The organism is Bordetella bronchialis, assembly GCF_001676705.1.
GTDB lineage: Bacteria > Pseudomonadota > Gammaproteobacteria > Burkholderiales > Burkholderiaceae_B > Bordetella_C > Bordetella_C bronchialis.
Genome location: NZ_CP016170.1, coordinates 5,757,014 through 5,810,970, shown reverse-complemented (window position 1 = coordinate 5,810,970; position 53,957 = coordinate 5,757,014). Strand labels below are relative to the sequence as shown.

Annotated in this window: 61 protein-coding genes (2 of these 61 running past the window's edge); 48 read left to right on the top strand and 13 right to left on the bottom strand. The window is 65.7% G+C overall.

Annotated features, from left to right (window positions below; translation table 11 throughout):
- Positions 1–423: the 5' portion of an FHA domain-containing protein gene (locus tag BAU06_RS25605; protein WP_066357419.1), read on the bottom strand. 297 nt of this gene lie to the left of the window's left edge; 423 of the gene's 720 nt are visible here — the first part of the coding sequence; it begins with the start codon at positions 421–423; its stop codon lies off the left edge, out of view.
- Between the two features lie 486 nt (positions 424–909).
- On the opposite strand from BAU06_RS25605, the gene BAU06_RS27235 reads away from it, so the two are divergent.
- The 16 genes from BAU06_RS27235 (at position 910) to rpsQ (ending at position 12,568) form a co-directional block, all read left to right on the top strand.
- On the top strand, positions 910–2,172 hold the full coding sequence (locus BAU06_RS27235; protein WP_066359785.1) for a serine/threonine-protein kinase: 1,263 nt from the start codon (positions 910–912) through the stop codon (positions 2,170–2,172).
- A gap of 361 nt (positions 2,173–2,533) precedes the next feature.
- Positions 2,534–2,911, top strand: coding sequence for a 30S ribosomal protein S12 (gene rpsL, locus BAU06_RS25595; RefSeq protein ID WP_066357417.1), 378 nt, complete (start codon positions 2,534–2,536; stop codon positions 2,909–2,911).
- A gap of 264 nt (positions 2,912–3,175) precedes the next feature.
- Positions 3,176–3,646 carry a 30S ribosomal protein S7 gene (gene rpsG, locus BAU06_RS25590; protein ID WP_066357414.1) on the top strand — a complete coding sequence of 157 codons (471 nt, stop codon included), beginning with the start codon at positions 3,176–3,178 and terminating at the stop codon, positions 3,644–3,646.
- A gap of 19 nt (positions 3,647–3,665) precedes the next feature.
- The gene (gene fusA, locus BAU06_RS25585) at positions 3,666–5,771 is read left to right on the top strand and encodes an elongation factor G (RefSeq protein WP_066357412.1); all 2,106 of its coding nucleotides are present in this window, start codon (positions 3,666–3,668) and stop codon (positions 5,769–5,771) included.
- 76 nt (positions 5,772–5,847) lie between these two features.
- Positions 5,848–7,038: an elongation factor Tu gene (tuf, locus tag BAU06_RS25580; protein ID WP_066357411.1), complete on the top strand. Its 1,191-nt coding sequence runs from the start codon at positions 5,848–5,850 to the stop codon at positions 7,036–7,038.
- A gap of 63 nt (positions 7,039–7,101) precedes the next feature.
- Positions 7,102–7,413 (top strand): 30S ribosomal protein S10, encoded by a 312-nt coding sequence (gene rpsJ / locus BAU06_RS25575; RefSeq protein WP_066357409.1) that lies wholly within the window; start codon positions 7,102–7,104, stop codon positions 7,411–7,413.
- Positions 7,414–7,798: 385 nt separating this feature from the next.
- Positions 7,799–8,488, top strand: coding sequence for a 50S ribosomal protein L3 (gene rplC, locus BAU06_RS25570; protein ID WP_066357404.1), 690 nt, complete (start codon positions 7,799–7,801; stop codon positions 8,486–8,488).
- A 5-nt stretch (positions 8,489–8,493) separates the two neighbouring features.
- Positions 8,494–9,111 carry a 50S ribosomal protein L4 gene (rplD, locus tag BAU06_RS25565; RefSeq protein ID WP_066357403.1) on the top strand — a complete coding sequence of 206 codons (618 nt, stop codon included), beginning with the start codon at positions 8,494–8,496 and terminating at the stop codon, positions 9,109–9,111.
- Positions 9,108–9,404 (top strand): 50S ribosomal protein L23, encoded by a 297-nt coding sequence (gene rplW / locus BAU06_RS25560; protein ID WP_066357397.1) that lies wholly within the window; start codon positions 9,108–9,110, stop codon positions 9,402–9,404. Before rplD ends, rplW begins: the two co-directional genes overlap by 4 nt.
- The gene (gene rplB / locus BAU06_RS25555) at positions 9,405–10,232 is read left to right on the top strand and encodes a 50S ribosomal protein L2 (protein ID WP_066357393.1); all 828 of its coding nucleotides are present in this window, start codon (positions 9,405–9,407) and stop codon (positions 10,230–10,232) included. It abuts the gene before it with no gap.
- 12 nt (positions 10,233–10,244) lie between these two features.
- Positions 10,245–10,520 (top strand): 30S ribosomal protein S19, encoded by a 276-nt coding sequence (gene rpsS, locus BAU06_RS25550; RefSeq protein ID WP_066357390.1) that lies wholly within the window; start codon positions 10,245–10,247, stop codon positions 10,518–10,520.
- 3 nt (positions 10,521–10,523) lie between these two features.
- Entirely contained in the window at positions 10,524–10,853 is a 330-nt protein-coding gene (gene rplV / locus BAU06_RS25545) for a 50S ribosomal protein L22 (RefSeq protein WP_066357384.1), read from the top strand.
- A 9-nt stretch (positions 10,854–10,862) separates the two neighbouring features.
- Positions 10,863–11,663: a 30S ribosomal protein S3 gene (gene rpsC / locus BAU06_RS25540; RefSeq protein ID WP_066357381.1), complete on the top strand. Its 801-nt coding sequence runs from the start codon at positions 10,863–10,865 to the stop codon at positions 11,661–11,663.
- 2 nt (positions 11,664–11,665) lie between these two features.
- Positions 11,666–12,082, top strand: a complete 417-nt coding sequence (gene rplP / locus BAU06_RS25535) for a 50S ribosomal protein L16 (protein WP_066357379.1) — start codon at positions 11,666–11,668, stop codon at positions 12,080–12,082.
- 10 nt (positions 12,083–12,092) lie between these two features.
- On the top strand, positions 12,093–12,284 hold the full coding sequence (rpmC, locus tag BAU06_RS25530) for a 50S ribosomal protein L29 (RefSeq protein ID WP_066357378.1): 192 nt from the start codon (positions 12,093–12,095) through the stop codon (positions 12,282–12,284).
- Between the two features lie 2 nt (positions 12,285–12,286).
- The gene (rpsQ, locus tag BAU06_RS25525) at positions 12,287–12,568 is read left to right on the top strand and encodes a 30S ribosomal protein S17 (RefSeq protein ID WP_066357377.1); all 282 of its coding nucleotides are present in this window, start codon (positions 12,287–12,289) and stop codon (positions 12,566–12,568) included.
- Between the two features lie 211 nt (positions 12,569–12,779).
- Here rpsQ and BAU06_RS25520 read toward each other — a convergent pair whose 3' ends face one another.
- Both BAU06_RS25520 and BAU06_RS25515 read right to left on the bottom strand, forming a co-directional pair.
- Positions 12,780–13,085 carry a hypothetical protein gene (locus BAU06_RS25520; protein WP_066357376.1) on the bottom strand — a complete coding sequence of 102 codons (306 nt, stop codon included), beginning with the start codon at positions 13,083–13,085 and terminating at the stop codon, positions 12,780–12,782.
- A gap of 160 nt (positions 13,086–13,245) precedes the next feature.
- Entirely contained in the window at positions 13,246–14,673 is a 1,428-nt protein-coding gene (locus BAU06_RS25515; RefSeq protein WP_066357375.1) for an NAD-dependent succinate-semialdehyde dehydrogenase, read from the bottom strand.
- Between the two features lie 315 nt (positions 14,674–14,988).
- On the opposite strand from BAU06_RS25515, the gene BAU06_RS27180 reads away from it, so the two are divergent.
- The 21 genes from BAU06_RS27180 to dsbD all read left to right on the top strand — a co-directional run bounded on the left by BAU06_RS27180 (position 14,989) and on the right by dsbD (position 27,825).
- On the top strand, positions 14,989–15,744 hold the full coding sequence (locus BAU06_RS27180) for an aspartyl/asparaginyl beta-hydroxylase domain-containing protein (RefSeq protein ID WP_231933960.1): 756 nt from the start codon (positions 14,989–14,991) through the stop codon (positions 15,742–15,744).
- A gap of 448 nt (positions 15,745–16,192) precedes the next feature.
- Positions 16,193–16,570, top strand: a complete 378-nt coding sequence (gene rplN, locus BAU06_RS25505) for a 50S ribosomal protein L14 (protein ID WP_066357374.1) — start codon at positions 16,193–16,195, stop codon at positions 16,568–16,570.
- 11 nt (positions 16,571–16,581) lie between these two features.
- On the top strand, positions 16,582–16,902 hold the full coding sequence (rplX, locus tag BAU06_RS25500) for a 50S ribosomal protein L24 (protein WP_066357369.1): 321 nt from the start codon (positions 16,582–16,584) through the stop codon (positions 16,900–16,902).
- A 12-nt stretch (positions 16,903–16,914) separates the two neighbouring features.
- A complete protein-coding gene (rplE, locus tag BAU06_RS25495) occupies positions 16,915–17,454 on the top strand; it encodes a 50S ribosomal protein L5 (protein ID WP_066357368.1) in 540 nt (179 codons plus the stop codon).
- 11 nt (positions 17,455–17,465) lie between these two features.
- Positions 17,466–17,771 carry a 30S ribosomal protein S14 gene (gene rpsN, locus BAU06_RS25490; RefSeq protein ID WP_066357366.1) on the top strand — a complete coding sequence of 102 codons (306 nt, stop codon included), beginning with the start codon at positions 17,466–17,468 and terminating at the stop codon, positions 17,769–17,771.
- Between the two features lie 10 nt (positions 17,772–17,781).
- Positions 17,782–18,177 carry a 30S ribosomal protein S8 gene (gene rpsH, locus BAU06_RS25485; RefSeq protein ID WP_066357365.1) on the top strand — a complete coding sequence of 132 codons (396 nt, stop codon included), beginning with the start codon at positions 17,782–17,784 and terminating at the stop codon, positions 18,175–18,177.
- Between the two features lie 10 nt (positions 18,178–18,187).
- Positions 18,188–18,721: a 50S ribosomal protein L6 gene (gene rplF, locus BAU06_RS25480; RefSeq protein WP_066357364.1), complete on the top strand. Its 534-nt coding sequence runs from the start codon at positions 18,188–18,190 to the stop codon at positions 18,719–18,721.
- Between the two features lie 21 nt (positions 18,722–18,742).
- The gene (rplR, locus tag BAU06_RS25475; RefSeq protein WP_066357361.1) at positions 18,743–19,108 is read left to right on the top strand and encodes a 50S ribosomal protein L18; all 366 of its coding nucleotides are present in this window, start codon (positions 18,743–18,745) and stop codon (positions 19,106–19,108) included.
- A 15-nt stretch (positions 19,109–19,123) separates the two neighbouring features.
- Complete coding sequence (gene rpsE, locus BAU06_RS25470; protein WP_066357354.1) at positions 19,124–19,645, top strand: 30S ribosomal protein S5; 522 nt, start codon at positions 19,124–19,126, stop codon at positions 19,643–19,645.
- A gap of 3 nt (positions 19,646–19,648) precedes the next feature.
- Positions 19,649–19,834, top strand: coding sequence for a 50S ribosomal protein L30 (gene rpmD, locus BAU06_RS25465; RefSeq protein ID WP_066357352.1), 186 nt, complete (start codon positions 19,649–19,651; stop codon positions 19,832–19,834).
- 9 nt (positions 19,835–19,843) lie between these two features.
- A complete protein-coding gene (rplO, locus tag BAU06_RS25460) occupies positions 19,844–20,284 on the top strand; it encodes a 50S ribosomal protein L15 (protein WP_066357350.1) in 441 nt (146 codons plus the stop codon).
- Between the two features lie 10 nt (positions 20,285–20,294).
- The gene (gene secY / locus BAU06_RS25455; RefSeq protein ID WP_066357348.1) at positions 20,295–21,626 is read left to right on the top strand and encodes a preprotein translocase subunit SecY; all 1,332 of its coding nucleotides are present in this window, start codon (positions 20,295–20,297) and stop codon (positions 21,624–21,626) included.
- A 9-nt stretch (positions 21,627–21,635) separates the two neighbouring features.
- Positions 21,636–21,854, top strand: coding sequence for a translation initiation factor IF-1 (gene infA / locus BAU06_RS25450; protein ID WP_066357346.1), 219 nt, complete (start codon positions 21,636–21,638; stop codon positions 21,852–21,854).
- Positions 21,855–21,888: 34 nt separating this feature from the next.
- Entirely contained in the window at positions 21,889–22,002 is a 114-nt protein-coding gene (gene rpmJ / locus BAU06_RS25445; RefSeq protein WP_066357345.1) for a 50S ribosomal protein L36, read from the top strand.
- Between the two features lie 40 nt (positions 22,003–22,042).
- Positions 22,043–22,408 (top strand): 30S ribosomal protein S13, encoded by a 366-nt coding sequence (gene rpsM / locus BAU06_RS25440; protein ID WP_066357338.1) that lies wholly within the window; start codon positions 22,043–22,045, stop codon positions 22,406–22,408.
- A gap of 15 nt (positions 22,409–22,423) precedes the next feature.
- A complete protein-coding gene (gene rpsK / locus BAU06_RS25435; RefSeq protein WP_066357337.1) occupies positions 22,424–22,825 on the top strand; it encodes a 30S ribosomal protein S11 in 402 nt (133 codons plus the stop codon).
- 11 nt (positions 22,826–22,836) lie between these two features.
- Positions 22,837–23,460 carry a 30S ribosomal protein S4 gene (gene rpsD / locus BAU06_RS25430; RefSeq protein WP_066357330.1) on the top strand — a complete coding sequence of 208 codons (624 nt, stop codon included), beginning with the start codon at positions 22,837–22,839 and terminating at the stop codon, positions 23,458–23,460.
- A 270-nt stretch (positions 23,461–23,730) separates the two neighbouring features.
- Positions 23,731–24,717 carry a DNA-directed RNA polymerase subunit alpha gene (locus BAU06_RS25425; protein WP_066357323.1) on the top strand — a complete coding sequence of 329 codons (987 nt, stop codon included), beginning with the start codon at positions 23,731–23,733 and terminating at the stop codon, positions 24,715–24,717.
- A 136-nt stretch (positions 24,718–24,853) separates the two neighbouring features.
- Positions 24,854–25,246 (top strand): 50S ribosomal protein L17, encoded by a 393-nt coding sequence (rplQ, locus tag BAU06_RS25420; protein WP_066357316.1) that lies wholly within the window; start codon positions 24,854–24,856, stop codon positions 25,244–25,246.
- A gap of 125 nt (positions 25,247–25,371) precedes the next feature.
- Positions 25,372–25,719: a divalent-cation tolerance protein CutA gene (gene cutA / locus BAU06_RS25415; protein WP_066357313.1), complete on the top strand. Its 348-nt coding sequence runs from the start codon at positions 25,372–25,374 to the stop codon at positions 25,717–25,719.
- Positions 25,720–25,926: 207 nt separating this feature from the next.
- Entirely contained in the window at positions 25,927–27,825 is a 1,899-nt protein-coding gene (gene dsbD / locus BAU06_RS25410) for a protein-disulfide reductase DsbD (RefSeq protein ID WP_066359782.1), read from the top strand.
- Here dsbD and hemB read toward each other — a convergent pair.
- Together hemB and yihA are read right to left on the bottom strand one after the other, a co-directional pair.
- On the bottom strand, positions 27,812–28,825 hold the full coding sequence (gene hemB, locus BAU06_RS25405; protein WP_066357306.1) for a porphobilinogen synthase: 1,014 nt from the start codon (positions 28,823–28,825) through the stop codon (positions 27,812–27,814). The two genes, dsbD and hemB, sit on opposite strands and share 14 nt — an antisense overlap.
- Entirely contained in the window at positions 28,822–29,445 is a 624-nt protein-coding gene (yihA, locus tag BAU06_RS25400; protein WP_066357300.1) for a ribosome biogenesis GTP-binding protein YihA/YsxC, read from the bottom strand. The genes hemB and yihA overlap by 4 nt, the downstream gene beginning before the upstream one ends.
- Before the next feature lie 214 nt (positions 29,446–29,659).
- On the opposite strand from yihA, the gene BAU06_RS25395 reads away from it, so the two are divergent.
- The 3 genes from BAU06_RS25395 to ccsB all read left to right on the top strand — a co-directional run bounded on the left by BAU06_RS25395 (position 29,660) and on the right by ccsB (position 33,909).
- Positions 29,660–30,361, top strand: a complete 702-nt coding sequence (locus BAU06_RS25395) for a c-type cytochrome (RefSeq protein ID WP_197509391.1) — start codon at positions 29,660–29,662, stop codon at positions 30,359–30,361.
- A gap of 195 nt (positions 30,362–30,556) precedes the next feature.
- Positions 30,557–32,560 (top strand): cytochrome c biogenesis protein ResB, encoded by a 2,004-nt coding sequence (locus BAU06_RS25390; protein ID WP_082993903.1) that lies wholly within the window; start codon positions 30,557–30,559, stop codon positions 32,558–32,560.
- An 11-nt stretch (positions 32,561–32,571) separates the two neighbouring features.
- Positions 32,572–33,909, top strand: coding sequence for a c-type cytochrome biogenesis protein CcsB (gene ccsB / locus BAU06_RS25385; RefSeq protein WP_066357290.1), 1,338 nt, complete (start codon positions 32,572–32,574; stop codon positions 33,907–33,909).
- 1,502 nt (positions 33,910–35,411) lie between these two features.
- Here ccsB and lysA read toward each other — a convergent pair.
- Positions 35,412–36,704, bottom strand: a complete 1,293-nt coding sequence (gene lysA, locus BAU06_RS25380) for a diaminopimelate decarboxylase (RefSeq protein ID WP_066357282.1) — start codon at positions 36,702–36,704, stop codon at positions 35,412–35,414.
- A complete protein-coding gene (lptM, locus tag BAU06_RS25375) occupies positions 36,701–36,928 on the bottom strand; it encodes an LPS translocon maturation chaperone LptM (RefSeq protein WP_066357278.1) in 228 nt (75 codons plus the stop codon). Before lptM ends, lysA begins: the two co-directional genes overlap by 4 nt.
- A gap of 31 nt (positions 36,929–36,959) precedes the next feature.
- On the opposite strand from lptM, the gene cyaY reads away from it, so the two are divergent.
- Positions 36,960–37,289, top strand: a complete 330-nt coding sequence (cyaY, locus tag BAU06_RS25370) for an iron donor protein CyaY (RefSeq protein WP_066357274.1) — start codon at positions 36,960–36,962, stop codon at positions 37,287–37,289.
- 86 nt (positions 37,290–37,375) lie between these two features.
- Here the strand turns inward: cyaY and BAU06_RS25365 are convergent, their stop codons facing one another.
- Entirely contained in the window at positions 37,376–39,811 is a 2,436-nt protein-coding gene (locus BAU06_RS25365) for a penicillin-binding protein 1A (RefSeq protein ID WP_066357270.1), read from the bottom strand.
- 114 nt (positions 39,812–39,925) lie between these two features.
- Between BAU06_RS25365 and BAU06_RS25360 the strand changes: the two genes are divergently transcribed.
- The 3 genes from BAU06_RS25360 to BAU06_RS25350 are packed head-to-tail and all read left to right on the top strand — an operon-like array spanning position 39,926 to position 42,807.
- Positions 39,926–40,552, top strand: a complete 627-nt coding sequence (locus tag BAU06_RS25360) for a shikimate kinase (protein WP_066357267.1) — start codon at positions 39,926–39,928, stop codon at positions 40,550–40,552.
- Positions 40,549–41,625 (top strand): 3-dehydroquinate synthase, encoded by a 1,077-nt coding sequence (gene aroB, locus BAU06_RS25355; RefSeq protein ID WP_066357264.1) that lies wholly within the window; start codon positions 40,549–40,551, stop codon positions 41,623–41,625. The genes BAU06_RS25360 and aroB overlap by 4 nt, the downstream gene beginning before the upstream one ends.
- 48 nt (positions 41,626–41,673) lie before the next feature.
- Entirely contained in the window at positions 41,674–42,807 is a 1,134-nt protein-coding gene (locus BAU06_RS25350) for a deoxyguanosinetriphosphate triphosphohydrolase (RefSeq protein WP_066357261.1), read from the top strand.
- Positions 42,808–42,816: 9 nt separating this feature from the next.
- On the opposite strand, the gene BAU06_RS25345 is transcribed toward BAU06_RS25350, so the two are convergent.
- The 3 genes from BAU06_RS25345 to uvrA all read right to left on the bottom strand — a co-directional run bounded on the left by BAU06_RS25345 (position 42,817) and on the right by uvrA (position 48,112).
- Entirely contained in the window at positions 42,817–44,274 is a 1,458-nt protein-coding gene (locus tag BAU06_RS25345; RefSeq protein ID WP_066357258.1) for a DHA2 family efflux MFS transporter permease subunit, read from the bottom strand.
- 207 nt (positions 44,275–44,481) lie between these two features.
- Complete coding sequence (locus tag BAU06_RS25340; protein WP_066357256.1) at positions 44,482–45,147, bottom strand: glutathione S-transferase family protein; 666 nt, start codon at positions 45,145–45,147, stop codon at positions 44,482–44,484.
- A gap of 67 nt (positions 45,148–45,214) precedes the next feature.
- A complete protein-coding gene (gene uvrA, locus BAU06_RS25335; RefSeq protein WP_066357253.1) occupies positions 45,215–48,112 on the bottom strand; it encodes an excinuclease ABC subunit UvrA in 2,898 nt (965 codons plus the stop codon).
- A gap of 140 nt (positions 48,113–48,252) precedes the next feature.
- On the opposite strand from uvrA, the gene BAU06_RS25330 reads away from it, so the two are divergent.
- The 3 genes from BAU06_RS25330 (at position 48,253) to BAU06_RS25320 (ending at position 51,289) form a co-directional block, all read left to right on the top strand.
- Positions 48,253–49,437: an MFS transporter gene (locus BAU06_RS25330; protein ID WP_066357248.1), complete on the top strand. Its 1,185-nt coding sequence runs from the start codon at positions 48,253–48,255 to the stop codon at positions 49,435–49,437.
- 262 nt (positions 49,438–49,699) lie between these two features.
- The gene (gene ssb / locus BAU06_RS25325; protein WP_066357245.1) at positions 49,700–50,209 is read left to right on the top strand and encodes a single-stranded DNA-binding protein; all 510 of its coding nucleotides are present in this window, start codon (positions 49,700–49,702) and stop codon (positions 50,207–50,209) included.
- Between the two features lie 408 nt (positions 50,210–50,617).
- On the top strand, positions 50,618–51,289 hold the full coding sequence (locus BAU06_RS25320) for a YrbL family protein (RefSeq protein WP_066357239.1): 672 nt from the start codon (positions 50,618–50,620) through the stop codon (positions 51,287–51,289).
- Here BAU06_RS25320 and BAU06_RS25315 read toward each other — a convergent pair.
- Positions 51,242–52,507: a hypothetical protein gene (locus BAU06_RS25315; protein ID WP_066357236.1), complete on the bottom strand. Its 1,266-nt coding sequence runs from the start codon at positions 52,505–52,507 to the stop codon at positions 51,242–51,244. The genes BAU06_RS25320 and BAU06_RS25315 overlap by 48 nt on opposite strands.
- A gap of 219 nt (positions 52,508–52,726) precedes the next feature.
- Here BAU06_RS25315 and BAU06_RS25310 point away from each other — a divergent pair, with 219 nt between their 5' ends.
- Positions 52,727–53,584, top strand: a complete 858-nt coding sequence (locus BAU06_RS25310) for a glutamate racemase (RefSeq protein WP_066357231.1) — start codon at positions 52,727–52,729, stop codon at positions 53,582–53,584.
- On the opposite strand, the gene gspF is transcribed toward BAU06_RS25310, so the two are convergent.
- Positions 53,565–53,957 carry the end of a type II secretion system inner membrane protein GspF gene (gene gspF / locus BAU06_RS25305; RefSeq protein ID WP_066357228.1) on the bottom strand. The gene runs 819 nt beyond the window's last position, so 393 of the gene's 1,212 nt are visible here — the last part of the coding sequence; its start codon lies off the right edge, out of view — the gene reads right to left on this strand; the stop codon is at positions 53,565–53,567. The genes BAU06_RS25310 and gspF overlap by 20 nt on opposite strands.

The window sequence follows — 53,957 nt, the reverse complement described above, 5'->3', positions numbered from 1 at the left end:
CATATCGAAGGGATGCATGGCCAGTTCGGACAGGCTTGCCACCGGCAGCGTGCCCGGCCCGATCAGGTCGCCGAAGACGTCCGCCTGGCCGGTGGACGCCCCATCCGCTTCATGCGCCGCGTCCGCGTACAGGACGTAAGGTCCGATCGCCACTTCATCGCCGGCTTCCAGTGGGTGGTCGCGCGCCGGCGGCACGGCATGTCCGTTGATCGACACGCTGCTCATCGCGCTGAGGTTGGCCAGCCGCCAGCCGTCATCGCCATATCGCAGGGCGGCCTGCACACGGCATATCGTTTCGGCGTCATCGGGCAGCGCCAGCTGGTTCTCCGCGGCGCGTCCTATCGTGCCGCCGGGCGCCAGGAACGTCGCTTCCGCGGGGGGGCAGGGTCGCGCATCGATGCGACGGTTCACGATCAGCTTCATGTCCGGGTCTCCGCGGCGCGTGGCCAATGTCATGGAAAGGGTACGTCGAGCGGGATACGAAATGCCGGCAAGGAGTGCGTGTGGCCGGTGCGGTCGGATGCGCCGGGCCAGCCGCAGGGCCGATGATAGCCATCGGCCCTGCGGTCGCGCGTCTATTTTTGCAGTCCAATATTTCCGCTTATGACGACCGGCGGCGATACCGCCTACAGGATGCGGCCCTGCCGGTGGCGGTATGCAGGCGGTCCATGGCAGAGCAGGGTCGCGCCCGGACGCGGCGTGGCAGCCTCAATACCCGCGCAAAACCCACGGAACATGATGCCAGCCCGCCGGCTTCATGATTCAATCCCTTTCTCGCCATCGGCGGCGCGACGGGTGGGTCGCCGGAAGACACAGGGGACGTCGGGCCTGCCGCGTGCGGGCCGCGAACACGCGGCGCGCGGTCGCCCGCCGCAGGAGAAGCGGTAGATGGGTTTCGGAGTCAAAACGATGTCTGTATCGCCGGCCTTTATGCCTGGCGCGGAACATCCCGCGCCGGAGCCTTTCGGGTATCGGCCGCTGGCCGCGATCGCCGCGGCCGCGGCGGGAGGCGTGCCGCAGAAGCGGATCGGTCGCGTGGTGTCCGAGATCGCGCCGGAATTGATGGCGGCGCACGAGCAGGGCAAGGTGCACGGCGCCATTTCCGTGCATACCGTGGGGCTGGACGAATTCGGCTATGCCCACCTGATGGTGCCCGCGCTCTATCCGGATCATCCGGGATCCATGGAGCCCGCCTCCTGCTTCGCGGCGGTCGAGCAGTTCGACCCCGACCCGCTGCAGGCGTGCGGCCCCTGGACGGACGTCTATGCGCTGTGCGCCGTGATGTGCTCCCTGGTCAGCGGCTCGCCCCCGCCCCATGCGCTGGCGCGCCGCGCGGATGACCAATATGTTCCCCTGACCTCACGCCGGCCGCGCGGCTACGATGAGTCCTTTCTGGCGGTCATCGACCAGGGCCTGTGCCTGGAGCCGGCCCAACGGCCGCAATCGGTGGGGGCGCTGTGCGGCATGCTGGGCGTGGCCTGCGTGCCGGAAACGCAGGAAGACCCGTCCGCCGGGGCGGCGACCGCCGCTGCTTCTGCCCTGTCCGGCCAGGCTGCCAGCCAGCGCCGGGGAACGGAGGGCCGGCGCAGGCGCGGCGGCGCCGTGGCGGCCATCGCGGCCGGCGCGCTGGTCGTGCTGGGCATCTGGGTCTGGCTGAATCAGGAAGGGGATGAACGGCCGTCCGGGCCGGTGGTCCTCTCGTCGCGGCCCGCCGCGGCGCCTGCCGCCCGCACGCCTTCCGCGCCGCCGGGCCCCGTGGCCGCGCTGCCGGGCGCGCCCGCGGGTTCCTTGGCTGACCCGCGCGCGGCGGTACCGGCACCCGCGCCGGCATCGGGGCCGGGCGGACGGCAGGACGTCGCTCCCGCCGAGCCCGACGCGCCTTCGTTGCCGGCGCCCGGCCAGGCGGGCGGCGCGCCGGTGACCGAGCAGGGAAGTGCGGCAGCGGCGCGTCCGCCTCGTCCCGCGAACGTGGTGGTCAAAGTGGACATCCAGCCCTGGGGCGAGATCTTCGTGGATGGGGTATCGCGAGGGATCAGTCCTCCCGTGAAGACCTTGACCCTGCCCGCCGGCCGCCACACCGTGGAGGTCCGCAATGCGGGGTTGCCCCCTTACCGCGTGTCGCTGGACCTGAAGCCCGGGCAGCCGGCCGCGATCCGCCATGTGTTCCGCTGAGATGTATTTCCCTTGAGAAATGCGTTGCGCCCGGCCTTCCCGGGATTTCCCTTAGAAAGCTTTGACAGCCTCGGGAAACTACGCTAAATTCATGGGCTCACTGATTTATCCGCGTGCAAAAACCTGATAACCCTGTTCCTGGGTCCCCGGGATAGTCCTGGCGGGCCGCCGCCAGGCCAGGAAGGGCAGAACAGGTTTTGTGCGCTTTATTTGTTGTCTGCAAGACCCGCTCTTTTACGTAACTGTTTGAGGCGGTTTTGCGCGAACTGCCTCCCCTGTGAACCGTGGCCCATGCCACCGGGGCGGAGGGGGCGAGTACGAAAGTACTTACCAGTGGTACGTAAAAGGGATTTCTAAGGTCATGCCTACCATCAGCCAACTCGTGCGCAAGCCGCGCGAAGTCAGCGTCGCGAAGAGCAAGAGCCCCGCGCTCGAAAATTGCCCGCAGCGTCGCGGCGTGTGCACCCGCGTGTACACCACCACTCCCAAGAAGCCGAACTCCGCGCTGCGTAAGGTCGCCAAGGTGCGCCTGACCAATGGCTACGAAGTCATTTCGTACATTGGCGGCGAAGGCCACAACCTGCAGGAACACTCCGTCGTGTTGGTGCGCGGCGGCCGTGTGAAGGATTTGCCGGGTGTGCGCTACCACATCGTCCGTGGTTCGCTGGACCTGCAAGGCGTGAAGGATCGCAAGCAGGCTCGTTCGAAGTACGGCGCCAAGCGTCCGAAGAAGGCCTGATCGGCCATCGGTCGCTCCGGGCCGCAGGTCCAGGCCGGTTACGGGTCCTGGTCGCGCCGGTCCCGGTCATGCGGCGTATCGGCTGCCGTGGCCGCAAGGCTCGCGGGCTGCCGTCGCGGCAAAAGTATCGATGGGCGGCAGGCCGTCCATCACCCGTGCAGCCGCGCCCGGTTTGGCGCGGCACGTAAGGGGCCATCCCGTCTGGATGGCCGTGGCCATGGCCATCGGCCGTGGTTCAACTGAACTGACACAAGGAAGCAAGAAATGCCCCGTCGTCGCGAAGTCCCCAAGCGCGAGATCCTGCCCGATCCCAAGTTCGGCAGCGTCGAGCTCGCCAAGTTCATGAACGTTGTGATGCTGGACGGCAAGAAGGCCGTCGCCGAGCGCATCGTCTACGGTGCCCTCGAGCAGGTGCAGAGCAAGAGCGGCAAGGATCCGCTGGAAGTCTTCAGCACCGCCATCAACAACGTCAAGCCCATCGTCGAAGTGAAGAGCCGCCGTGTCGGCGGCGCGAACTACCAGGTGCCGGTTGAAGTGCGCCCCGTGCGCCGCCTGGCCCTGGCCATGCGCTGGGTTCGCGAAGCCGCCAAGAAGCGCGGCGAAAAGTCGATGGACCTGCGTCTGGCTGGCGAACTGCTCGATGCGTCGGAAGGCCGCGGCGCCGCGATGAAGAAGCGCGAAGACACGCACAAGATGGCCGAAGCCAACAAGGCTTTCAGCCATTTCCGCTGGTAATCAAAGGATTTAATCAATCATGGCTCGCAAAACCCCCATCGAGCGCTATCGCAACATCGGCATCTCTGCGCACATCGATGCAGGGAAGACCACCACGACGGAACGCATCCTGTTCTACACCGGCGTCAATCACAAGATTGGCGAAGTCCACGACGGCGCTGCCACCATGGACTGGATGGAACAGGAGCAGGAGCGCGGCATCACGATCACGTCGGCCGCGACGACCGCTTTCTGGCGTGGCATGGCCGGCAACTACCCCGAGCACCGCATCAACATCATCGACACCCCGGGACACGTGGACTTCACCATCGAAGTCGAACGTTCCATGCGCGTGCTCGACGGTGCGTGCATGGTGTATTGCGCGGTGGGTGGTGTGCAGCCGCAGTCCGAAACCGTGTGGCGCCAGGCCAATAAGTACGGCGTGCCGCGCCTGGCCTTCGTCAACAAGATGGACCGCACCGGCGCCAACTTCTTCAAGGTCTACGACCAGCTGAAGACGCGCCTGCGCGCCAATCCCGTGCCCATCGTGATCCCCATCGGCGCCGAAGACGAATTCAAGGGCGTGGTGGACCTGATCAAGATGAAGGCCATCATTTGGGACGACGCCAGCCAGGGCACCAAGTTCGACTACGTCGACATCCCGGCCGACCTGCAATCGGCGGCCGAGGAATGGCGCGAAAAGCTGGTGGAATCCGCGGCCGAATCGTCCGAAGAGCTCATGAACAAGTACCTGGAAACGGGCGAGCTCTCGGAAGAGGAAATCAACCAGGGCATCCGCTCGCGCACCATCGCCGGCGAAATCCAGCCGATGCTGTGCGGTACGGCCTTCAAGAACAAGGGCGTGCAGCGCATGCTGGACGCGGTCATCGATTACCTGCCTTCGCCCGTGGACATTCCCCCGGTCGACGGCCAGGATGACGATGGCAACGCGATCAACCGCAAGGCCGACGATACCGAAAAGTTCTCGGCGCTGGCGTTCAAGCTGATGAGCGATCCCTTCGTCGGCCAGCTGACCTTCGTGCGCGTGTATTCCGGCGTGCTGAAGTCCGGCGACACCGTCTACAACCCCATCAAGGGCAAGAAGGAACGCATCGGCCGCCTGCTGCAGATGCACGCGAACAACCGCGAGGAAATCAAGGAAGTTCTGGCCGGCGACATCGCCGCCGTGGTGGGCCTGAAGGAAGTGACGACCGGCGAAACGCTGTGCGACGTCGATTCCCACATCCTGCTGGAGCGCATGGAGTTCCCCGAGCCCGTGATCTCGCAGGCCGTGGAGCCGAAGTCCAAGAGCGACCAGGAAAAGATGGGCCTGGCCCTGTCGCGCCTGGCGCAGGAAGATCCGTCGTTCCGCGTGCGTACCGATGAAGAATCGGGCCAGACCATTATTTCCGGCATGGGCGAACTGCACCTGGAAATCCTGGTCGACCGCATGAAGCGCGAATTCGGCGTGGAAGCCAACGTCGGCAAGCCCCAGGTGGCCTACCGTGAAACCATCCGCAAGACCTGCGACGAAGCCGAAGGCAAGTTCGTCAAGCAGTCCGGCGGCCGCGGCCAGTACGGCCACGTGGTCATCAAGCTGGAGCCGCTGCCCCCGGGTGGCGCCGGTTTCGAGTTCGTCGATGCCATCAAGGGCGGTGTGGTTCCTCGCGAATACATCCCCGCGGTCGAAAAGGGCATCGTCGATACGCTGCCGTCCGGCATCCTGGCGGGCTACCCCGTCGTGGACGTCAAGGCGACGCTGTTCTTCGGTTCGTACCACGATGTGGATTCGAACGAAAACGCGTTCCGCATGGCGGCCTCGATGGCCTTCAAGGAAGGCATGCGCAAGGCCTCGCCGGTCCTGCTGGAACCGATGATGCACGTCGAAGTCGAAACCCCGGAAGACTACGCCGGCACGGTGATGGGCGACCTGTCGTCCCGCCGCGGCATGGTGCAAGGGATGGACGACATTCCTGGCGGTGGCAAGATCATCAAGGCCGAAGTTCCGCTGGCCGAGATGTTCGGCTATTCCACCAGCCTGCGTTCGCAGACCCAAGGCCGCGCCACGTACACGATGGAATTCAAGCAGTACGCTGAAGCGCCGAAGAACGTGGCCGACGAAGTTATCGCAGCCCGTACCAAGTAAATCATCCGCGATCCGCCCTGGCTGCGCCGGGGCGTCGCATTACCGAGTTCCTTGAAAGTTCAAAGGATAAGAGATCATGGCAAAAGGCAAGTTTGAACGTACCAAGCCGCACGTGAACGTGGGTACGATCGGTCACGTGGACCACGGCAAAACGACGTTGACGGCGGCGATCACGACGGTGCTGTCGAACAAGTTCGGCGGTGAAGCGAAGGCGTACGACCAGATCGACGCGGCGCCGGAAGAGAAGGCGCGCGGGATCACGATCAACACGGCGCACGTGGAATACGAGACGGAGTCGCGTCACTACGCGCACGTTGACTGCCCGGGCCACGCGGACTATGTGAAGAACATGATCACGGGCGCGGCGCAGATGGACGGGGCGATCCTGGTGGTGTCTGCCGCTGACGGCCCGATGCCGCAGACGCGCGAGCACATTCTGCTGAGCCGGCAGGTGGGCGTGCCGTACATCATCGTGTTCCTGAACAAGGCGGACATGGTCGATGACGCGGAGCTGCTGGAGCTGGTGGAAATGGAAGTCCGCGAGCTGCTGTCGAAGTACGATTTTCCTGGCGACGACACGCCGATCGTGAAGGGTTCGGCCAAGCTGGCGCTGGAAGGCGACAAGGGCGAGCTGGGCGAGCAGGCGATCCTGAAGCTGGCCGAGGCGCTGGACACGTACATCCCGACGCCGGAGCGCGCGGTCGACGGTACGTTCCTGATGCCGGTGGAAGATGTGTTCTCGATCTCGGGTCGGGGCACGGTGGTGACCGGTCGTATCGAGCGTGGCGTGATCAAGGTTGGCGAGGAAATCGAAATCGTCGGCATCAAGCCGACGCTGAAGACGACCTGCACGGGCGTGGAAATGTTCCGCAAGCTGCTGGATCAGGGCCAGGCCGGTGACAACGTGGGGATTCTGCTGCGCGGCACCAAGCGTGAGGAAGTCGAGCGTGGCCAGGTTCTGGCCAAGCCGGGTTCGATCACGCCGCACACGGACTTCGACGCCGAGGTGTACATCCTGTCCAAGGAAGAGGGCGGCCGTCACACGCCGTTCTTCAACGGCTATCGTCCGCAGTTCTACTTCCGCACGACGGACGTGACGGGCACGATCGAGCTGCCCAAGGACAAGGAGATGGTGCTGCCGGGCGATAACGTGTCGATGAAGGTGGCGCTGCTGGCCCCGATCGCCATGGAAGAAGGCCTGCGTTTCGCGATTCGCGAAGGCGGCCGTACCGTGGGCGCGGGCGTGGTTGCCAAGATCATCAAGTAATTCCCGACGCCGCAGGGGCGGCGCCGATACCGGTCCGCCCCCTCTCGTTCTTTAGGAAACACCATGAAAAACCAAAAGATCCGCATCCGCCTGAAAGCGTTCGATTACAAGCTGATCGACCAGTCGGCTGCTGAAATCGTCGACACGGCCAAGCGCACGGGCGCCGTCGTGCGCGGTCCCGTTCCGCTGCCCACGCGCATCCGTCGCTATGACGTGCTGCGCTCGCCGCACGTCAACAAGACCTCGCGCGACCAGTTCGAGATCCGCACCCATCAGCGCCTGATGGACATCGTGGATCCCACCGACAAGACGGTCGACGCGCTGATGCGCCTGGACCTGGCTGCCGGCGTGGACGTCGAGATCGCGCTGGAGTAATCCGCGCGATCGCCGCAGGTACGAAACATGGCCGCCGATGACGTATCGGCGGCCATGTTTTTTGGTCCGTGGCCTGCCGTTCCACTCGCTGCGCTTCGGTCGGCGTCATCCCGGTCCATTGCGCTGCGGCCTGGCCTTTCCACCGCCGTCTTCCGTTGCGCATATGCCGGTCTCTAGCGGGCGGTACTTGCGGACCGCCCCCGGAAGCTGCTAAACTCGCAAACTTGCCATTTTTGGCAGAGATGCATGCGTGCGCCGTCCGGACAGGTGTCCTGAAAGGGTTTCCTGGAAGGCTGTCCTGAAAGGAAGGCGCCGATAACTGTAGGGCAAGCCGTTACCTTGCCTGATTAGCCCCGACCAATCGCAGTCGGGAATGGAGAAAACGATGTCGAATTCGACACCCACGCCCGCCGCGTTCCGGCTCGGGCTGGTGGGTCGCAAGGTCGGCATGACCCGCATTTTCACCGAGGAAGGCGAATCCATCCCGGTGACCGTGCTGGACGTGTCGAACAACCGTGTGACCCAGGTGAAGTCTCTGGAAAGCGACGGCTACGCCGCGATCCAGGTGGCTTACGGCACGCGCCGTTCCTCGCGCGTGCCCAAGGCCCAGACGGGCCATTACGCCAAGGCCGGCGCTGAAGCCGGCAGCATCCTGAAGGAATTCCGCCTCGACCCCGCCCGCGCCGCCGAATTCGCGCCGGGCGCCGTCATTACCGTGGAAAGCGTGTTCGAAGCCGGCCAGCAGGTCGACGTCACCGGCACCACCATCGGTAAGGGCTTCGCCGGTACGATCAAGCGCCACAACTTCGGTTCGCAGCGCGCCTCGCACGGTAACTCGCGTTCGCACCGCGTGCCCGGCTCCATCGGCCAGGCGCAGGATCCCGGCCGCATCTTCCCCGGCAAGCGCATGTCCGGCCACCTGGGCGATGTCACCCGTACCGTCCAGAACCTGGACGTGGTTCGCGTCGATGCCGAGCGCGGCCTGCTGTTGGTCAAGGGCGCCGTCCCCGGCCACAAGGGCGCGGATATCGTCGTGCGTCCGGCCGTCAAGGCCCCGGCCAAGAAGGGAGCGTAAGCACCATGGAACTCAAGCTCCTGAATGAACAAGGTCAGGCCGCTACGTTCAGCGCGCCCGACACCGTCTTCGGTCGCGACTACAACGAAGCGCTGATCCACCAGATCGTCGTGGCTTTCCAGGCCAATGCCCGTAGCGGCAACCGTGCCCAGAAGGACCGTTCGGAAGTCAAGCACACCACCAAGAAGCCCTGGCGCCAGAAGGGTACCGGCCGCGCTCGCGCCGGTATGACCTCGTCGCCGCTGTGGCGTGGGGGCGGCCGGATTTTCCCGAACTCGCCCGACGAGAACTTCAGCCAGAAGGTCAACAAGAAGATGTACCGTGCCGGGATCCGCTCGATCCTGTCGCAGCTGGCTCGTGAAGACCGCATCGCCGTCGTCGATACGTTCACGCTGGATACCCCCAAGACCAAGCAGGCCGCGGCCAAGCTGAAGGGTCTGGGCCTGGATTCCGTGCTGATCATCACCGACAGCGTCGATGAAAATGTTTACCTCGCCACCCGCAACCTGCCGCACGTTGCCGTGGTCGAACCGCGTTACGCCGATCCGCTGTCGCTGATCCACTATCGGAAAGTGCTGATCACCAAGCCGGCCATCGCTCAACTCGAGGAGATGCTGGGATGAACACCGAACGCTTGATGCAGGTGCTCCTGGCTCCGATCGTGACCGAAAAGGCCACGTTCGTCGCCGAGAAAAATCAGCAAGTCGCTTTCCGCGTGGTCGACACCGCCACCAAGCCGGAAATCAAGGCTGCCGTCGAACTGCTCTTCAAGGTGCAGGTCGAGTCCGTGCAGGTCCTCAATCGCAAGGGCAAAGTCAAGCGCTTTGGCCGGTTCGTGGGTCGCCGCCGCAACGAGCGCAAGGCCTACGTGTCGCTCAAGGAAGGCCAGGAAATCGACTTTGCGGAGGTGAAGTAAATGGCCCTCGTGAAAATGAAACCGACCTCCGCCGGCCGTCGCGGCATGGTGAAGGTCGTCAGCCCGAACCTGCACAAGGGCGCGCCGGTCGCTTCTTTGCTGGAAAAGAAGAAGCGCGGCTCGGGCCGTAACAACAACGGCCACATCACCGTCCGCCATCGCGGCGGCGGTCACAAGCAGCATTACCGTATCGTCGACTTCCGTCGCGACAAGGACGGCATCCCCGCCAAGGTCGAGCGCCTGGAATACGACCCCAACCGTACGGCACACCTGGCACTGCTGTGCTACGCCGACGGCGAGCGTCGCTACATCATCGCGCCCCGTGGCCTGGAAGTCGGTGCCTCGCTGGTGTCGGGCATCGAAGCCCCCATCCGCGCCGGCAACACGCTGCCGATCCGCAACATCCCGGTGGGTACGACCATCCACTGCATCGAGATGCTGCCCGGCAAGGGTGCCCAGATGGCCCGCTCGGCCGGCGCCTCCGCCGTCCTGCTGGCGCGCGAAGGCACGTACGCCCAGGTCCGCCTGCGTTCCGGCGAAGTGCGCCGCGTGCACATCGAGTGCCGCGCCACCATCGGCGAAGTCGGTAATGAAGAACACAGCCTGCGCCAGATCGGCAAGGCCGGTGCGATGCGTTGGCGCGGTGTGCGTCCGACGGTTCGTGGCGTCGCCATGAACCCGGTGGATCACCCGCACGGTGGCGGCGAAGGCCGTACCGGCGAAGCCCGCGAACCGGTCAGCCCGTGGGGTACTCCGGCTAAGGGTTACAAGACCCGTAGCAACAAGCGGACGAACAACATGATCGTCCAACGGCGCAAGCGCAAGTAAGAGGCGAACACTATGTCACGTTCGATCAAGAAAGGCCCGTTTGTCGATGCTCACCTGATCAAAAAGGTGGATACGGCTACCGCGGCCAAAGACAAGAAGCCGATCAAGACCTGGTCGCGCCGTTCCACGATCCTGCCCGAGTTCATCGGCCTGACGATCGCTGTGCACAACGGCAAGCAGCACGTTCCCGTGTACATCAACGAGAACATGGTCGGTCACAAACTGGGCGAGTTCGCGCTGACCCGTACGTTCAAGGGCCACGCGGCGGACAAGAAGGCCAAGAGGTAAGCGATGGAAACGACTGCCATTATCCGTGGTGTTCACATCTCGGCGCAGAAGACCCGTCTGGTCGCGGACATGATCCGTGGCAAGCCGGTCGCGCAAGCGTTGAACATCCTTACCTTCTCCCCCAAGAAGGCCGCCGGCATCCTGAAGAAGGCTGTCGAGTCCGCCATCGCCAATGCAGAGCACAACGACGGTGCCGACATCGACGAGCTGAAAGTCACCACGATCTATGTGGACAAGGCTCAGTCGCTGAAGCGCTTCTCGGCTCGCGCCAAAGGCCGCGGCAATCGTATCGAGAAGCAGACCTGCCACATCACGGTCAAGGTCGGCGCCTAAGGAGTCACGATGGGTCAGAAAATTCACCCCACTGGGTTCCGCCTTGCGGTTACCCGTAACTGGTCCTCGCGTTGGTACGCCGACGACAAGGCTTTCGGCGGCATGCTGGCCGAAGACATCCGCGTGCGCGAGTACCTGAAGAAGAAGCTGAAGAGCGCTTCGGTCGGCCGCGTGGTCATCGAGCGTCCGGCCAAGAACGCCCGTATCACGGTGTACTCGGCGCGTCCCGGTGTTGTCATCGGCAAGCGCGGCGAAGACATCGAAGGCCTGAAGGCCGATCTGCAGCGTCTGATGGGCGTGCCCGTGCACGTCAACATCGAGGAAATCCGCAAGCCGGAAACCGACGCCCAGCTGATCGCCGATTCGATCTCGCAGCAGCTGGAAAAGCGGATCATGTTCCGCCGTGCCATGAAGCGCGCCATGCAGAACGCCATGCGTCTGGGTGCCCAGGGCATCAAGATCATGAGCTCGGGCCGCCTGAACGGCATCGAAATCGCGCGTACGGAGTGGTATCGCGAAGGCCGTGTGCCGCTGCACACGCTGAAGGCGAACATCGACTACGGCACCTCGGAAGCCCATACCACCTACGGTGTGATCGGCATCAAGGTCTGGGTCTACAAGGGCGACATGCTGGCCAACGGCGAACTGCCGCCCGAGACCGCCGCGCCCCGCGAAGAAGAGCGCCGTCCGCGTCGTGCCCCGCGTGGCGACCGTCCTGACGGCGGTCGTCCGGGCCGTCCCGGCGGTGGTGGCGGTCGTGGCCGCGGTCCCCGCAAGGCGGATGCCGCCCCGGCGCCTGAAGGAGAATAAGCATGCTGCAACCCTCACGCAGAAAGTATCGCAAAGAGCAGAAGGGCCGTAACACCGGCCTGGCCACGCGCGGCACCAATGTGTCGTTCGGGGAATACGGCCTGAAGGCGACCGGCCGCGGCCGCCTGACCGCCCGCCAGATCGAAGCCGCCCGTCGTGCCATCAACCGTCACATCAAGCGTGGCGGCCGCATCTGGATCCGCATCTTCCCCGACAAGCCGATTTCGCAGAAGCCGGCCGAAGTCCGGATGGGTAACGGTAAGGGCAACCCGGAATACTGGGTCGCCGAGATCCAGCCCGGTAAGGTGCTCTATGAAATGGAAGGGGTCAGCGAAGAGCTCGCACGCGAAGCTTTCCGCCTGGCCGCCGCGAAGCTGCCGATTTCGACGACGTTCGTCGCGCGTCACATCGGCGCTTAAGGAGTCCTAAATGAAAGCCCAAGAACTCCGCTCGAAAGACGCCGCCGAGCTCCAGAAAGAACTCGAAAGCCTGCTCCGAGCCCAATTTGGTCTGCGCATGCAGAAGGCCACGCAGCAGCTTGCCAACACCAGCCAGCTCGGCAAAGTGCGCAAGGACATTGCGCGCGTCCGTACCGTGCTGACCGAGAAGGCAGGGAAATGATCATGAGCGAAACGCAAAACACCCAACAAGCCAAGCGCAAGCGCACGCTGGTCGGCAAGGTCGTCTCCAACAAAATGGACAAGACCGTTGTCGTGCTGGTGGAACGCCGCGTCAAGCACCCGATCTACGGCAAGATCGTCATGCGCTCCAACAAGTACAAGGCGCACGACGAGACCAACCAGATCAATGAAGGCGACACCGTGGAAATCGCGGAAGGCCGTCCGATCTCCCGTTCCAAGTCCTGGAGCGTGGTGCGTCTGGTCGAAGCCGCTCGCATCATCTAAGCCGTCAGGCGGCGCGTTCGGCGCCGTTGCGCGCGATCCCCGCTTGCGGGCACGCGCGCGATGACGGCGCCGACGCGACACCGGGCAAGAAAGCCAAGGGAAACCTTGGCTTTTTTCGTTTCACGGACCGGCGCGGGGCGACCGGAAGCGTCGGCACGTCGGGTTCCCCCCGGCAGCCGGAAAGGCTGCCGAAGCCCGCTGCGGGCGGAACCTAGGCCGAGACGACGGAAAAGCCGACGAAGGCGCCGGGAGACAACGCTTCCGGCTCGATGGGCGGCTTGCCTGCCGGCACTTGGGTCGCGTGCGCGACATAACGTCCCGGTTGCAAACCGCCCGTGGTGGTCGCCACCCACAGGCCGCTGCGGTCGGCCTGCACGGTGTGGTGCTCCACGGTGTTTTTCAGAAAGGTTACGGCGAAGTAGACCGTCGAGCCGGGATCGGCGTGTCCGTTCGCATGCAGGAGAGCGCCTTGCAGCATCGTGGCGCCTTCCGTGGGGAAGTCGATGGTAGCCGTCATGTTGTGCCTCCGGTAAGGGGCGCCCGCCAGCGCGCAGCCATGGCGCGGCGGGCTCCCGGAATCACAACATCGGGGCGCGGGACCGGCTTGTCGATTCGGGCAATCCGGTTTTGGAATCCTGTCCGCTGTCCAAGGCGACATTGGACAGGATGGTCGTGGCTCAGATATGCGTGATGAACTTGGTCACCAGGTAGCCGTCGAAGGTCTCCGTGCCGCCTTCGCTGCCAATGCCGCTGTCCTTGACGCCGCCGAAAGGCGTTTCCGCCAGCGCGCTGCCGAAATGGTTGATGTTGACCATGCCGGCTTCCAGGGCGTTGGACACCTTGGTGGCGGTCTTCAGCGAGTTGGTGAACACGTAGGACGACAAGCCGAAGGGCAGGCTGTTGGCGCGCTTGATGGCCTCGTCCGTATCGGTGAAGGGCACCACGGGTGCCAGCGGGCCGAAGGGCTCTTCGGTCATCAGCATGGCGTCTTCGGGCAGGTCGGTGATGACGGTCGGCGCGAAGAAATGGCCGGCCCGCTCGATGGGGGCGCCGCCCAGGACGACCTTGGCGCCCTTGCCGACGGCGTCCTCGACGAAGCGGCTCATGGTGGGGACCCGCCGCTCGTGCGCGAGCGGGCCCATTTCCGTGCCGGCTTCCAGGCCATTGCCGACCTTGATGTTCTTGAGCACGTCCGTGAAGCGGGCCAGGAATTTGTCGTAGGCGCCCTTTTGCACATAGAAGCGGGTGGGCGACACGCAGACCTGCCCGGCGTTGCGGATCTTGAAGCGCGCCAGCATCTCGGCCGCGCGCTCGATGTCGGCGTCGTCGAAGACCAGCACCGGCGAATGGCCGCCCAGTTCCATGGTGCTGCGCTTCATGTGCGCGCCGGCCAGCGCGGCCAGGTGCTTGCCGACGGGCACGGAGCCCGTGAAGGAGATCTTGCGCACGATGGGCGAGCGGATCAGGTATTCGGAAATCTTGGCCGGCTCGCCCCATACGATGTTCAGGCAGCCCGGGGGCAGGCCGGCGTCGTGGAACATGCGGGCGATGGCCATGACCGCGCTGGGCGAGTCCTCCGGTCCCTTCAGGATGATGGTGCAGCCGGCGCCCAGGGCCGCGGCGATTTTGCGGATGGCCTGGTTGTACGGGAAGTTCCAGGGCGTGAAGGCCGCGCACACGCCGATCGGCTCACGCACCACGAATTGGCGGACGTCCGGATTGCGCGGCGGGATGACGCGGCCGTAGATGCGGCGGCATTCCTCGGCGTGCCACTCGCAGTGCTCCGAGCAGCTGGTCACCTCCAGCACGGCCTCGGCCAGGGGCTTGCCCTGGTCCATGGTCATGTTGCGGCCGATCTCCTGGGCGCGCTCGCGCGACAGCTCGGCGACCTTGCGCAGGATGCGCGAGCGTTCCATCGGCGACGTACGGCGCCAGGACTCGAAGGCGCGCTGCGCCGCCTGCAGGGCGCGGTCCAGGTCGGCTTCGGTGGCATGGGGCAGCTTGCCCAGGACCTCGAGGGTGGCCGGATTGGTCACGTCCTGGCTCTGGCGTCCCTCGCCCGACAGGAATTCGCCATCGATATACAACGCCAACTGTTCGTACATTCTGTTATCCCTCGTCTATGGATTGGATGCGGTCCTGCCGTGCCCGGCCAGGCCAGGCCGCCCGGCCGCGCGAGTGTCAGTCTAAACCCAGGGGCCGTCGGGCGCCGCGGGCGGCACATCGCATGCCCGCCGGAGCCGGCTCGGGCGGTATTATGCGCTGCGGGCCGGAACCATGCAGAAATCGCGCTGGTCCAAGATGGGCCCCGACGGCAAACCGGCTCGCTGCCCGCGAAGGTCCTGCCGTACCAGGGCGGCGCGTCGGCAAGAATAGCTTTCCGCGACCGGATCAGAGAACGACACGAACGGCCTAGAACTGTGCAGCCCATAGATACCGCCCCGAACAAGTCATCTCCGCCCCTGTTTTCCCGGTTCTTCTTCGCCGTCGTGGACATCCTCCATAACGCGATCGCCCGCGCGTCCCTGGTGGGGGACCATCCCATCTTCGACAACGCCGCCTTCCCCTGGGTGCCCGGGCTGGAGGCCGCGGCGCCGGCCATCCGGGAGGAACTGACGGAGATCCTGCGCGACCGGGAGAAACTCCCGGCATTCCACGAGCTCTCGCCCGACGTGGCGACGATCACCACGGACCGCCAGTGGAAGACCTTCGTCTTCATGGCCTATGGGCTGCGCGCGGAGCGCAATCTGGCGCGTTGTCCCGCGACGGCGCGCGCCATCGCCGGCATCCCGGGGATCCGCACCGCGTTCTTCTCCATCCTGGAGCCCGGCAAGCGCATCCCACTGCACCGCGGCCCCTACAATGGCGTGCTGCGCCTGCACCTGGGGCTTATCGTCCCGGAGCCCCGCGAACAATGCTGGATAGAAGTCGATGGGCAGCGCTACATCTGGCAAGAGGGCAGGGCGGTGGTGTTCGACGACCTCTATCCGCATGAGGTCCATAACGATACCGATGGGCTGCGGGCGGTGCTGTTCATCGATTTCGACCGGCCGTGCCGCTGGCCCGTCAACTGGTTGAACCGGTTGGTGCTGGCGGTGGCGCCCATGACGCCGGAGATCCGGCAGTCCAAGGCCAACCACGATCTGTGGGAAAAAGGCTACTACGGGCAGGACTGAAGATTCCCCTTGCGAACGTTTGGCGGACGGGCTAGAATAGATAGCTTTCCCGCAGAGTCTGTCTGACATTCTGCCGGGACCAGCCCGGGATTTCCGGCGCGTTCAGTCCGCAGCCCACGATGGCAGCGATTGCAACGGCGGTCGGGGTTTCTGGTGGGGTCCGGGCCGGGGGTCGGGGTCGCAGGTTCTTGGGAGAAATCCGCAGGATACCAACTCTGGTTTTGTCCTGGTCCAGGATGGGGTGCGCGGCGGCCGGTTCCGGTCGCGCGGGCCGTGTCAGGGGCCGCCGGGCGGACCAGGGTTATCAAGCCCTTATGGGAACCTAAACCCTTACGGGACCAAAACTGACGGAAAGGGCTGGTGTGCCCGCGCTATTTCGGTGGCCCGCAAGGGTCGGCGTCATTGGGGCGGCAATCGCACTCTCCGTTAAGTTGGAACAGGAAAAATCATGATCCAAATGCAGACCACGCTGGACGTGGCCGACAACACTGGTGCGCGCCGAGTGCGGTGCATCAAGGTGCTCGGCGGATCCAAGCGCCGTTATGCCGGTATCGGCGACATCATCAAAGTCAGCGTCATCGACGCCGCCCCGCGTGGCCGCGTCAAGAAGGGCGAAATCTACAACGCCGTCGTGGTGCGTACCGCCAGCGGCGTGCGCCGCAAGGACGGTTCGTTGATCCGTTTTCCCGGCGTCAACGGCAATGCCGCCGTCCTGCTGAACGCCAAGAAAGAACCGATCGGCACCCGCATTTTCGGACCCGTGACCCGTGAGCTGCGTACCGAGCAGTTCATGAAGATCGTGTCGCTCGCGGCCGAAGTGCTGTAAGGAGCCCAGCGATGAACAATATCCGCAAAGGTGACGAAGTCATCGTCCTGACCGGCCGCGACAGGAAGCGTCGCGGCACCGTGCTGCAGGTCGTGAATGCCGACTACGTGCTGGTCGAAGGCGTGAACGTCGTCAAGAAGCACACCAAGCCGAACCCCATGGCCAACAACCCGGGCGGCATCGTCGAAAAATCGATGCCTATCCATATTTCCAACGTCGCGCTGTTCAACCCGGCTACGGGCAAGGGCGACCGCGTGGGCGTCAAGGAAGTCGACGGCCGCCGGGTCCGCATCTTCCGTTCCAATGGTGCCGAAGTCGGCGCCAAGGCGTAAGGAGCGTAAGACATGACTCGTTTGCAAGACCTGTACCGCGACAAGATCGCCGGCGAGCTGAAGACCAAGTTCGGCTACAAGAGCTCGATGGAAGTGCCGCGCATCACCAAGATCACGCTGAACATGGGCGTGTCCGAGGCCGTGGCCGACAAGAAAGTGATCGAGCACGCCGTGTCGGATCTGACCAAGATCGCCGGCCAGAAGCCCGTCATCACCAAGACCCGCAAGGCTATCGCCGGTTTCAAGATCCGCGAAAACTATCCGATCGGCTGCATGGTGACGCTGCGCGGCGAACGGATGTACGACTTCCTGGATCGCCTGGTTACCGTGGCCTTCCCGCGCGTGCGTGACTTCCGTGGCGTGTCCGGCCGTGCTTTCGACGGTCGCGGCAACTACAACATCGGGGTGAAAGAGCAGATCATTTTCCCCGAGATCGAGTACGACAAGATCGACGCGCTGCGTGGGTTGAACATCAGCATCACCACCACTGCCAAGACCGACGAAGAAGCCAAGGCGCTGTTGACGGCGTTCAGCTTCCCGTTTCGTAATTAAGGGACGATGACGTGGCCAAACTCTCACTCATCAATCGCGACATCAAACGCGCCAAGCTGGCTGACAAATTCGCCGCCAAGCGCGCCGCACTGAAGGCGATCATCGACGACCAGTCGAAGACCGACGAAGAACGTTACCAAGCTCGGCTCAAGCTGCAGCAGCTGCCGCGCAACGCCAATCCCACGCGCCAGCGCAACCGCTGCGCCGTGACGGGTCGTCCGCGTGGCGTGTTCAGCAAGTTCGGCCTGACGCGTCACAAACTTCGCGAAATGGCGATGAAGGGCGAAATCCCCGGCATCACCAAGGCCAGCTGGTAGGAGAACGAATATGAGCATGAGCGATCCGATCGCCGATATGCTGACCCGCATTCGCAATGCGCAGCAAGTTGACAAAGTCACGGTGACCATGCCGTCCTCGAAGCTGAAGGCCGCCATCGCCGCCGTGCTGAAGGACGAAGGCTACATCGACGGGTTCGAAGTCAAGGGCACCCAGGCCAAGCCTGAGCTCGAGATCTCCCTGAAGTACTACGCCGGCCGTCCGGTCATCGAGCGCATCGAACGCGTATCGCGCCCCGGCCTGCGTATCTACAAGGGCCGCAGCAACATTCCCGAGGTCATGAACGGCCTGGGCGTTGCCATCGTGTCGACCTCGCGTGGCGTGATGACCGACCGCAAGGCTCGCGCCAACGGCGTGGGCGGCGAAGTCCTGTGCTACGTGGCCTAAGGAGAGTCGTATGTCACGTATAGCCAAATACCCGGTCGAAGTGCCGAAGAACGTCGAAGTGACGTTGAAGGAAGACCAGATCACCGTCAAGGGCCCCCTGGGCACGCTGGAACAAGCGCTGACGGGCGACGTCGTCGTCAAGCTGGATGAAGGCAAGCTGACCTTCGTCGCCGCGAACGACGGCCGCCACGCCAACGCCATGTCCGGCACGGTGCGCGCCCTGGTCGCGAATATGGTCACGGGTGTCAGCAAGGGCTTCGAGCGCAAGCTGACGCTGGTGGGCGTGGGTTACCGCGCCCAGGTGCAAGGCGACGTCGTCAAGCTGCAACTTGGTTTCTCGCACGACATCGAGCACAAGCTGCCCAAGGGTGTCTCCGCGAAGTGCCCCACGCCGACGGAAATCATCGTCAGCGGCGCGAATCTGCAGGAAGTGGGCCAGCAGGCGGCCAAGATCCGCGGCTACCGCAAACCCGAGCCCTACAAGGGCAAGGGCGTGCGCTATGCCGACGAGAAGGTCGTCATCAAGGAAACCAAGAAGAAGTAACGGCGGACGCAAGGACGAATCATGGACAAGAAAGTATCCCGTTTGCGTCGTGCGGTTCCGACCCGCCGGAAGATTTCCGAACTGCGCGTTCATCGCCTGTCGATCTTCCGCTCGAACCTGCACATCTACGCGAACATCATTTCGCCGGAAGGCGACCGCGTGCTGGTCAGCGCTTCCACGTTGGAAACCGAAGTGCGCAACCAGCTGGCTGGCCAATCGGGCCGCGGCGGCAACAAGGCCGCTGCCGAGCTGGTGGGCAAGCGCGTGGCCGAAAAGGCCAAGGCCGCCGGTATCGAACTGGTCGCCTTCGATCGCTCGGGCTTCCGTTACCATGGCCGCGTGAAGGCGCTGGCCGATGCCGCGCGTGAAGCCGGCCTCAAGTTCTAAGCGAGGATCAGTCAAATGGCTAAACCACAAGGCAAAGGCGCCGTGGAAAAAGAGAACGACGACGGCCTGCGCGAAAAGATGATCGCGGTGAACCGCGTCAGCAAAGTGGTCAAGGGCGGTCGCACGATGAGCTTCGCCGCGCTGACCGTGGTCGGTGACGGCGATGGCCGCATCGGCATGGGCAAGGGCAAGGCGCGCGAAGTGCCGGTGTCCGTCCAGAAGGCGATGGAACAGGCCCGTCGCGGCCTGTTCAAGGTCGCCCTGAAGAACGGCACCCTGTACCACACCGTGGTCGGCAAGCATGGCGCTTCCACCGTGCTGATCTCCCCGGCTCCCGAAGGTACCGGCGTGATCGCCGGCGGCCCGATGCGCGCCATTTTCGAAGTGATGGGCGTGCGCAACGTCGTCGCGAAGAGCCTGGGTTCCAGCAATCCTTACAACATGGTCCGCGCCACGCTGAACGGCCTGCGCGCGTCCATGACTCCGTCGGAAGTCGCGGCCAAGCGCGGCAAGACCGTCGAAGAGATCCTGGGGTAAGTCATGGCTCAGAAGCAGATCAAAGTCACCCTGGTGCGCTCGGTTATCGGTACCAAGCAATCCCACCGCGACACCGTGCGCGGCCTGGGCCTGCGCCGTATCAATAGCTCGCGCGTCCTGCAAGATACGCCCGAGGTGCGCGGGATGATCCGTACTGTGGATTACCTGGTCACCGTCACGGAAGTCTAAGGAATCGCGATGTCCGAAATCCAACTCAACTCGCTGAAGCCCGCCGAGGGCTCCAAGCATGCCAAGCGCCGTGTCGGCCGTGGCATCGGTTCCGGCCTGGGCAAGACCGCCGGCCGTGGCCACAAGGGTCAGAAATCGCGTTCGGGCGGCTTCCACAAAGTCGGCTTCGAAGGCGGCCAGATGCCGCTGCAGCGCCGCTTGCCCAAGCGTGGCTTCACGCCCCTGGGCCAGCACCTGTATGCCGAGGTCCGCCTGTCCGACCTGCAGAAGGTACCCGTCGACGAAATCGACGTCCAGGTGCTGAAGCAGGCCGGCGTGGTCGGCCAGCAGGTCCGCTATGCCAAGGTCATCAAGTCCGGTGAACTGTCGCGCAAGGTGGTGCTCAAGGGCATCACCGCTACGGCCGGCGCTCGCGCCGCCATCGAAGCCGCGGGCGGTTCGCTCGCCTGAGAGGTGATCAGTGGCTAACGCACAGGCACTGGGCAAGACTGGACCGCGATACGGCGATCTGAAGCGCCGTTTCGTATTCCTCGTGCTCGCCCTGGTGGTTTACCGCCTGGGCACCCACATTCCCGTTCCGGGCATCAACCCGGACGCGCTGGCTGATCTGTTCCGGCAGAATCAGGGCGGGATCCTGGGCCTGTTCAACATGTTTTCCGGCGGAGCACTCTCGCGGTTCTCCATCTTCGCGCTGGGAATCATGCCGTACATCTCGGCATCCATCATCATGCAGCTGATGTCGGTGGTCGTCCCATCGCTGGAAGCGCTGAAGAAGGAAGGCGAGGCAGGCCGCCGCAAGATCACGCAGTACACCCGCTACGGCACCGTGGTGCTGGCGCTGGTGCAGGCGGTGGGTATTTCGGTCGCGCTGGAATCGCAGCCGGGCCTGGTGACGGACCCGGGCATGCTGTTCCGGTTCACGACGGTGATCACGCTGCTGACCGGCACCATGTTCATCATGTGGCTGGGCGAGCAGATCACCGAGCGTGGCCTGGGCAACGGGATCTCCATCCTGATCTTCGCGGGTATCGTGGCGGGATTGCCGACTGCCTTGGCTGGCTTGCTGGACCTGGTGCGGACGAACTCGATGTCGGTGCTGTCGGCGCTGTTCATCGTGGCCCTGGTTATCGTCGTGACGGCTTTCGTGGTGTTCGTGGAGCGCGGCCAGCGCAAGATCACGGTCAACTATGCCAAGCGTCAGGTCGGAAACAAGATCTATGGCGGCCAGAGCTCGCATCTGCCGCTGAAGCTGAACATGGCCGGGGTGATCCCGCCGATCTTCGCTTCGTCGATCATCCTGTTTCCGGCGACGATCACCAGCTGGTTCTCGAGCAGCGAGCACATGCGCTGGTTGAGCGACCTGGCCGCCGCCCTGTCGCCGCGTCAGCCGCTGTACATCACGCTGTATTCGGCCGCAATCATTTTCTTCTGCTTTTTCTATACGGCTCTGGTATTCAACAGCCGCGAAACGGCAGACAACCTGAAGAAAAGCGGTGCCTTCGTCCCTGGCATCCGTCCCGGCGAACAGACCGCGCGCTATATCGACAAGATATTGATGCGCCTGACGCTGGCGGGAGCGCTGTACATCACCCTGGTGTGCCTGTTCCCTGAATTTCTGGTGATGCGTTGGAACGTGCCGTTCTACTTCGGCGGCACTTCGCTGTTGATTATCGTCGTGGTGACGATGGACTTCATGGCTCAGGTTCAGGCCTACATGATGTCGCACCAGTACGATTCACTGCTCAAGAAGGCCAACTTCAAGGGCTCGAACTCGAACCTGCCGATGCGTTAAGCGAAGAGAATGGCAAAGGACGAATTCATACAGATGCAGGGCGAGGTTCTGGAAAACCTCCCCAACGCGACGTTCCGCGTCAAGCTTGAAAACGGCCATGTGGTGCTGGGCCATATTTCCGGCAAGATGCGCATGCATTACATCCGGATCCTGCCGGGCGACAAGGTCACAGTGGAGCTCACGCCCTATGACCTGACGCGAGCCAGGATCGTGTTCCGCGCGAAGTAGGCGGGCAGGTTTACGGAATAACAGGGAGTCACCCATGAAAGTATTGGCATCGGTTAAGCGGATCTGCCGCAACTGCAAAATCATCAAACGCCACGGCGTGGTGCGCGTCATCTGCACCGACCCGCGGCACAAGCAGCGTCAGGGCTGATCGCTCGGCCCCCACGCAATAGATTATTCAAGGAACAGTCATGGCCCGTATTGCTGGCATCAACATTCCGCCGCATCAGCACGCCGAGATCGGCCTGACCGCCATTTTTGGCATTGGTCGTACGCGCGCCCGCAAGATCTGCGAAGCTGCTAATGTGCCGACGACCAAGAAGGTCAAGGATCTCACCGACGCCGAGCTGGAGCGTATCCGCGAACACGTTGGTGTGTTTACCGTCGAAGGCGACCTGCGCCGCGAAGTGCAACTGTCGATCAAGCGCCTGATCGACCTGGGCACCTACCGTGGCATGCGTCATAAGCGCGGTCTGCCCGTGCGCGGCCAGCGCACCCGCACCAACGCCCGTACCCGCAAGGGTCCGCGTCGTGCTGCGGCGTCCCTGAAGAAATAATCGAGGAACAGGATTATGGCGAAAGCTTCTACCAGCGGCGCCTCGCGCGTGCGCAAAAAGGTCAAGAAGAACGTGTCGGACGGCATCGCGCACGTCCACGCGTCCTTCAACAACACCATCATCACCATCACCGACCGCCAGGGCAACGCCTTGTCCTGGGCGACGTCGGGTGGCGCGGGCTTCAAGGGCTCGCGCAAGTCGACCCCGTTCGCGGCACAGGTTGCCGCCGAAACGGCCGGCCGCATCGCGCTGGAATTCGGCATCAAGACGCTGGAAGTGCGTATCAAGGGCCCCGGCCCTGGCCGTGAGTCGTCGGTGCGCGCGCTGAACGCGCTGGGCATCAAGATTTCGAGCATTGCCGATATCACGCCCGTCCCGCACAACGGCTGCCGTCCGCCCAAGCGTCGTCGTATTTAAGGGGAATCCTCGTGGCTCGTTATATTGGACCCAAATGCAAGCTCTCGCGGCGCGAGGGCACCGACCTGTTCCTGAAGAGCGCCCGTCGTTCGCTGGATTCCAAGTGCAAGCTGGATTCCAAGCCTGGCCAGCATGGCCGGACTTCGGGTGCGCGCACTTCCGACTACGGCCAGCAGCTGCGTGAAAAGCAAAAGCTGAAGCGTATGTACGGCGTGCTGGAGAAGCAGTTCCGCAAGTACTTCCAGGAAGCCGATCGCGTCCGCGGCAATACCGGCGAAAAGCTGATCCAGCTGCTGGAATCGCGTCTGGACAACGTCGTCTATCGCATGGGCTTCGGCTCGACCCGCGCCGAAGCGCGCCAGCTGGTCAGCCACCGCGCGATCGAACTGAACGGCCATACCGCCGACATCGCTTCGATGCTGGTCAAGGCCGGTGACGTGATCTCCGTGCGTGAAAAGGCCAAGAAGCAGGCTCGCATCCGTGAGTCGCTGGACCTGGCCACCAGCATCGGCCTGCCCCAGTGGGTCGAGGTCGACACCAACAAGATGACCGGCGTCTTCAAGCAGGCCCCGGATCGTGCCGACGTCGCCCGCGACGTCAACGAGTCGATGGTCGTCGAACTGTATTCGCGTTGATGAAGTGCGCCGCGGCAGCGCGGCGCCATCCTCGACGCGATACGTGCAACGACCAGGCCGCCGGCCGCCGGATCGCCGGCCGCCGGTTCGCCGGTTCATCGCAGTTTCGCCCGCTTGCCAACCCGCAAAGGCCTTTGTGGCTTTGCGGGTTTGCGGGTTTTTGAAAGGGACGCCATGCCAGGGCACGACCCTGCCGGACGCGTCCGCACACTCACTTCCATCAGCCTTATCGGTGTAACGAGCCGAGGGTATTGAAAAGGAAACAAGTCAATGTCCACTCAAGGTTTTCTGAAACCGCGCTCCATCGAAGTCGAGCCCGTCGGGACGCACCATGCCAAGATCGTCATGGAGCCCTTCGAGCGCGGTTACGGTCATACGCTGGGTAACGCCCTGCGCCGCATCCTGTTGTCGTCCATGACGGGCTATGCGCCGACGGAAGTCCAGATGACCGGCGTCGTGCACGAGTACTCCACGATCGCGGGGGTGCGCGAAGATGTGGTGGACATCCTGCTGAATCTGAAAGGCGTGGTGTTCAAGCTGCACAACCGCGACGAAGTCACCCTGGTGCTGCGCAAGCAGGGCGAAGGCGCGGTCCTGGCCAGCGACATCGAGCTGCCGCACGACGTCGAGATCGTCAATCCGAACCACGTGCTGTGCCACCTGACCGAAGCCGGCAAGATCGAGATGCAAATCAAGATCGAGAAGGGCCGCGGCTATGTGCCTGGCAACGTGCGGGCCCTGTCGGAAGACCGTACGCACACGATCGGCCGTATTGTCCTGGACGCTTCGTTCAGCCCCGTGCGCCGCGTCAGCTACGGCGTGGAAAGCGCCCGCGTGGAGCAGCGTACCGACCTGGACAAGCTGGTGCTGGACATCGAAACCAACGGCGTCATCTCGCCCGAGGAAGCGGTGCGCCAGGCCGCCCGGATCCTGATGGACCAGATCTCGGTGTTCGCCGCGCTGGAAGGCGCCGGCGACTCCTACGAAGCCCCGGTCCGCGGCACGCCGCAGATCGATCCGGTCCTGCTGCGTCCGGTCGACGATCTGGAACTGACGGTGCGTTCGGCCAACTGCCTGAAGGCCGAGAACATCTACTACATCGGCGACCTGATCCAGCGTACCGAGAACGAACTGCTGAAGACCCCGAACCTGGGCCGCAAGTCCTTGAACGAAATCAAGGAAGTGCTGGCCGCACGCGGCCTGACGCTGGGAATGAAGCTGGAAAACTGGCCCCCGCTGGGCCTCGAGCGTCCCTGATAGACCTTGTTTTGCCCGGGCCGCTTCGGCGGTCCCGGTTTCCCGCCACCGGGCCGCGGCATGATGGCATGCCGATAGAAGACCCGGACAACCCGGCGGCCGCAAGGCCGTCTCTAGATTCAAAAAGGAAATTGTCATGCGTCACGGTAATGGTTTGCGCAAGCTCAACCGCACCAGCAGTCATCGTCTCGCCATGTTCCGCAACATGGCCGTTTCGCTGATCACCCACGAAGCGATCAAGACCACGCTGCCCAAGGCGAAAGAACTGCGCCGCGTCATCGAACCCCTGATCACGCTGGGCAAGGAGCCCACGCTGGCGAACAAGCGGCTGGCATTTGCCCGTCTGCGCGATCGCGACGCCGTGGTCAAGCTGTTCGCCGAAATCGGTCCGCGTTATGCGTCCCGCAACGGCGGCTACACCCGTGTGCTGAAGATGGGCTTCCGCCAGGGCGACAACGCTCCCATGGCCTTCATGGAGCTGGTCGACCGTCCGGAAGTCACGGAAACCGAAACGGAAAGCGCTGAATAACACCAGCGATGCCCATCGGCGGAAAGCGAGCCTCTGGCTCGCTTTTTGTTTTTGGGCGCCGGCCGCCTGCCGATAAAATCGGGGAATGATGCCGCGCCGCGAGCGGGATATTGGAGCTATGGACGATGAACGACGACGATATGGTGCTGGTCATCAGCAATGCGCCCGATCTCCTGCTGGCCAAGCGGATTGCCCACGTGGTGGTGGAGGAAAGGCTCGCCGCCTGCGTGAACCTCGGCGCGCCCATGCTGTCCATCTACACCTGGAAGGGGGAAGTGGAAGGCGCGGAGGAAGTGCCGATGTGCTTCAAGACCACCGCCGGCCGCCTGGATGCGCTGATGGACGCCATTGCGCGCATGCATCCCTACGAAGTACCCGAAATCGTCGCGGTGCCGGTAAGCGCCAGCGCCCGGCCCTATCGCGACTGGGTGCGTGAGCAGACCGCGCCCCGCGACGAGGCCGCGCAGGGCTGAATCCAAGAAAGGACGTCGATGTCTGCGTTATCTCCCATGGGCGCCAGGCCCGAAGCGGTCCGGACGCCACCGGCGCCGGGCGGCCACGCCGCCGCAGGCGCGGCGCGCGGCGTCCTGCCGGCCGCGCGGCTGTTCCCGCGCGTGTCGCGCGACGGTCGCTCCGGCCCTGTTGCGCGGTGGCGCGCGTGCCTGGCGACGGTGCTCCTGATGCTGGCCTGGCTGGTCGTCGCCGTGCCCTACGCCCACGCCGCCGACGATTTCCTGGCGCCCGAACAGGCCTTCCCCTTTGCCGCGACCATGGAAGCGCCCGCGACGCTGCGCATCGATTACAAGGTCGCCAAGGGCTACTACATGTACCGGGAACGCTTCGCCTTCGCGGCGGATGCGGCCGGTGCCGCGGCGCTGGGCGACCCCGTATATCCCGCCGGCGAAGTGAAGTACGACCCCACCTTCGACAAGAATATGGAGGTCTATCACCAGCCGCTCTCCATACGGGTGCCGCTGCGTCCCGGGGCGTCCGCCTTTACGCTGAATGTGACGGGCCAGGGCTGTGCCGACAAGGGCGTCTGCTATCCGCCGATGACGCATACCGTCTCGCTACAGCCGACCGCTGGCGGGTACCGCATCGCGAGTATCGGTACGGCGGATCCCGCCGCCGCGGCGGCAGCGGGTGGCGCCGTCTCCCTGTCGGCCGGCAGCGCGGGATTTTCCGCCGCGCCCGCCGCGGGGCTCGGGACGCTGGCGCGCAGCGACGATGTCGGCCTGGCGGGGGCCATCGCCGGCATGGGTTTGCTGAAGACGGCCGGCGTGTTCCTCCTGCTGGGCCTGTTGCTTTCCCTGACGCCCTGCGTGCTGCCGATGATACCCATCCTGTCGTCGGTGATTGTCGGCGCGGGCCCCGGCCGATCGGCCAACCGGCGTCGCGGCCTTGCCCTGGCGGCGGCGTATGTGCTGGGCCTGTCGCTGGTCTACACCGCGCTGGGTGTCGCCGCGGGATTGAGCGGCATCGGCCTGGCGGCGTGGCTGCAGACGCCCTGGCTCTTGACCTTGTTCGCGGCGCTGCTGGCGATCCTGGCGCTGGCGATGTTCGACGTCTTCACCCTGCAGGCGCCGGCCAGCATGCAGTCGGGCCTGAATAACTGGCTGTCGCGCGTGCCCGGCGGGCGGGGCACGGGCGCCTTCGTGATGGGGGCCGTGTCGGCCTTGATCGTCGGCCCCTGCGTCGCCGCGCCGCTGGCCGGGGCGCTGCTGTATATCTCGCAGACGGGGGACATCGTGCTGGGCGGGGCCGCGCTGTTCGCCATGGCCTGGGGCATGGGCGTTCCGCTATTGGTCGTGGGCGGCTCGGCGGGCCGGCTGCTGCCCAAGGCGGGCCCCTGGATGGAGGGCGTCAAGCGGCTTTTCGGGATGCTCTTGCTGGGCACCGCCTGGTGGATGCTGATCCCGCTGCTGCCGGCGTGGGTGCAGATGGTGGGCTGGGCCCTGCTGGGCCTGGTGGGCGCCGTGATGCTGCGCGCATTCGAGCCCTTGCCGCCGGCGGGCGGTACCGGCCGCATGTTTGCCAAGGGGGCGGGGCTTTTGCTGGCGCTGGTGGCGGTGGTGATGCTGGTGGGCGCCGCGACGGGCGGGCGCGACGTGCTGCGGCCGCTGTCGCAGCTGGCGGCGGCCGACCGCGCCGCGGCCGGCGCCGGCCTGCCGGCAGGGGAACTGGCATCGGCAGCCGGGGCGGCCCAGGGGCACTTCGTGCCCGTGCGGTCCTTGGCCGAGCTGGATGCGGCCGTCGCTGGCGCGGGCCGGCCGGTAATGCTGGATTTCTACGCCGACTGGTGCGTGTCCTGCCGCGAGATGGAGCAGTTCACGTTCACGGATCCGGCCGTGGCGGCGCGGATGTCGGGCATGCTGCTCCTGCGCGCCGACGTCACCGCCAACAACGCGGACGACCGCGCCCTGTTGAAGCGCTTCCGACTGTTCGGGCCGCCGGGAATCATCTTTTTCGATGCGGACGGCCGTGAACGCGCCGACGTGCGCGTGATCGGATTCCAGGACGCGGCGCGCTTCGGCGAATCGCTGGACCGTGTTGCCGCGCGGGGCCCTAGCGCCCCTTGAGCATACGCGCCGCGTCGATGGCGAAGTAGGTCAGGATGCCGTCGGCGCCGGCTCGCTTGAAGGCAAGCAGGGCTTCCATCATGACTTTGTCATGGTCCAGCCAGCCGTTGGCGGCGGCCGCCTTCAGCATGGCGTATTCGCCGCTGACCTGGTAGGCGAAGGTGGGCACGCGGAAGGCATCCTTGACGCGGCGGACCACATCCAGGTACGGCATGCCGGGCTTGACCATGACCATGTCGGCGCCTTCGGCCAGGTCGGCCGCCACTTCGCGCAGCGCTTCGTCCAGGTTGCCGGGGTCCATCTGGTAGACCGCCTTGTTCGACTTTCCCAGATTGGCCGCCGAGCCCACCGCATCGCGGAAGGGACCATAGAAGGCGCTGGCGTACTTGGCGGAGTAGGCCATGATGCGGGTGTGGATGTGCTGCGCGTCTTCCAGGGCCTGGCGGATGGCGCCGATGCGCCCGTCCATCATGTCGCTGGGCGCCACGATGTCCACGCCGGCCTGCGATTGCACCAGCGCCTGCTTGACCAGGATCTCTACCGTGGGTTCGTTCAGCACATAGCCGGATTCGTCGATCAGCCCGTCCTGCCCGTGGCTGGTGTAGGGGTCCAGTGCCACGTCGGTCAGCAGCCCCAGCTCCGGAAAGCGCTGCTTGAGTTCGGCCACGACGCGCGGCACCAGGCCGTCCGGGTTGGCGGCCTCGATGCCGTCGGGCGTCTTGAGCGAACTGTCGATGACCGGGAACAGCGCCATCACGGGGATGCCCAGCTCCAGACAGGTTTCGGCAACCGGCAGCAGGGTGTCGAGCGAGTAGCGCACCACGCCCGGCATGGACGGCACGTCCTGGCGCAGGCCCTTGCCCTCCGCGACGAAGACCGGGTAGATGAAATCGTTGGCGGTGAGCGTGTTCTCGCGAACCAGGCGGCGGGTGAAATCGTCGCGGCGCAGGCGGCGCGGCCGGGAGGCGGGAAAGCCCGCCGATACGATGTGAGGGTTCATGGCACTACCTTGGGAGAAATCCAGTTTTCGATGTGTTCGGCCGCTTCTTCCAGGCCGATGCGGTCCGGCGCCGAGAACGGCACGGTGTGCAGTGCGCCGATGTCGGCCAGGTCCTTGCGCACCGCGAATACCGTGCGCATGCGCTGGCCGTAGGGCAGTTTGTCGGCCTTGGTCAGCAAGGCCAGCACCGGGCGTCCGGTGGGCGCGATGAAGTCGGCCAGCCGGCGATCCAGGTCCGTTACGCCGCGCCGGATATCGATCAGCAGGACGACCCCGGCCAGCGAAGGGCGCGTGGCCAGGTAGCCGCCCAGCAGTTCCGCCCACTTTTCGCGCTCGCCCTGGCTGATGGCGGCATAGCCGTAGCCCGGCAGGTCCACCAGGAAGCCCATGGGATGATCGGGATCGTAGGGATCCGGCAGGCCGAACATATTGATCAGCCGCGTGCGGCCGGGCGTCTTGCTGGAAAAAGCCAGCCGGCGCTGGTTGGTCAGCACATTGATGGCGGTGGATTTGCCGGAGTTGGAGCGTCCGACGAAACAGACTTCCGGCGCGCCGGGCGGGGGCAGCTGGTCCAGCCGGGCTGCCGAAATGAAAAACGAGGCGCGATGGAGTAGGGACACGGGGAGGGGGGCGCAAATGGAGGGGTATGGGCCCTATTGTATAATCCGGCGTTTGCAAGGGTGGGCGTCAGTCCGCTGTCGGTGTAGCACGCCGCGTCGCATCACAGAACTCGGGGTATACCGGCAGGTCTGGGCAGGCGAATGGAAAACATAGGCAAATCATAAGCGGCGCGTATCAGCGCCGTGAGTCGATGCTGCGAACGTCGAGGTTTTCATGAAGCGTGTGCTGTCCCGGATGTTGGTGGTGGGCGGATTGGTTTTGGGTACGACCGCCGTTTTTCCAGGTTACGCGGCCGATGCCACCGCGCCGGCGGCCAAGCCGGATGCGGCCAAGGGCGAACAGCTCTACACCAATGGCGACGCGACGCGCGGCATCATCGCCTGTGCGAGCTGTCACGGCGCGGCGGGCAACAGCACGATACCGACCAACCCCAACCTGTCGGCCCAGGCGCATGAGTACCTGGCCAAGCAACTGGGCGATTTCCAGGTCAAGCAGGGCGCCAAGGTCCCGCTGCGCAACGGCGCGGGCGGCAATCCCACCCCCATGACGGCCATTGTCCAGTCGCTGACGCCGCAGGACATGCAGAACATCGCGCTGTATCTGTCCCAGCAGAGCCTGAAGGAGCCGGCCACCGCCGGGCAAAAATCCCTGGTCGAACGTGGCCAGACCATCTGGCGCGCCGGTCTGCCCGACCGCGGTGTGCCGGCTTGCGCGTCCTGCCACGCCGCCAACGGCGCCGGCATTCCCGCGCAATATCCTCGCCTGTCGGGCCAGTTCCCCTCCTATATCGAAGAGCAGCTCAAGCTTTTCCGGGACGGCAGCCGGAACAACAGCGAGCCCATGCACGATATCGCCAGCCGCATGACGGATGACGATATCAAGGCGGTTTCCGACTACGCGGCCGGCCTGCGCTGAGCGGCCCATCGGCGCGCCCGAACCAATACGGGCGCGCGATGTCTATAGGCCGGTTAACCATCCAGGTTGAACGGCCCTGGTGAAGGGGTCGCCCGGCCGGTCAGGCGATTTCTTTTTCCCATGCATCAGAACCCCCCTTCCCCTCGCCGCGACCTGCGCGCCTTGCCGGCCGAGCTGCTGGAGCTCCTGGGCTCCATGCGCTTCGCCGTCAGCCTGCTGATGTTCATCTGCGTGGCCAGCATCGTCGGCACGGTGCTGGTGCAGAACCAGGCCTCGTCGGCCTATATCGACCAGTTCGGCCCGTTCTGGTATGCGCTCTTCGACAAGTTTTCGCTCTGGCACGTCTACAACAGCTGGTGGTTCCTGCTGATCATGACTTTCCTGGTGGTCTCCACCGGGGTATGCCTGACGCGCAACGCGCCCAAGATGCTGCGCGACGCCGTGTCGTTCCGCGAGTACGTGCGCGTGTCCAGCCTGCGGGCGTTCCCCCAACGGCTGGAGTTCGACAGTGGCGCGGCGCCGGCCGACAACGTGGGGCGCGTGCGCCAACTGCTGAAGTCGCTGGGCTATGCCGTGAAGGAGCGCCAGGACGGCGATGGCGTGCTGCTGGCGGCCAAGAAAGGCAGCGCCAACCGCCTGGGCTATATCTTCGCGCATACCGCGCTGATCGTGATCTGCGTGGGTGGATTGCTCGATAGCGAGCTGGCCGTGCGCGTGCAGGTATGGCTGGGCGGCAAGAAGCCCATCGTGGAGAACATGTTGATCAGCGATGTGCCGGCCAGCGGCCGCTTGTCGATCGACAATCCCAGTTTCCGGTCCAGCATGCTGGTGCCGGAGGGCGGCCGCGCCAACAATGCGGTGGTAATGGTGGGTGACGGCGCGCTGGTCCAGCCTATCCCCTTCACGCTGACACTGAAGAAATTCATCGTCGACTATTACTCCACCGGCATGCCCAGCCGCTTCGCCAGCGAAGTGGAGGTGCGCGATCCCGCCACCGGCGCCACGTTCGACAAAACCATAGAAGTCAACGAACCGCTGCGCTACAAGGGCGTGACGGTCTATCAGTCCAGCTTCGACGATGGCGGCAGCACGGTGCAGCTGCGCGGCTATTCGCTGCGGGGCGGCGACGCCACGCCTTTCGAGCTGGACGGCACCGTCGGCAAAAGCAGCGACACGGGCAAGAACGCGCCCGCCGACGCGCGCGACCTGAAGGTGGACATTACCGCGCTGCGCCCCATCAATGTCGAGGACCTGTCCGGTGGCACGCCCAAGCCGGCCCGCGATTTCGCCCAGAACGTGGCGTCCGTGGCCGGCAGCGCGGCGGGCAAGGCCAACACCCACCTGCGCAACGTGGGGCCCGCCGTCGAGTATCGCCTGATCGATGCCAGCGGCCAGGCCCACGAGTTCCGCAACTACATGCTGCCGGTGGAGCTGGACGGCTTTCCGGTGTTCCTGGCCGGCGTGCGCAACAATGCCGGCGAAAACTACCGCTACCTGCGCCTGCCGGCGGATGACGACAACTCGGTCGGGGAATTCATGCGCCTGCGGGCATTGCTGGCGGATCCGGCGGCGCGCAAGGAAGCGGCGCGCCGCTTCGCGGAAAAAAATGCGCCGGTGGGCAGCGATCGCCAGCCCCTGCAGACGGCGGCGGAACGTGCCTTGCAGACGTTCTCGGAAGGCGGCCTGCAGGCGGTGGCCGGGTTCCTGCAGAGCAATGCGCCGCCCGCCGAGCTGGAACGGGCGGCCGATATCGTCGTGCGCCTGATCGGCGCCAGCGTCGCCGAATTGCGCGTGATGGAGCGCGAACGCGCCGGTCTCCCGCCGGTGCCCACGGAGGGCGAAGCCGGCGAGCGCGCCGCGGTGTGGTCCCGCGTGGCGGTGGCCGCCCTTTCCGACCTGGCGATGTATCCGGCGCCGGTATTCTTTACCCTGGCCGATTTCAAGCAGGTGCAGGCCAGTGTGTTCCAGGTCACGCGCACGCCGGGCAAGCGGCTGGTCTACCTGGGCAGCCTGTTGCTGGTGCTGGGGGTGTTCAGTATGTTCTACATCCGCGACCGGCGCGTGTGGGTGTGGGTGGCGCCTGGCGCGGGCGGTGGCGGCAGCACGGTGCACGCGGCCATGACATCGCAGCGGCGTACACTGGACTTCCATCGTGAGTTCGATCGGCTCAAAGAGGCGCTGTCGCGCCTGAAGCAGTGAGGGTGCAAGTCATGTCCGAATCCGCAATTTCCTCGCACGACAAGCTTTGGCAGGAAGGGATGGCAGAAAGCGGCGACGCGCGGGTGCGGCGCGGGCGTCCCGATTGGACCGATGCCGTTTTCTTCCTGTTGCTGGCCGTGGGAGCGGGTTATGCGCTGACGCGCTTTTCCGGCTCCATGGACTACTACGAGAAACTCATACTGAGCGGCGCCGTGGTGGTGCTGACCTGGCTGGGCTGGCTGTGGCGGCCGCTGCGCCGGCTGATGATCGCGGTGGCCCTGGCCAGCGGGCTGGCGGTGATGCTGTACGGCCATGACCTGGCGCGGGCCGAGGACGTGTTCTTCCTGAAGTACCTGTTGTCCTCGCAGTCGGCCATCCTGTGGATGTCCGCGCTGTTCGTGCTGGCGACGGCCTGTTATTGGCTGGGCCTGTTCAGTCCGACAGCGGCGTGGCTGGGGACCGCGCTGACCTGGGGCGCCGTGTTCGCCGGCGTTACCGGCATGCTGGTGCGTTGGCGCGAAAGCCATATGATGGGCCCGGACCTGGGCCACATTCCGGTCAGCAACCTGTACGAAGTGTTCGTGCTGTTTTCGCTGATCACGGCACTCTTCTACCTGTACTACGAACGCCGCTACGCCACACGGGCCCTGGGTGGCTTCGTGTTGCTGGTCATCTCGTCAGCCGTGATGTTCCTGCTCTGGTATGCCTTTACGCGCGACGCGGCGCAGATCCAGCCGCTGGTGCCGGCGCTCAAGAGCTGGTGGATGAAGCTGCACGTGCCCGCCAATTTCATCGGCTACGGCACATTCTCGCTGTCCGCGATGGTAGGGTTCGCCTATCTGGTGAAGGAGAACGGCGAAACGACCTCCTGGCGCAAGCTGCTGCCGCTGTTCGTGCTGGGCGTGCTGCTGTGCGCCGAACCCATGGTCTTTCGCACCAAGGGATTGTCGGCGGCGTGGATGGAGTACTTCGGCCTGGGCGCGGTGATCATCGGCGCCATCCTGCTGGGCCGCCGCCGCGTGGCCGCGGCGCTGCCGCCGCTGGAGGTGCTGGACGACATCATGTACCGGGCGATCACCGTAGGCTTCGCCTTTTTCACCGTGGCCACCATCCTGGGTGCGCTATGGGCGGCGGATGCCTGGGGCGCCTACTGGCAGTGGGATCCCAAGGAAACCTGGGCGCTGATCGTCTGGCTGAACTACGCCGCCTGGCTGCACATGCGGCTGATAAAGGGGCTGCGGGGGGCGATGGCGGCGTACTGGGCGTTGGTCGGGCTGCTGATTACGGGGTTCGCGTTCCTGGGCGTCAACATGTTCCTGTCCGGCTTGCATTCGTACGGGCAGTTGTAGGCGGGCTTCTGGGGGGGGGCGGTTGCTGGCGGATCGGGGGGGCGTGCGATGTGGGCGCGTCTTGCTGGTGCCGTCGGCTTGTTCATGCCGTCGGCTTGCTTGTGCCGTTGGCTTGCTCGTGCCGTCCGGCTTGCTCATGCCGTCCGGCGGGGGAGATGCCTGGCGTGTCCGGCCCGGTCGGGCGGTCCAGGGCCTTCGCCCTGGACTACCGCTTCGTCTTCCTCCTTCGGCGGCCGAAGTGGCGTTGGGGTTCTTGCGGTTTTTTTGCCCGGCCGTCCTACGTACGGAAGCCCTCGCGCGCCCTCGGACGGGCCGGCCCCGCCAGGCATCTCCCCCGCCGGACTCACGGTGTGCCTTAGCGCCGGTTGCTGGGGCGGTCTTTGTTCTTGGCGCTTCGTGGGTGGTGCTTTCGGGTTAAGAAGAATCTGCTGTTGCCCGTCGTTTCAGGGCCGCCCTGCGCGGCCCTGAAACGCCTACGCGGTGGGGGCATGCGGTGGTTGTGGGTAACGCGATGGTTGCCGGTGATGCGACGGCTGCTGGTGATGGCACTGGCGTTGGTAATGTCGCCGTTGCAGGTAATGCGGAGGTCGGGGAATCGGAGTGAATCTTGGCCCGCGCGGGGTGGGGGGAGACAAGGCGGTGTGGCGGGCCGCCCCCCGGCCCGCCACACCGTGGCACCGGGGCTTGCCACGGATGGTGGCATAGGCGCGATGCGGCGCTGGCGCGATTGCCGGGATCGGTGTGAACACAGATTATGGGCCGGCGCTATCGCGCTCGGATAAGACCGGATCGGGCATCGTCGCAGTGGTCATCCCGATCAGGCGAGTGTCGGATACCCCGACGCCGTCCTTTGATCGACGCCGTCTCTTATCGATTTGCGGCGGTGCCTATCGCCAGCATCCGTGGCAAGCCTCGGTGCCTACGGTGTGGCGGGCCGGCTGGCGGCCCGCCACACCGACTTGTCGCCCCCACCCTGCGCGGGCCAAGATTAAACTTCAGATCCCGGCTCACCCCGTGCCAGCAACCGCCGCATTCCGTGGTCGCGTAGGCGTTTTCGGGCCGCGCAGGGCGGCCTGAAAACGACGGGCAACGGCAGATCTTTCTCAACCCGAAAACCCCGGTCCACGAAGGGCCAAGAACAAAGACGGTCACAGCAGCCGCGACTAAGGCACTCTGTGAGTCCGGCGGGGGAGATGCCTGGCGGGGCCGGCCCGTCGGAGGCCGCGCGAGGGCTTCCGTAGGGAGGTCGGCCGGGCAAAAAAACCGCAAGAAAAACACCGCCACTTCGGCCGCCGGACGAGGAAGACGACGCGGTAGTCCAGCGCGAAGGCGCTGGACCGGCCGACCGGGCCGGACACGCCAGGCATCTCCCCCGACGGACGGCAATAGCAAGCCATCCGACGCAGGTATCAACACAGAGAGCAATAGCAAGCCTGCCTTATGCAGGCATCACCGACGAACGGCAATGGCAAGATGCCCTGCGATAGCCACCGTCACGGCCATTAAGGCAGCGTGCTTTCCCCGCGCAGCAGGTCATCCAGCGTTTCCCGCTGCCGGATCACGTGGAATTCCGTTCCGTCGACCATGACCTCCGCCGGCCGGGGACGCGTGTTGTAGTTGCCGGCCATGACCATCCCATAGGCGCCGGTCGACTCGATCGCCAGCACATCGCCGCGTTCCACCGCCAGCGCGCGGCCCTTGGCCAGCCAGTCGCCGCTTTCGCACACCGGGCCCACGACGTCGTATTCCCGGGTCGCCCCGCCGCGCGGCCGTACAGGAAGTACGCCGTGCCAGGCGTCGTACAGCGTCGGACGGATCAGATCGTTCATCGCCGCGTCCACGATCGCGAAATTGCGGGCCTCGGCGTGCTTCAGGAACTGTACCGTCGTCAGCAGTACACCGGCATTGCCCACCAGCGAACGGCCCGGTTCCATGATCAGCTTCAGATGCTGCAAGCCCCGCGACGCCAGGCGCCGGTACACCGGGTCCAGCAGCGTGGCCGGCCGCAGGGGCGTCTCGTCCGTGTAGCGGATACCCAGTCCGCCGCCCAGGTCCAGGTGCTCGATCTCGATGCCGGCGGCGCGCAGTCCGTCGATAAGATCCAGCAGCTTATCGAGTGCATCGAGATAGGGCGAGACTTCCGTGATCTGCGAGCCGATGTGGCAATCCACGCCCGTGACGGACAGGCCCGGCAGTGCCGCCGCCGTCCGGTACACGCGGGGCGCGTCCGCGATGGCGATGCCGAACTTGTTTTCCTTCAGTCCCGTCGAAATATACGGGTGCGTGCCCGCGTCCACGTCGGGATTCACGCGCAGCGACACCCGGGCCGTCTTGCCCAGCGACACCGCCACATCCGACAGCAGATGCAGTTCGGCTTCCGATTCGACGTTGAAGCACTTTACGTCCGCCTCCAGCGCCTTGCGCATTTCCCAGGCTTGCTTGCCCACGCCCGAGAATACGATTTTGGCGGGATCCGCGCCCACGGACAGCACGCGATGCAGCTCGCCGCCGGAAACGATATCGAAACCCGCGCCCAGCGTGGCGAATTCGTTCAGCACCGCCAGGTTGGAATTCGCCTTCATGCCGTAGCACACAAGGACGTCGCGCCCCGCGGTGGCCTCGCGGTACGATTCCCAGGCGGCGCGCAAGGCGGCGCGCGAATAGACGTACAGCGGCGTGCCCAGGCGGTCCGCCAGCGTTTGCAGCGGGACGCCTTCGGCGTGCAGCATGCCGTCCTGGTAATGGAAATGCGGATGGCCGGCCGGCTGTGCCGGCGCGGAAGTGGAAGCGGTCATCGTTCGGTGGCGGACGGCGGATAATCGGGTAGGGCGGTGCCCAGTTGCACGCCGGGAGCGGCGCGGAAGGTCAGCGGCGCGATCACCTTGGGCGGCGGCCGCAGCGTGGGTGCCTGGGATGGCGGAATGAGCGGGCCCTTGTAGCCGCAGGCCGCCAGCGACGCGGCCGCAGCCAGCGTCGCTACAATGCGGAGAGCGGTACGGCTGTATGCCGGGTGGGACACTGGGAACTCCGTAATTCTTGCAGACTGGATTATGAACGAAACCGAATTTCTTGCGTTGGCGGAGCAGGTGCTCGACCGTATCGAAAGCCAGGCCGATGACTGGGCCGGGTCCCTCGACGTGGACGTGGAAGCCAATCGCAGCGGCAATGTATTGACCCTGGTCTTCGAGGACGACACGCACGTCGTCGTCAACAGCCAGGCTGCCATGCAGGAAATCTGGGTGGCGGCGCGCAGCGGCGGCTTTCATTATCGCTACGATGGCCAGCACTGGCTGGATACCCGCGGCGGGCCGCCCCTGCACGATGCCTTGTCGCAGATCTGCTCCGAGGCGGCCGGCGTGCCGGTCACGGTCAAGGTCTAGCCGACGCGCGCGGTATCCGTGGGGGGATAAGACCGGCAACCCAGGGTCGCGCGCGCGGGCCCCAGGGACGCCGGGGCTCCCGGCGGCTACTGCCCGGGCACCGATCCTTCGCCGAAACTGGTCCCGGACGGCCTGCCGTCCGCATTGGCCGCGCGCAGCGTATTCAAAAGGTCGCCCAGGCTGTCGGAGCCGGGCGCCGGCAGTCCCAGCCGCGCCACGGCCTGGCCGGGCGGGAATTCCGCGAAATAGAACTCGCCGTTTTCCACGAGCAGGCCGTCGGGGCGCGGGCGCTGTTTCTGTTCCGGCACGCCCTTGAGCATTTCCTGCATGTAGCTTAGCCAGATCGGCAGGGCCACGCCGCCGCCCGTTTCGCGCGCGCCCAGGGATTTCGGCTGGTCGTAGCCCAGCCAAGCCGTCGCTTCCAGGCTGGGCGTATAGCCGGAGAACCAGGCATCGACCGATTCATTGGTGGTGCCGGTCTTGCCGGCGATATCGCTGCGTTTCAGGACCGCGCGGGCCCGCGCGGCGGTACCGTAGGTGGCCACGCCGCGCAGCATGTCGTCCATGACGAAGGCCGTGCGCGGATCGATGGCGCGCGCCGCCGAATCGCCCGCGACCAGCGGCTTGGCCTGCATGATGACCTTGCCGCTGCTGTCGGTGACGCGGTCGATCAGGTAGGGCGTGACGCGGTAGCCGCCGTTGGCGAATACCGAATAGGCCCCGGCCAGTTGCAGGGGCGTGACCGAGCCCGCGCCCAGGGCCAGCGGCAATACCGCCGGCTGGCGCGACTTGTCGAAACCGAAGCGGGTCAGGTAGTCCTGGCCATACTGCGGCCCGATGGCCTGCAGAATGCGGATGGAGACCATGTTCTTGGACTTGTACAGGCCCTGGCGCATGGTCAGCATGGGCTCGTACTCGTTGCCGTAGTTCTTGGGCGCCCAGGCCTTGGAACCGGTCTGCGCGGCGCTCAGCGCGAAGGGCTGGTCGGATATCTGCGTGGCCGGCGTCAAGCCGCGCTCCAGCGCGGCGGAATAGATGAAGGGCTTGATGTTGGAGCCGGGCTGGCGCCACGCCTGCGTGACGCGATTGAAATTGCCGCGATAGAAATCGAAGCCGCCCACCATGGCGCGGATGCCGCCATCCTGGGGCGACATCGACACGAAGGCCGCCTGCACGGCCGGCATGTTCAGGATCTCCCAGTCGTCCGGGCCGATCTTGCGGATGTACACCACCGAGCCGCGGCGTATGCGCAGGTCGTCCTTGGCCTTGGGGTTCAGGGCGCGGGCGACGACCGACAGTACCTTTTTGTCCGTGATCGTGATGATCTCGCGCGAGCTGCGGGCCACCTTCACTTCGGTGGGGCTGGCGGACAGGACCAGCCCGACCAGCAGGTCGTCGCTGTCGGAATATTTGTCCAGCACGCCGTCGAGCGCGTCATCCAGGGCTTGAGGGTCTTTCTCGACGCCGGCCGGCAGGTCCAGCTGGGCTTCCGGACCGGGATAGGGCGCGCGCCGCGTGTAATCGAGCACGCCGTCGCGCACCGCGCGGTATGCCACTTCCTGGTCCTTGGACTGCACCGTGGTGTAGATATTGATGCCGCGCGAATATACGTTGTCCTGGTAGACGCCGTACAGCAGCTGGCGGGCCAGCTCGGCGACGTATTCGCCATGGATGGAATAGCCGCCGGCCGGCGTGCCTTCCGCCGACTTGATGACGATGGGTTGCGCCATCGCCTGCTGGTATTCCGCGTCGGTCAGGTATCCCAGGCCGCGCATGCGTCCCAGCACGTAATGCTGGCGCAATTCCGCGCGCGGCAGGTTGGAAATCGGATTGAAGCGCGAGGGCGCCTTGGGGATGCCGGCCAGCATTGCCGCTTCGGCGGGTGTGATCTGCGACAGGGGCTTGCCGAAATACGTGCGCGACGCGGCGGCGAAGCCATAGGCGCGATGGCCCAGGTAGATCTGGTTCATGTAGAGCTCAAGAATCTGGTCCTTGCTCAGGCTGGACTCGATCTTGAACGTGAGCAGCAGCTCGTAGAACTTGCGGGTGTAGGTCTTTTCGGAAGAAAGATAGAAATTGCGCGCCACCTGCATGGTGATGGTGCTGGCGCCCTGCGACTTGGACATGCTGATCAGGTTGGTCAGCCCGGCGCGCACCACGCCCGTCCAGTCGATCCCGCCATGCTGGTAGAAACGGTCGTCTTCCGCGGCCAGCACGGCCGACTTCATGACATCCGGGATTTCGTTGAAGCGCAGCACATTGCGCCGTTCTTCGCCGAATTCGCCGATCAGCACCTTGTCGGCGGTAAAGACCCGCAGCGGGATGCGCGGGCGGTAGTCCGTCATGGCGTGCAGGTCCGGCAGGTTCGGCCATGCCAGGGCCAGCGCCATGCCGCCCAACAGGAGTCCGCAACCGGCCAGGCCGGCGCAGAAAATGCCCAGTTTGAAGAAAAAACGGACAAAGGGGGAGCCGCTCGAATCGGGCTTTTCTTTCTTGGAAGAAGGAGTCTGGGGCTTGCTCATCGCCGCGATTTTACGGGGAACGGGGGCGGGCCATCCGACTCGGCGCGCGGTTTCTGTAACAGCGTCGTTCAGTGTGGCGCGCGGGCAACTCATCCCGATGGGATAATACGCATTATGAACGCGTCCCTACCCGATTGTCCGGCCGCCAGCCCGGCCGCGGAATCCGAATCCGAGACCTGCGCCGCCGTGTGCGCGGCGCCGCGTGTCAACCTGCCGTACGACACGCCGATCTTCCTGGTCGGCATGATGGGCGCGGGCAAAACGACCATCGGCCGTTCGCTGGCGCGCGTGCTGGGCCGCGAATTCGTCGACCTGGACCACGAACTCGAATCCCGCTGCGGCGTGCGCGTTCCCGTCATCTTCGAAATCGAAGGCGAGGCCGGCTTCCGCAAGCGCGAGGCGGCCGCGCTGGCGCAATGCGCCGCGCGCCGCGGCATTGTCCTGGCGACCGGCGGCGGCGCCATCCTGGCCCAGGAAAACCGCGAACTGCTGCGCCAGCAGGGCATCGTGGTCTACCTGCGCGCCAGCGTGGATGAGCTCTACCGGCGTACCTGCCGCGACCGCAATCGCCCCTTATTGGCCACCGCGGACCCGCGCGGCACGCTGCGCGACCTGCTGGCGCGGCGTGAACCGCTGTACCGCGAAGTCGCTCATCTGACCATCGAAACCGGCTGCATTCCCGTCAGCACCCTGGTCAAGAACCTGGTGCCCAAGCTGCAGGCCTACGAGAAACAAGCATGAATGTCGTCGACGTTGCCGTTCCCGGCGCCCGCTATCCGATCCGCATCGCGCCCGGCCGGCTCGACCATCTGGATGAGGCCATCCCGGCCAACGCCACGGCCATCGCACTGGTGACCAACCCCACCGTGGCGGCGCTGTACGCGGACCGTGCCGAGCAGGCGCTGGCCCGTACCGGCCGCAAGGTGCTGCGCATCGAGCTGCCGGACGGCGAGGAACACAAGGATTGGCGCACGCTGAACCGGATCTTCGACGCGCTGCTGGCCAACGGCTTCGACCGGCGCTCGGTACTGGTGGCGCTGGGCGGCGGGGTGATCGGCGATATGACGGGCTTCGCGGCCGCGGTCTATATGCGGGGCATCCGGTTCGTGCAGGTGCCCACCACGCTGCTGGCGCAGGTGGATTCCTCCGTGGGCGGCAAGACCGGCGTCAACCATCCGCTGGGCAAGAACATGGTGGGCGCCTTCCACCAGCCCGTCGCGGTCGAGATCGATACCGATGTCCTGGCGACGCTGCCCGCGCGCGAAGTGTCCGCGGGCCTGGCTGAAGTCATCAAGTACGGGATGATCCTGGACGAGGGTTTCTGGGCATGGTGCGAGGACAACGCCGCGCCGCTGCGCGCGCTGGATCGCCAGGCCCTGGGCCATGCCATACGGGTGTCCTGCGAGCTCAAGGCCAGGGTCGTGGCGGAGGACGAACGCGAGTCCGGCCTGCGCGCCATCCTGAACCTGGGTCATACCTTCGGCCATGCGATCGAATCCGGGATGGGCTATGGCGCATGGCTGCACGGCGAGGCCGTGGGCTGCGGCATGGTGCAGGCCGCGGAGCTCTCGGCGGAGGTCGCAGGCCTGCCCGCCGCCGACGTGGAGCGCGTCAGGAAGCTGGTCGCGGCCATCGGTTGTCCCACCGTGGCGCCGGACCTGGGCGCGGACCGCTGGCTGGAGCTGATGCGGGTGGACAAAAAGGCGGAGGGCGGCGAGATACGCTTCGTGATGACGCCACGTATCGGCCAGGCCATTACGCGCGGCGCGCCGGAAGATGCAGTGCGCCGGGTGCTGGCGCGCACCGTCGCCTGATCCATCATGGCGGTGGTCCGATAGACAGGAATCAACGATCATTGCCTCATGAATACTTCCGCGGACAACCTCGCTCCCTACGCCGCCCATCCCGCGCAGACCCAGGGCCGCGCGCATGCGGAACCGGCGCCGCAGAACCGCACGGAATTCCAGCGCGACCGCGACCGCATCATCCATTCCACGGCGTTCCGGCGCCTGGAATACAAGACGCAGGTGTTCATCAACCACGAGGGCGACCTGTTCCGCACGCGCTTGACGCACAGCCTGGAAGTGGCGCAGATCGCCCGTACCATCGCCCGCAGCCTGCGCCTGAACGAAGAACTGACCGAAGCCATTTCGCTGGCCCACGACCTGGGCCACACCCCCTTCGGCCACGCGGGGCAGGACGAACTGAACGCCTGCATGCACGAACTCGCGCCGGGGGCCGGCGGTTTCGAGCACAACCTGCAAAGCCTGCGCGTGGTCGACGAACTCGAAGAGCGCTACGCCGCCTTCAACGGCCTGAACCTGTGCTTTGAAACGCGCGAAGGCATACTCAAGCATTGCTCCCTGGCCCATGCCCGGCAACTGGGCAAGGTAGGCGAGCGCTTCATCCGCCGGCGCCGGCCCTCGCTGGAGGCGCAACTGGCCAACCTGGCCGATGAAGTGGCCTACAACAACCACGACATCGACGACGGCCTGCGGTCCGGCCTGGTGACGGTGGAGCAGATGCGCCAGGTTCGCATCTTTGCCCGCCACTACGACGCGGTGGCCGCGCAATATCCCGATGTCCCGTCGCGCCGCGCGATCGCCGAGACCATCCGCCGCATGATCAACACCCTGATCGTCGACCTGACCACCACCACGGCCGAGCGCATCGCCAGGCATCGTCCCGAAAGCGTGGAAGACGTTCGCGAGGCCCCCGCGCTGGCGGGCTTCTCGGACGGCATCCGCCAGGAAGCCGACGAGCTCAAGCGCTTCCTGTTCGAGAACCTGTACCGGCATTTCCGGGTGATGCGCATGACGTCCAAGGCGCGGCGCATCGTGCGGGACCTGTTCACCGCTTTCCTATCCGATCCGCGCCTGCTGCCGCCGGACTACCAGCGGCGCGAAGCCCAGGCGCGCGCGATTTCGGATTACATCGCCGGCATGACGGACCGCTACGCCATGCGCGAACACAAGCGCTTGTTCGACATGTCCTGAGTGACGCGCTCAGCCCGCCGCCGGGTCGTCCGCCGGCGTGGCGTGGGCGTCCTGTTCGCCCTGCAGCCGCGTGCGCAGCCAGAACCCGCCCAGGATGGCGGCCACCAGCGCGAAGGCGGCGCCGCACTGGAAGGCCAGCCGGTAGCCTTCGTTCAGGGCGATGGCGGGCGCGGCGCCGGCGGCGGCGACGGCCCCGGAGCGTGCCGCGGCCAGGCTGGCCAGCACCGCCAGGCCCAGCGATCCGCCCATCATGAAGGAGGTATTCACGATGCCCGATGCCAGGCCCGATTCGCTGGGCTGGACATCGCTCATCGCCGCCAGCAGCACGGGGTTGAACGCGATGCCGGCTCCCAGGCCCAGCAGCAGCATGCCAGGCAGCACGTGCAGCGCGAAGCCGCCGTCGGCCGGCGCCTGGCCGAACAACGCCAGGCCGATGGCGGCCACGAATAGTCCCACGCCCAGCGGCACGCGGATGCCGAAGCGCATCACAAGCCGGGCGGACAGCCCGAGCGAGAACGCGGCCATGATGAGATTGGCCGGCAGGAAGGCCAGGCCGATCCGCATGGCGTCGTAGCCCAGCACCAGCTGCAGGTACAGCGCGGAAATAAAGAACCAGGCGAACATCGCCGCGGCCCACAGCACGCCGACGATGTTGGAAACCGCCAGATTGCGCAGCCGGAACAGGCGCAGCGGTACCAGCGGTGCGCGCACGCGCGATTCGATGACCAGGAACAGGGCGAGCAGGACGACGGCCGCGCCCAGCATGGCGACCGATTGCGTGGAACCCCAGCCCGCCTCGTTGCCGTTGACCACGGCATAGACGGCCAGCATCAGGGCTGTCGTGATCGCGACCGCGCCCCCGACGTCCAGCGGCCCTTCCATGGCCATGCCGCGGCCGCGGGGAATCAGCGCCAGGCACAGCCCATATACCGCGACGCCGATGGGCAGGTTGACCAGGAAAATCCAGTGCCAGCTCAGCGTGGAGGTGAGCAGGCCGCCCAGCAGCACGCCGATACTGCCGCCGCCCGCGCACACGAAGCCATAGATGCCCATCGCCTTGGCGCGCTCGCCGGCCTCGGTGAACAGGTTCATCACCAGGGACAGCGATACGGCCGATACCACCGCGCCGCCCAGCCCCTGTACCGCCCGTGCGGCGATCAGGAACTCGCGCGTGTGCGCCATGCCGCAGGCCAGCGACGCCAGGGTGAAAAGCGCCAGGCCGGCCAGGAACATGCGCCGGTGGCCATACAGGTCGCCCAGGCGGCCCCCCAGCAGCAGGAAGCCGCCGAAGGTCAGCATATAGGCGTTGACCACCCAGACCAGCGAGGTCTCGGTGAAGTCCAGGTCGGCGCGGATGGAGGGCAGCGCCACGTTGACGATGGTCGTGTCCAGCACGATCATCAGTACGCCTAGGCACAGCACCGTCAGGGCGTACCAGCGTTTACGGCCTTCTATGCCGTGTGTCATGAGGGTCTCCTATAGGTGCGTCGTGCCCTGTGCGGGGCGCGGCGCGGCGGTCGATGATGGCGGGCGCGCCGGCCGGCGGCGCGTCTTCATGACGACGATCGAGGGGCGGGCTTTTCGACATCGGATGGCCGCCCTCCCGGGACGGGCCGGCCACGGGGCGCAGCCGGCGAAGCCGGGCCTGGCGAATCCGGCCCCGGCGCCGCCGCCCTAGCGCTGCGTGCGATAGGGCTCGTCCGGCGGCAGGAAAATGCCCTCGGCCTTGGCTTCGCGCATCCATGCCTGCATGGCGGGCAGCGACAGCACCGCATCCATGTACTCGCGCACCGGGCCGGCGGCCGCCGGCACGCCGTAGGTGATGAAGCGCGAGACCACCGGCGCGAAGAAAGCGTCGGCGATGGTGAAGCCCCCGAACAGGAAAGGGCCGCCCTGGCCGTATTCCGCCCGGGTGTCCTGCCAGATGGCCTGCACGCGCGAGATATCCTGCTGCGCCGCGGGGCTGATGTCGATGCCGGGCAGCAGCGCCTCGATATTCATGGGCAGCACGTTGCGCAGGTCGCTGAAGCCGCTGTGCATCTGCGCCGCCAGGGAACGGGCCCGCGCCCGCGCCTGGGCGTCGGTGGGCCATAGCCTGGCCTGCGGGTGCCTTTCCGCGATGTATTCGCAGATGGCCAGCGAGTCCCACACGGCGAAGTCGCCGTGCAGCAGGACGGGCACGGTGCCGGCGGGCGTGAGCGGGGCCAGCCGGGCCGTGAATTCCGGGGTGAACAGCGTGAGCTTTTCTTCCTTGAACGGGATGCCGGCCACGCTCATCGCGAGCCAGGGCCGCAGCGACCACGACGAATAATTTTTGTTGGCGATCAGAAGGGTGTACATAGTCGCTCCAGGATAGCCGGGCGTGTTTGCAGCAAGATGTCCGCCCCCGCAGGCGGCAGGTGCAAGTCTACTTGGCTTTGCGCCGCAGCGGCGTGGCGGCGGGCGGCGTCGCCCGGGCGATATCGAGCACGCGCTGCAGATAGTGGCCCGTATGGCTTTCCGGCGTTTCGGCCACGGCTTCGGGCGTGCCTTGCGCCACGACCCGCCCGCCGCCGTCGCCGCCTTCGGGACCCATGTCGATGATCCAGTCCGCGGTCTTGATCACGTCCAGGTTGTGCTCGATGACCAGGACGGTATTGCCCGCGTCCGCCAACTGGTTCAGGACCTTGAGCAGCAGTTCGATGTCGTGGAAGTGCAGGCCCGTGGTGGGTTCGTCCAGGATGTACAGCGTGCGCCCGGTGCTGCGCCGCGACAGTTCCTGCGACAGCTTGACCCGCTGCGCCTCGCCGCCGGACAAGGTGGTCGCGCTCTGGCCCAGGCGCAGATAGGACAGGCCCACGTCCATCAGCGTATGCAGCTTGCGCGAGATGGCGGGCACCGAATCGAAATACTCCAGCGCCTGTTCCACCGTCAGGTCGAGGACTTCGCTGATGTTGCGGCCGCGGTAGCGGATTTCCAGGGTTTCGCGGTTGTAGCGCTTGCCTTGGCAGACGTCGCAGGGCACGTACATGTCCGGCAGGAAGTGCATTTCGACCTTGACCACGCCGTCGCCCTGGCAGGCTTCGCACCGCCCGCCCTTGACGTTGAAGCTGAAACGGCCGGGATCGTAGCCGCGCGCGCGGGCCTCCGGGACGCCGGCGAACAGTTCGCGGATGGGGGTGAACAGCCCGGTGTAGGTGGCGGGATTGCTGCGCGGCGTGCGGCCGATGGGGCTCTGGTCCACGCTGATGATCTTGTCGAAATGCTCCAGGCCTTCCAGCGCGGCGTAGGGGGCCGGCTCGGCCTGCGCGTGATGCAGCTGGCGCGACACGGCCACGGCCAGCGTGTCGTTGACCAGCGTGGACTTGCCCGAGCCCGATACGCCGGTCACGCACACCAGGCGTCCGGCGGGCACGCGCAGGTCCACGTTCTTCAGGTTGTTGCCGCTGGCGCCGCTTACCACCAGCCAGGGTTGTTCATCGTCGACCGGCCGGCGGCGCGGGATCTGGATGGCGCGGCGCCCGCTCAGGTACTGGCCCGTGAGCGACTGCGCGTCGTCCCGCACCTGCGCCGGCGTACCCTGCGCCACCACCTGGCCGCCGTGTTCGCCGGCGCCCGGGCCCATGTCCACCACCCAGTCGGCGGATCGGATCATGTCTTCGTCATGTTCGACCACGATGACGCTGTTGCCCAGGTCGCGCAAATGCTGCAGCGTACCGATCAGGCGATCGTTGTCGCGCTGGTGCAGCCCGATGGAAGGCTCGTCCAGCACATACATGACACCGGTCAGGCCGGAGCCGATCTGGCTGGCCAGCCGGATGCGCTGCGCCTCGCCGCCGGAAATCGTATCGGCGCTGCGGTCCAGCGACAGGTAATTCAGGCCCACGTTATTCAGGAAGCTCAGCCGGGCCTCGATCTCGCGCACGATGCGCTGCGCGATCTCCTGCTTGGCGCCGGTCAGCGCCAGTTCCTGGAACCAGTGCAGGCAATCCGATAGCGGCATGCCTTCGACCTCGTAGATGGCCAGGCCGCGGCGCTCGCTGTCGTCCCGTTTTTCGGTGCCGATCAATACGTGGCGGGCTTCGGCGCGCAGGCGCGAGCCATGGCATGCCGGACAAACCTTGATATTGCGGTACTTGCCCAGTTCTTCCCGCACCGTGGCGGAATCGGTTTCCTTCCAGCGCCGCTCCAGGTTGGGGATGACGCCTTCGAAGACGTGGCGCTTGACCGTGCTGCGGCCTTTTTCGTTCAGGTACACGAAGGCGATTTCTTCCTCGCCGGATCCGTAGAGCACCTTGTCGCGCAAGGCGTCCGGCAGGCTTTCGAAGGGCGCCTCGATGTCGAAGTCGTAATGCGCCGCCAGGCTGGTCAGCAGCGAATGCGTGAAGGCGTTGCGCCGGTCCCAGCCGCGTATCGCCCCGGCGGCCAGGCTGAGCTCGGGAAACGCCACCACCCGCTTGGGGTCGAAAAAGCCGACCTGGCCGATGCCGTCGCAGCTGGGGCAGGCGCCCATCGGATTATTGAAACTGAACAGCCGCGGCTCCAGCTCGGGCAGGCTGTGGCTGCACACGGGACAGGCGTAGCGGCTGGAAAAAACCTGTTCGCGCCCGCTGTCCATATCCAGCGCCACCACCCGGCCGTCGGCCAGGGCCAGCGCCGTTTCGAAGCTTTCCGCCAGGCGCTGGCCGCTTTCGGCGCGCACGCGCAGGCGATCGATGACGACATCGATGTCGTGTTTTTCCGTCTTTTTCAACGCCGGCATGCTGTCGATTTCGACCATCTGCCCGTCCACGCGCAGGCGCACATAGCCCTGCGCCTGCAGGCTGGCGACTTCGTCTTCGAAGCTGCCCTTGCGGGCGCGCGCCACCGGCGCCAGGATCGCCAGCCGCGTATCGGCGGGCCAGCCCAGTACCGCGTCGACCATCTGGCTGACGCTCTGCGCCTGCAGCGGCAAGCCGTGATCGGGGCAGTAGGGCGTGCCGACGCGCGCGAACAGCAGGCGCAGGTAATCGTGGATTTCCGTGATGGTGCCCACGGTGGAGCGCGGGTTGTGGCCGGCCGCTTTCTGCTCGATGGAAATGGCGGGAGAAAGGCCTTCGATCAGATCGACATCCGGCTTGTCCATCAGTTGCAGGAATTGCCGCGCGTAGGCCGAAAGGCTTTCAACGTACCGCCGCTGCCCTTCCGCGTATAGTGTGTCGAACGCGAGCGAAGACTTGCCCGAACCGGACAGACCCGTAATCACCACCAGTTTCTGCCGCGGCAGATCCAGCGAGACATTCTTCAGGTTGTGGGTGCGCGCACCCCGAATGCGTATCGCGTCCATCGGGTTTAAGCAGTTTCAAAGGCCAACTTGGTACTATAGCGCGCCGAACTCGTCCGTGTTCGGACCGTGCCAGGCCAGGCGGCGAACCCCGCCGCGCCACCAGAACTAGATCGCGCGCCAGCAGACCCCAGTCCCATCGCATGCCGTCCCGCCCCCGCCTTCAGTTGACCCCCGCCGAACGACGCACCAGCATCGCCCTGGCAGGGCTGTTCGCCTGCCGTATGTTGGGGCTGTTCCTGCTTTTGCCAGTATTCGCCGTGGCGGCGCGCGGGCTGCCGGGCGGGACGGATCCCGCCAAGGTCGGGCTGGCGATGGGCATCTACGGCCTGACCCAGGCGGTGCTGCAGATTCCGTTCGGGCTGGCCTCCGACCGCTGGGGGCGCCGTCCGGTGGTGCTGCTGGGCCTGGTGCTGTTCGTCCTGGGCAGCGTGGTCTGTGCCCTGTCCCCCGATGTTTTCTGGATCACCATCGGCCGGGCGGTGCAGGGCGCGGGCGCGATTTCCGCCGCCATCACGGCCTGGATCGCCGACGCCACGCGCGACGAGGTGCGTACCCGCGCCATGGCCATGGTGGGCGCGTCCATCGGCGTTTCCTTTGCCGTGTCCCTGGTGGCCGCGCCGCTGCTGGTCGGCTGGTGGGGCCTGGGCGGGCTGTTCTGGACCATCGCCTGCCTGGGCGTCCTGAGCCTGGCGGTGGCGCGCTGGTGGGTGCCCGTGGTGCCGCTGAGCGGCAACCGCGCCATGCGCGGCGCCCGGCCGGCGCAGGTGTTCCTGCATGGGGATCTGCTGCGGCTGAATTTTGGCGTTTTCTGCCTGCACCTGATCCAGGTCTCGCTGTTCGTCGTCGTGCCCGCGCTGCTGGCCCGGCTGGACGGCCTGGATGTGCATGACCTGTGGGAAGTCTATCTGCCGGTGATCGTGGCGTCCTTCGTGCTGATGGTGCCGGTGGTCTTCCTGGCGGAAAAACACCGGGCGCACCGCGGCGCGCTGATGGGCGCGGTCGCGGGCCTGATCGCCGTGCTGGCGCTGATGAACTGGGGCAAGGGCAGCTTTCACGCCATGCTGGTGCTGCTGACGCTGTTCTTCGTCATGTTCAACGTGCTGGAGGCCCTGCAGCCCTCGCTGGTGTCGCGGGTGGCACCGCCCGCGTACAAGGGGCTGGCCCTGGGCTTCTACAACACCTCGCAGGCCGCCGGGCTGTTCTGCGGCGGGGCGGTGGGCGGCATCCTGGCCGCCCATGCCGGGCCCGGGGCGGTCTTCCTGGCCGTGGCCGGGCTATCGGCGGTGTGGCTGGCGGTGACCTGGGGGCTGAAGCCCTTGGCTTGAGGCTTCCGGCGACCACGGATGACCATGGGCCGCGGGTCCAAGGCAGAGCGTGCCGCTTTTGTCAGCCCCCGTTAAACTTGCGCCCGCGGTGCGGTAAGCTACCCGTATCGCTGCCCAGGCCGGCGCCGCATCCACCCGATACGGCGGACCTGCCTGATCAGGCACAGCGCGGGACGGCATCGGCCCGGTCCGGCGCGACGCACTCGAATGAACACTTGCCCCAGGGCCGATCCCGGTCCGGGCAATCTAGGGAAATCAGCACATGGCCTCTGTCAATAAAGTCATCCTCGTCGGCAACCTCGGGCGCGATCCCGAAGTGCGCTACAGCCCCGAAGGCAGCGCCATCTGCAACCTGTCCGTCGCCACCACCTCGCAGTGGAAGGACAAGACCTCCGGCGAGCGCCGCGAGGAAACCGAATGGCACCGCGTCGTCATGTACAACCGCCTGGCGGAGATCGCCGGCGAATACCTGAAGAAGGGCCGCTCGGTCTATATCGAAGGCCGCTTGAAAACGCGCAAGTGGCAGGACAAGGACACCGGCGCCGACCGCTACAGCACCGAAATCGTGGCCGACCAGATGCAAATGCTGGGCGGCCGTGAAGGCGGCGGCGAAGGCGGCGGATACGGCGGCGGTGGCGGCGGTTACGAAGACGCGCCGCAACGCCCCCCGCGCCAGCAGGCGCAGCGGCCCGCGCCCCAGCGCCCCGCGGCACAGCCCGCCGGTGGCGGCGCGGCCAACCTGACGGATATGGACGACGATATTCCGTTCTGAGCCGGCAAGACGCACGTACTTGTGCGCAGACCAAGCCCGCGCTTCAAACGGAGCGCGGGCTTTTTTTGTGCCGGGCGCCGCGAGCGACGATACGGTGCCGCAGATGGCGCCCTTGGGCGTCGAGCTTGCGGCGGGACCCTGGTTGCCCATCGCGGCGTGCGCATAGGCGCCGCCGCGCACGATGGAATGAAGCGGGGACCCGCATACGCGTCATGCGCGGATTAGCATTCCGGACGTCAAATTTTCGTTGAAATGAACTCGTCCGCATGGTTTAGCGAGAGCAAGTCATTGATCTGCCAAGACTTTGCGTGACGCGGCGTTGCCGTGACGCGACGTCCGGTGAAACAGGGTTGTCATGTATTTTCCATGACCGTCAGAATGTTCAAAAACATCTGACAAGAAAACTCCATGAGCACCCTTCTTCCGGAGTGTTTTCCGACGACGTCTTCGCTGCAGGATGTCGTACTCGTATTGTCCGAGCAGATCGGCTCGGGACACGACCGTGAAGTCTGGCGGCACCCGCTGAATCGCGCGCTGGGCGTCAAGGTCGCGAAACCCGAGCATGAACGGGCGCAGAACGACATCGACCTGCACTACAGCATGCACCTGGAGCGCCTGGGCGTGGCGGGGCCGCACCTGCCGCGCGTGCACGGCTGGGTGCGTACCGATCGCGGCCGCGGCCTGGTGGTAGATCTGGTCCAGCGGGCCGACGGCACGCCCTGTCCGACGCTTTCGCAGGCGCTGCTGGATGGCACGATCAGCGAGATGGAGGCCGTGGGCCTGGTCTACGAAGCCTGCGACTGGCTGACGCGCAACGGCGTCATGCTGGCGGACTATGGCGTCGACAACTTCCTGGTGCGGGAAACGCCCGGCAGCGATCGCGCCTATCTGGTCTTCGTCGACGGCCTGGGTACGCGCCATTTCGACTTCAAGTATTGGGCGCGCTGTACGTTCACGCCGCTGGAACACTGGACGGCACGGCAGAAGGCCCGGGCCTTCCGCGACAGGACGCTGCACATGCTGCGCGACCGCTCAAGCCGCCTCTGGGTCCCCAAGAAAAGACAGCACGTGGCGTCCTGACATTTCGGGGCTCGCGCCTGTGTAGCAGAACAGCGTCGCGGGCAGGCGGCCGCGCCGGACCTGGTCCAGGTACATGCCGTACAGGGAGACAATGGCGTCCCGGGGCAGCTCCTGCTTGCGTTTTTCGATGATGTCCGGCGGACAGGATGCGACGATCAGGCGCCGCGGACGTGGCGCCAGCGCGCTGCACACGCCATAGGCAGCGATCCGCCGCACCGGGTGCTGGCGGTTGGTGCGCACGTTGCGGACGAAGTAGTCGTAGAAGTAGCGGTCCAGCATCAGCGGACGGCGCCAGCCCGCCCATAGCCCGGAAATGGAGAAAACCGCCCACGCAACGGGCAGGATCAGCCATAGCCTGTTTTCGTCGCGGACGTTGCGCGGTTCGCGTCCCCAGTAGAACAGGGGCTTGCGGAACATACGCTTGAAGCGCTTGAAGGTGTAGCGCTTGCCCGCCGGCCCGTGGCGCAGGTCTTCGATCAGGGATGTCTTGCCGCTGCCGTCGGGGCCCACCACGGCGGTGGTGCGCCAGGAGGGCCAATGCAGCGCGCCCCGCAGCCGCCAGGCCAGGCGTCGAAGGGCGATGGCGACGGGGGGAATGACCGCTATCCCGCCTTGCCGCAGGAAGGCCATCCCCGCCTGTTGCGCGCCGTCCAGGTCCAGCGTGCCCGCCAGCAGTGCATGCATGGCGCCGCGCAGCGCGGCGTCGTTGCCGCAGCGGTCGGCGAAATACGCCAGGCGGTCCCGCACCAAGGGGGCGCCCAGGTCCTTGCGCTTGTGATGCAGGTGCAGCAGGAATAGCGCCGCCAGCAGCGCCTCGCGTTGCGACAGGCATAGCTGTTCGTAGGCGCCGTAGGACACCCCGGCGCGGGTCAGCCGGCCGCCGGACCCGCGCACCCGCAGTTCGGCGTGGGTCCACAGCTCGATCGTCACGCGGCGGGCGCGTTCGTCCAGCAGCTCGATCTGCCGCTTGAAGGGCGAGGACTGCCGCACGATAAAACTCACGCCCGCCGTCTGGCAGATGGAGAACACCGCTTGCAATATCTGATCGAAGCGGCCTTCGTCCATGAGGAAATCGAAGTCGCCCTGGAATATGGCATCGCCATCGCCGCCGCGCGGACGCAGCATGATGCAGGGGATGCGCCCGGCCTCGGCCGATTGGATGAATTCGTGCAGCGCTTCCCCGCAGCAGGAGGTATCCGATGTGCAGGATGAAGTCATTGCGAGGGTGCTGGATGCGGCACGACAGGCGTCGATAGCCATGTCGGTTTCACGGTATGGAAATGTGTGCCGCAGTTTCGGCCGCGAAGCGTCGAATTTTCGTCAAACAGCGGCCATGACTCGATCCTGGAGAGGTGCCAGAATGGCGGCCTTTGCGTGATATGCGGGAAGGCCGCGTGGCCGAGGCCGCATACCCGGTCCAGGCATGGGAGGACACGATTGATAGGCGTATTCGATTCCGGAAGCGGCGGGTTGACCGTGATGCGGGCGCTCGAGCGCGAGCTGGCCTACGAGTCCTTCGTCTATCTGGGCGATCACGCCAACGCGCCTTATGGAAATCGCCAGCCGGCCGAGATCTACGACTTCACGCGGCACGGCGTGGAGCGGCTTTTCCGCTTGGGGTGCGGACTGGTGATCGTCGCCTGCAACACCGCGGTGGCGACGGGCTTGCGACGGCTGCAGACGACCTGGCTGCCTGGCAGCCATCCATCGCGCCGCGTCCTGGGCGTCTTCGTCCCGCTGATCGAAGCGATCACGGGGGTTCCCTGGACGCGGGACGCCCGCCTGCCGCCGGACGGGATTTCCGCCCGGCCGCTGCATGTCGCCGTGTTCGCCACGCGCCACACCGTACGGACGCGCGCCTACGTCGATGAAATCCAGGCGAGGGCGCCCGGGATGCGGGTATCGCAACAAGCCTGTCCCGAGCTGGCCGGCATGATAGACGCGGGGGTCGCGGAAGATGCCATCCGGCGGGCGGTACGCGGGCACATCGCCGAACTGCTGGAGACGGCCGGCGCAACGCCGGACGTATGCATCCTGGGCTGCACGCATTACCCGCTGGTGCAACACATCTTCGTGGACGAACTGCCGCGCGGCGTCCGCCTGCTGTCGCAGCCGGACGCAACCGCGGCCAGCTTGAGGCGCTACCTGGCCAGGCATCCGGCGTTCTCCGCCGGCGTGGCGTCGCCCACCGTCTACCTGACCACCGGGGATGCCGATCATGTCTCCGCGCTGGCATCCCGATACTACGGGCGCGCGGTGCGCTTCCGGACGGCGCCTACTGCACCATCTGATTGATCTGGATGATGGGCATCATCACCGCCAGCACGATCACCAGCACCACGCCGCCCATGATCAGGATCATCAGCGGTTCCAGCAATGCGGTCATGGCCATGGCGCGGCGTTCCAGGTCGGCGGCGAGCGTGGCCGCGGCGCGGTCCAGCATGGGCGCGAGCTCGCCCGTGCGTTCGCCGCTGGCGATCAGGTGCACCAGCAGCGGGGGAAAGGTCTTCTGCGTCTGCAGCGAGGCCGCCAGCGCGGCGCCCTGGCGCACGCGGTCGGTGGCGTCGGCGACGGCGGCGCGCAGGCGGTCGTTGGTCAAAGTCTGGGCGGCGGCCTGCAGGGCGCGCAGCAGGGATACGCCGCTGCCCGACAGGATGGCCAGCGTGGA

Excerpts from the sequence above, each read along its gene's own strand:
- lysA (WP_066357282.1), bottom strand. The coding sequence starts at position 36,704 with ATGACCGCTTCCACTTCCGCGCCGGCACAGCCGGCCGGCCATCCGCAT.
- ssb (WP_066357245.1), top strand. The coding sequence starts at position 49,700 with ATGGCCTCTGTCAATAAAGTCATCCTCGTCGGCAACCTCGGGCGCGAT.
- rplO (WP_066357350.1), top strand. The coding sequence starts at position 19,844 with ATGTCCGAAATCCAACTCAACTCGCTGAAGCCCGCCGAGGGCTCCAAG.
- aroB (WP_066357264.1), top strand. The coding sequence starts at position 40,549 with ATGAATGTCGTCGACGTTGCCGTTCCCGGCGCCCGCTATCCGATCCGC.
- rpsK (WP_066357337.1), top strand. The coding sequence starts at position 22,424 with ATGGCGAAAGCTTCTACCAGCGGCGCCTCGCGCGTGCGCAAAAAGGTC.
- cyaY (WP_066357274.1), top strand. The coding sequence starts at position 36,960 with ATGAACGAAACCGAATTTCTTGCGTTGGCGGAGCAGGTGCTCGACCGT.
- rpsG (WP_066357414.1), top strand. The coding sequence starts at position 3,176 with ATGCCCCGTCGTCGCGAAGTCCCCAAGCGCGAGATCCTGCCCGATCCC.
- rpsE (WP_066357354.1), top strand. The coding sequence starts at position 19,124 with ATGGCTAAACCACAAGGCAAAGGCGCCGTGGAAAAAGAGAACGACGAC.
- rpsL (WP_066357417.1), top strand. The coding sequence starts at position 2,534 with ATGCCTACCATCAGCCAACTCGTGCGCAAGCCGCGCGAAGTCAGCGTC.
- uvrA (WP_066357253.1), bottom strand. The coding sequence starts at position 48,112 with ATGGACGCGATACGCATTCGGGGTGCGCGCACCCACAACCTGAAGAAT.
- rpmD (WP_066357352.1), top strand. The coding sequence starts at position 19,649 with ATGGCTCAGAAGCAGATCAAAGTCACCCTGGTGCGCTCGGTTATCGGT.
- rplR (WP_066357361.1), top strand. The coding sequence starts at position 18,743 with ATGGACAAGAAAGTATCCCGTTTGCGTCGTGCGGTTCCGACCCGCCGG.
- BAU06_RS25425 (WP_066357323.1), top strand. The coding sequence starts at position 23,731 with ATGTCCACTCAAGGTTTTCTGAAACCGCGCTCCATCGAAGTCGAGCCC.
- fusA (WP_066357412.1), top strand. The coding sequence starts at position 3,666 with ATGGCTCGCAAAACCCCCATCGAGCGCTATCGCAACATCGGCATCTCT.
- BAU06_RS25365 (WP_066357270.1), bottom strand. The coding sequence starts at position 39,811 with ATGAGCAAGCCCCAGACTCCTTCTTCCAAGAAAGAAAAGCCCGATTCG.
- BAU06_RS25315 (WP_066357236.1), bottom strand. The coding sequence starts at position 52,507 with ATGACTTCATCCTGCACATCGGATACCTCCTGCTGCGGGGAAGCGCTG.
- rplP (WP_066357379.1), top strand. The coding sequence starts at position 11,666 with ATGCTGCAACCCTCACGCAGAAAGTATCGCAAAGAGCAGAAGGGCCGT.
- rplQ (WP_066357316.1), top strand. The coding sequence starts at position 24,854 with ATGCGTCACGGTAATGGTTTGCGCAAGCTCAACCGCACCAGCAGTCAT.
- rpsQ (WP_066357377.1), top strand. The coding sequence starts at position 12,287 with ATGAGCGAAACGCAAAACACCCAACAAGCCAAGCGCAAGCGCACGCTG.
- infA (WP_066357346.1), top strand. The coding sequence starts at position 21,636 with ATGGCAAAGGACGAATTCATACAGATGCAGGGCGAGGTTCTGGAAAAC.
- dsbD (WP_066359782.1), top strand. The coding sequence starts at position 25,927 with ATGCTGGCCTGGCTGGTCGTCGCCGTGCCCTACGCCCACGCCGCCGAC.
- rplD (WP_066357403.1), top strand. The coding sequence starts at position 8,494 with ATGGAACTCAAGCTCCTGAATGAACAAGGTCAGGCCGCTACGTTCAGC.
- rpmJ (WP_066357345.1), top strand. The coding sequence starts at position 21,889 with ATGAAAGTATTGGCATCGGTTAAGCGGATCTGCCGCAACTGCAAAATC.
- BAU06_RS27235 (WP_066359785.1), top strand. The coding sequence starts at position 910 with ATGTCTGTATCGCCGGCCTTTATGCCTGGCGCGGAACATCCCGCGCCG.
- rplN (WP_066357374.1), top strand. The coding sequence starts at position 16,193 with ATGATCCAAATGCAGACCACGCTGGACGTGGCCGACAACACTGGTGCG.
- rplC (WP_066357404.1), top strand. The coding sequence starts at position 7,799 with ATGTCGAATTCGACACCCACGCCCGCCGCGTTCCGGCTCGGGCTGGTG.
- rpsC (WP_066357381.1), top strand. The coding sequence starts at position 10,863 with ATGGGTCAGAAAATTCACCCCACTGGGTTCCGCCTTGCGGTTACCCGT.
- rplF (WP_066357364.1), top strand. The coding sequence starts at position 18,188 with ATGTCACGTATAGCCAAATACCCGGTCGAAGTGCCGAAGAACGTCGAA.
- BAU06_RS25330 (WP_066357248.1), top strand. The coding sequence starts at position 48,253 with ATGCCGTCCCGCCCCCGCCTTCAGTTGACCCCCGCCGAACGACGCACC.
- BAU06_RS25345 (WP_066357258.1), bottom strand. The coding sequence starts at position 44,274 with ATGACACACGGCATAGAAGGCCGTAAACGCTGGTACGCCCTGACGGTG.
- BAU06_RS25320 (WP_066357239.1), top strand. The coding sequence starts at position 50,618 with ATGAGCACCCTTCTTCCGGAGTGTTTTCCGACGACGTCTTCGCTGCAG.
- cutA (WP_066357313.1), top strand. The coding sequence starts at position 25,372 with ATGAACGACGACGATATGGTGCTGGTCATCAGCAATGCGCCCGATCTC.
- BAU06_RS25360 (WP_066357267.1), top strand. The coding sequence starts at position 39,926 with ATGAACGCGTCCCTACCCGATTGTCCGGCCGCCAGCCCGGCCGCGGAA.
- BAU06_RS25390 (WP_082993903.1), top strand. The coding sequence starts at position 30,557 with ATGCGCTTCGCCGTCAGCCTGCTGATGTTCATCTGCGTGGCCAGCATC.
- ccsB (WP_066357290.1), top strand. The coding sequence starts at position 32,572 with ATGTCCGAATCCGCAATTTCCTCGCACGACAAGCTTTGGCAGGAAGGG.
- BAU06_RS25515 (WP_066357375.1), bottom strand. The coding sequence starts at position 14,673 with ATGTACGAACAGTTGGCGTTGTATATCGATGGCGAATTCCTGTCGGGC.
- BAU06_RS25520 (WP_066357376.1), bottom strand. The coding sequence starts at position 13,085 with ATGACGGCTACCATCGACTTCCCCACGGAAGGCGCCACGATGCTGCAA.
- rplB (WP_066357393.1), top strand. The coding sequence starts at position 9,405 with ATGGCCCTCGTGAAAATGAAACCGACCTCCGCCGGCCGTCGCGGCATG.
- rpsS (WP_066357390.1), top strand. The coding sequence starts at position 10,245 with ATGTCACGTTCGATCAAGAAAGGCCCGTTTGTCGATGCTCACCTGATC.
- BAU06_RS25340 (WP_066357256.1), bottom strand. The coding sequence starts at position 45,147 with ATGTACACCCTTCTGATCGCCAACAAAAATTATTCGTCGTGGTCGCTG.
- rplE (WP_066357368.1), top strand. The coding sequence starts at position 16,915 with ATGACTCGTTTGCAAGACCTGTACCGCGACAAGATCGCCGGCGAGCTG.
- BAU06_RS25395 (WP_197509391.1), top strand. The coding sequence starts at position 29,660 with ATGAAGCGTGTGCTGTCCCGGATGTTGGTGGTGGGCGGATTGGTTTTG.
- hemB (WP_066357306.1), bottom strand. The coding sequence starts at position 28,825 with ATGAACCCTCACATCGTATCGGCGGGCTTTCCCGCCTCCCGGCCGCGC.
- rpmC (WP_066357378.1), top strand. The coding sequence starts at position 12,093 with ATGAAAGCCCAAGAACTCCGCTCGAAAGACGCCGCCGAGCTCCAGAAA.
- rpsH (WP_066357365.1), top strand. The coding sequence starts at position 17,782 with ATGAGCATGAGCGATCCGATCGCCGATATGCTGACCCGCATTCGCAAT.
- BAU06_RS25350 (WP_066357261.1), top strand. The coding sequence starts at position 41,674 with ATGAATACTTCCGCGGACAACCTCGCTCCCTACGCCGCCCATCCCGCG.
- tuf (WP_066357411.1), top strand. The coding sequence starts at position 5,848 with ATGGCAAAAGGCAAGTTTGAACGTACCAAGCCGCACGTGAACGTGGGT.
- rpsJ (WP_066357409.1), top strand. The coding sequence starts at position 7,102 with ATGAAAAACCAAAAGATCCGCATCCGCCTGAAAGCGTTCGATTACAAG.
- rpsM (WP_066357338.1), top strand. The coding sequence starts at position 22,043 with ATGGCCCGTATTGCTGGCATCAACATTCCGCCGCATCAGCACGCCGAG.
- rplW (WP_066357397.1), top strand. The coding sequence starts at position 9,108 with ATGAACACCGAACGCTTGATGCAGGTGCTCCTGGCTCCGATCGTGACC.
- rplX (WP_066357369.1), top strand. The coding sequence starts at position 16,582 with ATGAACAATATCCGCAAAGGTGACGAAGTCATCGTCCTGACCGGCCGC.
- rplV (WP_066357384.1), top strand. The coding sequence starts at position 10,524 with ATGGAAACGACTGCCATTATCCGTGGTGTTCACATCTCGGCGCAGAAG.